General features: G+C 72.1%; 46 protein-coding genes and 1 tRNA gene (2 of these 47 only partly in view). 18 read left to right on the top strand and 29 right to left on the bottom strand.

The window, feature by feature from the left end:
* Positions 1-997, bottom strand: the 5' portion of a protein-coding gene (locus tag FS825_RS04125) for an amidohydrolase (RefSeq protein ID WP_144711079.1). Its footprint begins 203 nt before the window's first position; only the first 997 of its 1200 coding nucleotides appear in the window; its start codon is at positions 995-997; its stop codon lies off the left edge, out of view.
* A gap of 99 nt (positions 998-1096) precedes the next feature.
* Here FS825_RS04125 and FS825_RS04120 point away from each other — a divergent pair, with 99 nt between their 5' ends.
* A complete protein-coding gene (locus tag FS825_RS04120) occupies positions 1097-2323 on the top strand; it encodes a Fic family protein (protein ID WP_186377060.1) in 1227 nt (408 codons plus the stop codon).
* The gene (locus tag FS825_RS04115) at positions 2320-4491 is read left to right on the top strand and encodes a S9 family peptidase (RefSeq protein ID WP_144711075.1); all 2172 of its coding nucleotides are present in this window, start codon (positions 2320-2322) and stop codon (positions 4489-4491) included. The genes FS825_RS04120 and FS825_RS04115 overlap by 4 nt, the downstream gene beginning before the upstream one ends.
* Positions 4492-4591: 100 nt before the next feature.
* On the opposite strand, the gene FS825_RS04110 is transcribed toward FS825_RS04115, so the two are convergent.
* Complete coding sequence (locus FS825_RS04110; protein WP_144711074.1) at positions 4592-6124, bottom strand: CYTH domain-containing protein; 1533 nt, start codon at positions 6122-6124, stop codon at positions 4592-4594.
* Between the two features lie 61 nt (positions 6125-6185).
* Between FS825_RS04110 and FS825_RS04105 the strand changes: the two genes are divergently transcribed.
* Positions 6186-6458, top strand: a complete 273-nt coding sequence (locus FS825_RS04105) for a mycoredoxin (RefSeq protein WP_144711072.1) — start codon at positions 6186-6188, stop codon at positions 6456-6458.
* 162 nt (positions 6459-6620) lie between these two features.
* Here FS825_RS04105 and FS825_RS04100 read toward each other — a convergent pair whose 3' ends face one another.
* Together FS825_RS04100 and FS825_RS04095 are read right to left on the bottom strand one after the other, a co-directional pair.
* Entirely contained in the window at positions 6621-8756 is a 2136-nt protein-coding gene (locus FS825_RS04100; protein WP_186377059.1) for a DEAD/DEAH box helicase, read from the bottom strand.
* A gap of 878 nt (positions 8757-9634) precedes the next feature.
* Positions 9635-10879, bottom strand: a complete 1245-nt coding sequence (locus FS825_RS04095; RefSeq protein ID WP_144711070.1) for a phosphotransferase enzyme family protein — start codon at positions 10877-10879, stop codon at positions 9635-9637.
* A gap of 80 nt (positions 10880-10959) precedes the next feature.
* On the opposite strand from FS825_RS04095, the gene FS825_RS04090 reads away from it, so the two are divergent.
* A complete protein-coding gene (locus FS825_RS04090; protein WP_186377058.1) occupies positions 10960-12009 on the top strand; it encodes an FUSC family protein in 1050 nt (349 codons plus the stop codon).
* 148 nt (positions 12010-12157) lie between these two features.
* Here FS825_RS04090 and FS825_RS04085 read toward each other — a convergent pair whose 3' ends face one another.
* Positions 12158-12466: a hypothetical protein gene (locus FS825_RS04085; protein ID WP_144711066.1), complete on the bottom strand. Its 309-nt coding sequence runs from the start codon at positions 12464-12466 to the stop codon at positions 12158-12160.
* A 207-nt stretch (positions 12467-12673) separates the two neighbouring features.
* On the opposite strand from FS825_RS04085, the gene FS825_RS04080 reads away from it, so the two are divergent.
* Both FS825_RS04080 and FS825_RS04075 read left to right on the top strand, forming a co-directional pair.
* On the top strand, positions 12674-13351 hold the full coding sequence (locus tag FS825_RS04080) for a response regulator transcription factor (protein ID WP_144711064.1): 678 nt from the start codon (positions 12674-12676) through the stop codon (positions 13349-13351).
* On the top strand, positions 13348-14832 hold the full coding sequence (locus FS825_RS04075; protein ID WP_144711062.1) for a sensor histidine kinase: 1485 nt from the start codon (positions 13348-13350) through the stop codon (positions 14830-14832). Before FS825_RS04080 ends, FS825_RS04075 begins: the two co-directional genes overlap by 4 nt.
* A gap of 133 nt (positions 14833-14965) precedes the next feature.
* Here FS825_RS04075 and FS825_RS04070 read toward each other — a convergent pair whose 3' ends face one another.
* The 15 genes from FS825_RS04070 to rplU form a co-directional block, all read right to left on the bottom strand.
* Entirely contained in the window at positions 14966-18394 is a 3429-nt protein-coding gene (locus FS825_RS04070) for an error-prone DNA polymerase (protein WP_144711060.1), read from the bottom strand.
* Between the two features lie 22 nt (positions 18395-18416).
* Positions 18417-20147: a DNA polymerase Y family protein gene (locus FS825_RS04065; RefSeq protein ID WP_260981001.1), complete on the bottom strand. Its 1731-nt coding sequence runs from the start codon at positions 20145-20147 to the stop codon at positions 18417-18419.
* A complete protein-coding gene (locus FS825_RS04060; protein WP_260981000.1) occupies positions 20144-20992 on the bottom strand; it encodes a flagellar hook assembly protein FlgD in 849 nt (282 codons plus the stop codon). The genes FS825_RS04065 and FS825_RS04060 overlap by 4 nt, the downstream gene beginning before the upstream one ends.
* An 82-nt stretch (positions 20993-21074) precedes the next feature.
* On the bottom strand, positions 21075-22559 hold the full coding sequence (locus FS825_RS04055) for an anthranilate synthase component I family protein (protein ID WP_186377057.1): 1485 nt from the start codon (positions 22557-22559) through the stop codon (positions 21075-21077).
* Positions 22560-22573: 14 nt separating this feature from the next.
* Positions 22574-23497 (bottom strand): aldose 1-epimerase family protein, encoded by a 924-nt coding sequence (locus tag FS825_RS04050; protein WP_186377056.1) that lies wholly within the window; start codon positions 23495-23497, stop codon positions 22574-22576.
* 86 nt (positions 23498-23583) lie between these two features.
* Positions 23584-23659, bottom strand: a tRNA-Ala gene (locus tag FS825_RS04045).
* 117 nt (positions 23660-23776) lie between these two features.
* Positions 23777-24151: a ribosome silencing factor gene (gene rsfS / locus FS825_RS04040; protein WP_144711056.1), complete on the bottom strand. Its 375-nt coding sequence runs from the start codon at positions 24149-24151 to the stop codon at positions 23777-23779.
* Positions 24152-24272: 121 nt separating this feature from the next.
* Positions 24273-25751: a hypothetical protein gene (locus tag FS825_RS04035; RefSeq protein ID WP_144711054.1), complete on the bottom strand. Its 1479-nt coding sequence runs from the start codon at positions 25749-25751 to the stop codon at positions 24273-24275.
* Positions 25748-26347, bottom strand: coding sequence for a nicotinate-nucleotide adenylyltransferase (nadD, locus tag FS825_RS04030; protein WP_144711052.1), 600 nt, complete (start codon positions 26345-26347; stop codon positions 25748-25750). Before nadD ends, FS825_RS04035 begins: the two co-directional genes overlap by 4 nt.
* Positions 26348-26358: 11 nt before the next feature.
* Positions 26359-26559 (bottom strand): hypothetical protein, encoded by a 201-nt coding sequence (locus FS825_RS04025; protein ID WP_079238598.1) that lies wholly within the window; start codon positions 26557-26559, stop codon positions 26359-26361.
* A gap of 42 nt (positions 26560-26601) precedes the next feature.
* Positions 26602-27867: a glutamate-5-semialdehyde dehydrogenase gene (locus tag FS825_RS04020; RefSeq protein ID WP_144711050.1), complete on the bottom strand. Its 1266-nt coding sequence runs from the start codon at positions 27865-27867 to the stop codon at positions 26602-26604.
* A 248-nt stretch (positions 27868-28115) separates the two neighbouring features.
* Positions 28116-28934 carry a glutamate 5-kinase gene (proB, locus tag FS825_RS04015; RefSeq protein WP_260980999.1) on the bottom strand — a complete coding sequence of 273 codons (819 nt, stop codon included), beginning with the start codon at positions 28932-28934 and terminating at the stop codon, positions 28116-28118.
* A gap of 7 nt (positions 28935-28941) precedes the next feature.
* On the bottom strand, positions 28942-30480 hold the full coding sequence (obgE, locus tag FS825_RS04010; RefSeq protein ID WP_144711048.1) for a GTPase ObgE: 1539 nt from the start codon (positions 30478-30480) through the stop codon (positions 28942-28944).
* A gap of 111 nt (positions 30481-30591) precedes the next feature.
* The gene (rpmA, locus tag FS825_RS04005; protein WP_065960235.1) at positions 30592-30843 is read right to left on the bottom strand and encodes a 50S ribosomal protein L27; all 252 of its coding nucleotides are present in this window, start codon (positions 30841-30843) and stop codon (positions 30592-30594) included.
* A gap of 14 nt (positions 30844-30857) precedes the next feature.
* The gene (rplU, locus tag FS825_RS04000) at positions 30858-31166 is read right to left on the bottom strand and encodes a 50S ribosomal protein L21 (protein ID WP_144711046.1); all 309 of its coding nucleotides are present in this window, start codon (positions 31164-31166) and stop codon (positions 30858-30860) included.
* 179 nt (positions 31167-31345) lie between these two features.
* On the opposite strand from rplU, the gene FS825_RS03995 reads away from it, so the two are divergent.
* On the top strand, positions 31346-31618 hold the full coding sequence (locus tag FS825_RS03995) for a DUF4031 domain-containing protein (RefSeq protein WP_144711044.1): 273 nt from the start codon (positions 31346-31348) through the stop codon (positions 31616-31618).
* A gap of 165 nt (positions 31619-31783) precedes the next feature.
* On the opposite strand, the gene FS825_RS03990 is transcribed toward FS825_RS03995, so the two are convergent.
* Together FS825_RS03990 and FS825_RS03985 are read right to left on the bottom strand one after the other, a co-directional pair.
* Positions 31784-32743 carry a hypothetical protein gene (locus FS825_RS03990; protein WP_144711042.1) on the bottom strand — a complete coding sequence of 320 codons (960 nt, stop codon included), beginning with the start codon at positions 32741-32743 and terminating at the stop codon, positions 31784-31786.
* Between the two features lie 2 nt (positions 32744-32745).
* Positions 32746-35619, bottom strand: coding sequence for an Rne/Rng family ribonuclease (locus FS825_RS03985; protein ID WP_144711040.1), 2874 nt, complete (start codon positions 35617-35619; stop codon positions 32746-32748).
* A gap of 268 nt (positions 35620-35887) precedes the next feature.
* On the opposite strand from FS825_RS03985, the gene FS825_RS03980 reads away from it, so the two are divergent.
* Together FS825_RS03980 and FS825_RS03975 are read left to right on the top strand one after the other, a co-directional pair.
* Positions 35888-36490, top strand: coding sequence for a vitamin K epoxide reductase family protein (locus tag FS825_RS03980; RefSeq protein ID WP_260980998.1), 603 nt, complete (start codon positions 35888-35890; stop codon positions 36488-36490).
* 100 nt (positions 36491-36590) lie between these two features.
* A complete protein-coding gene (locus FS825_RS03975) occupies positions 36591-37442 on the top strand; it encodes a DsbA family protein (protein ID WP_144711038.1) in 852 nt (283 codons plus the stop codon).
* A 75-nt stretch (positions 37443-37517) separates the two neighbouring features.
* Here the strand turns inward: FS825_RS03975 and FS825_RS03970 are convergent, their stop codons facing one another.
* Genes FS825_RS03970 through ileS form a run of 5 tightly spaced genes read right to left on the bottom strand, consistent with a single transcriptional unit; the run spans position 37518 to position 43965 of the window.
* Positions 37518-38366, bottom strand: a complete 849-nt coding sequence (locus FS825_RS03970; RefSeq protein WP_144711036.1) for a DsbA family protein — start codon at positions 38364-38366, stop codon at positions 37518-37520.
* A gap of 18 nt (positions 38367-38384) precedes the next feature.
* A complete protein-coding gene (gene ndk / locus FS825_RS03965) occupies positions 38385-38804 on the bottom strand; it encodes a nucleoside-diphosphate kinase (RefSeq protein WP_070416558.1) in 420 nt (139 codons plus the stop codon).
* A gap of 36 nt (positions 38805-38840) precedes the next feature.
* Positions 38841-39257 carry a DUF4233 domain-containing protein gene (locus FS825_RS03960; RefSeq protein WP_144711034.1) on the bottom strand — a complete coding sequence of 139 codons (417 nt, stop codon included), beginning with the start codon at positions 39255-39257 and terminating at the stop codon, positions 38841-38843.
* The gene (locus tag FS825_RS03955) at positions 39254-40714 is read right to left on the bottom strand and encodes a bifunctional folylpolyglutamate synthase/dihydrofolate synthase (RefSeq protein ID WP_144711032.1); all 1461 of its coding nucleotides are present in this window, start codon (positions 40712-40714) and stop codon (positions 39254-39256) included. Before FS825_RS03955 ends, FS825_RS03960 begins: the two co-directional genes overlap by 4 nt.
* Entirely contained in the window at positions 40711-43965 is a 3255-nt protein-coding gene (ileS, locus tag FS825_RS03950; protein ID WP_144711030.1) for an isoleucine--tRNA ligase, read from the bottom strand. The genes FS825_RS03955 and ileS overlap by 4 nt, the downstream gene beginning before the upstream one ends.
* A gap of 235 nt (positions 43966-44200) precedes the next feature.
* On the opposite strand from ileS, the gene FS825_RS03945 reads away from it, so the two are divergent.
* On the top strand, positions 44201-45244 hold the full coding sequence (locus FS825_RS03945) for a cation diffusion facilitator family transporter (protein WP_144711028.1): 1044 nt from the start codon (positions 44201-44203) through the stop codon (positions 45242-45244).
* Between the two features lie 98 nt (positions 45245-45342).
* Here FS825_RS03945 and FS825_RS03940 read toward each other — a convergent pair whose 3' ends face one another.
* A complete protein-coding gene (locus tag FS825_RS03940; protein ID WP_144711026.1) occupies positions 45343-45942 on the bottom strand; it encodes a TetR/AcrR family transcriptional regulator in 600 nt (199 codons plus the stop codon).
* A gap of 32 nt (positions 45943-45974) precedes the next feature.
* Here FS825_RS03940 and FS825_RS03935 point away from each other — a divergent pair, with 32 nt between their 5' ends.
* The 4 genes from FS825_RS03935 (at position 45975) to FS825_RS03920 (ending at position 51272) form a co-directional block, all read left to right on the top strand.
* Positions 45975-47603, top strand: coding sequence for an ABC transporter substrate-binding protein (locus FS825_RS03935; RefSeq protein ID WP_144711024.1), 1629 nt, complete (start codon positions 45975-45977; stop codon positions 47601-47603).
* A 122-nt stretch (positions 47604-47725) separates the two neighbouring features.
* Complete coding sequence (locus tag FS825_RS03930; RefSeq protein ID WP_395885470.1) at positions 47726-48661, top strand: ABC transporter permease; 936 nt, start codon at positions 47726-47728, stop codon at positions 48659-48661.
* Entirely contained in the window at positions 48658-49575 is a 918-nt protein-coding gene (locus FS825_RS03925) for an ABC transporter permease (protein ID WP_260980996.1), read from the top strand. The genes FS825_RS03930 and FS825_RS03925 overlap by 4 nt, the downstream gene beginning before the upstream one ends.
* A complete protein-coding gene (locus FS825_RS03920; protein ID WP_144711022.1) occupies positions 49572-51272 on the top strand; it encodes an ATP-binding cassette domain-containing protein in 1701 nt (566 codons plus the stop codon). Before FS825_RS03925 ends, FS825_RS03920 begins: the two co-directional genes overlap by 4 nt.
* Before the next feature lie 477 nt (positions 51273-51749).
* Here the strand turns inward: FS825_RS03920 and proP are convergent, their stop codons facing one another.
* Positions 51750-53270 carry a glycine betaine/L-proline transporter ProP gene (gene proP, locus FS825_RS03915; RefSeq protein ID WP_144711020.1) on the bottom strand — a complete coding sequence of 507 codons (1521 nt, stop codon included), beginning with the start codon at positions 53268-53270 and terminating at the stop codon, positions 51750-51752.
* 347 nt (positions 53271-53617) lie between these two features.
* Here proP and valS point away from each other — a divergent pair, with 347 nt between their 5' ends.
* From valS to FS825_RS03895, 4 genes are all read left to right on the top strand, one after another.
* Entirely contained in the window at positions 53618-56209 is a 2592-nt protein-coding gene (gene valS, locus FS825_RS03910) for a valine--tRNA ligase (protein WP_144711018.1), read from the top strand.
* 62 nt (positions 56210-56271) lie between these two features.
* Positions 56272-56523: a hypothetical protein gene (locus tag FS825_RS03905; protein ID WP_144711016.1), complete on the top strand. Its 252-nt coding sequence runs from the start codon at positions 56272-56274 to the stop codon at positions 56521-56523.
* 87 nt (positions 56524-56610) lie between these two features.
* Complete coding sequence (locus FS825_RS03900) at positions 56611-57192, top strand: TetR/AcrR family transcriptional regulator (RefSeq protein ID WP_144711014.1); 582 nt, start codon at positions 56611-56613, stop codon at positions 57190-57192.
* A 38-nt stretch (positions 57193-57230) separates the two neighbouring features.
* Positions 57231-57671, top strand: partial view of a M3 family metallopeptidase gene (locus FS825_RS03895; RefSeq protein ID WP_144711012.1) — the beginning only. The gene runs 1587 nt beyond the window's last position; 441 of the gene's 2028 nt are visible here — the first part of the coding sequence; it begins with the start codon at positions 57231-57233; the stop codon falls past the right edge of the window.

Below are 57671 nucleotides of genomic sequence, written 5' to 3'. Positions count from 1 at the left end.
GCGCGGTCTGGTACGGGAGGCCTTCCTTCACGGCGGCCGTCGCCTGGTCGACGAGCATGTTGATCGGGACGACCGGGGCGTCCGTCGTGATGGCGACGCGGACACCGGCAGCCGCGATCGTCGCGAGGTTCGGGATGCCGCGGTCGCGGAGTTCGACCTTCGACCGGCTCGTGAAGAGCGGCCCGTAGATGACCGGGATGTCCTTCTCGGCGAGGACGTCCGCGATCTTGTGCGCCTCGGTCCCGTGGTTGATGACGAGCCGGTAGCCGAACTCCTCGGACAGGCGGATCGCGGTGGCGATGTCGTCGTGGCGGTGGGTGTGCTGGTCCCACGCGAGCTCGCCGTCGAGCACGCGCACGAGCGTCTCCTTGGTGAGGTCGCGCGCGAACGGCTCGTCCTTCGCGGCAGCGGCGTCCCGCGCGGCGCGGTAGTTCTGTGCCTCGACGAAGGCGTCCCGGATGATCTTCGCGACGCCGAGCCGGGTCGAGGGGGTCTGCCCCTTGCCGCCGTAGACGCGCTTGGGGTTCTCGCCGAGGGCGCTCTTGATGCTCACCGCGTCGGAGATGAGTTGCTCGTCGATCGTGCGGCCGCCCCAGGTCTTGATCGCGACGGTCTGTCCGCCGATCGGGTTGCCGGAGCCCGGCTTGACGACGATGCTCGTGATCCCGCCAGCGAGGGCGTCGCGGAACCCCTCGTCGTCGATGTCGATCGCGTCGATCGCGCGCACGCCGGCCATGTTCGGCCCGGTCATCTCGTTCGTGTCGTTGCCGGCCTCGCCGTTCGCTTCCTCGTGGATGCCGACGTGGCCGTGCGACTCGACGAAGCCGGGGACGAGCCAGGCACCCGCGGCGTCGACGACCGGCAGTCCCGGTGGCGGGGTGACGTCCGGACCGATCGCGGTGATCCGGCCGTCCTCGACGACGACGGCACCGCCGTCGAACTCGGGGGCGGAGACGGGGACCACGTGTGCGTTGGTGACGACGAAGGAGTTGCTCATGCTCCAACGCTAGCGAGGGACGACGACATCCCTTCCATGCATACAACATACGAATTGTTCGCGCGCGTCCTCGTCGAACCTCTACCGTCGGGGGACCCGATGCGAACCGGAGGACCGATGCACCGCGCCGAGCACCCCTGGCCGTCCCACACGTCGACGACGCTGCCGTGGCGCAGCGCCCGCCGCGGTGCCCGGCCCGATCGCGAGACCACCACGGTCACGGCGTCGATCCCGCCCCGGATCGCAGCGGCCCGCTGGGCGCCGGACGCCGACACCTCGGTGTTGCTCGAGCGGGCGGCCACCGCGCTCCGCGAGCTCGACGACCAGCACGGGGCGGACCTGACCGCGCTCGGCCGCGTCCTCGACCGGACCGAGGCCGTCGCGTCCTCCCGCATCGAGCACGAGTCGGCGAGCCTGGACGACCTTGCCCGTGCCGTCGTGGGCATCCGGGCGAACGGGAGCGCCTCGGCGATGGTCCGGGCCGGCGGTGCCATCGAGCGTCTGGTGTCGTCGGCCGCCTCCGGCCGGATCGAGGAGACAGCACTCCTCGACGCGCACCGTCGCCTGATGCGCGACGACGCCGTCGACGGCCGGTACGCCGGACGGTGGCGGGACGTCCAGAACTGGATCGGCGGCGGCGTCACCCCGCGACTGGCGCGCCACGTCCCACCCCCGCCCGACCTCGTGCCGGAGCTGATGGGCGACCTGTTCGCGTTCCTGCACCGCGACGACCTGCACCCGATCGCCCAGGCGGCGATCGCGCACGCCCAGTTCGAGTCGATCCACCCCTTCACCGACGGCAACGGGCGGATCGGACGCGCCCTCGTCGGCGCCGTGCTCCGCCGTCGTGGCCTCACCCGCGTCGTGGCGGTCCCCATCGCCACGGCACTCGTCGCCGAACGGGACCGCTACTTCTGGCACCTGGAGCGGTACCGGCGCGGACTCGTCGCCGAGTGGGTCCGCGACCTCGCGATCGCGATCGGCACGGTCTGCGACGAAGCCACCGTCACGGCCCTGCTCCTGGCCGAGGCCGCTGCCGACCGCGCGACCGGACCCTGCGCGACCGGGCCGCACGCCGTCGTCGACCGGGCGATCGCCGACGACCCGGTGCTCACCGAGGACCGGCTCGAGGACCTGCTCGACGGCGACCACCGGGCGATCGACGCCGTGACCGACGACCTGTGTCGGGCCGGCGTGCTGCGCCCGGTCACCGAGCGGCGGCGGCGGCGCGCGTGGCTCACCGTGGCCGTGGCCGACGAGATCACGGCGTTCGGCGACCGAGTCCAGGCAGGCGTCACACAACGGGCGAATAGGGTGGGGTGGTGAGCAGCGAGCACGTCCAGGCCACCCCTCCCACCGCCGCCAAGCGACCCGTGACACGGACCCACCACGGCATCGACTTCGTCGACGACTACGAGTGGCTCCGCGACAAGGAGTCCCCGGACACGCTCGCGTACCTCGAAGCCGAGAACGCGCACACCGAGGCGGCGACGGCACACCTGGCTCCGCTTCGCGACCGGATCTTCGCCGAGGTCAAGGGGCGCGTGCAGGAGACCGACCTCTCCGTCCCCGTCCGGATGGGCGACTGGTGGTACTTCACCCGCACGGCCGAGGGCAGTCAGTACGGCGTGCAGTGCCGCGCGCCGATCGCCGGACCGGACGACTGGACCCCGCCCGCCGTGGCCGAGGGCGCCGCGACGCTCCCCGGCGAACAGGTCGTCCTCGACGGCAACGCCCTGGCCGACGGGCACGACTTCTTCTCGCTCGGCACCTACGACATCAGCGACGACGGCACGCGGCTCGTCTACGGGATCGACGTCGAGGGCGACGAGCGCTACACCCTGCACGTCCGCGACCTGACGACCGGCACGGACCTCGCCGACGAGATCCCGAACACCGGCTCCGGTGCGACCTTCGACCCGTCCGGGCGGTACGTGTTCTACCCGACGGTCGACGACTCCTGGCGTCCCGACCGGATCTGGCGGCACACGGTGGGCAGCGACGCCTCGACCGACGTCGTCGTGTTCGAAGAGCCGGACGACCGGTACTGGGTCGGCGTCGGTGTCACGCGGTCGTCGCAGTACATCGTGATCGAGCTGGGGTCGAAGATCACGTCCGAAGCGCTCGTCCTCGACGCGGCCGACCCCACCGGCGAGTTCCAGGTGGTCTGGCCGCGGCGCGAAGGCGTCGAGTACGAGATCGAGCACGCGATCGTCGGCGGCAGCGACCGCTTCCTGGTGCTGCACAACGACGGCGCCGAGAACTTCGAGCTCGTCGACGTCCCCGCCGACGACCCGACGTCCGAACGCGACCGCCGTGTCGTCGTCGCGCACCACGCGGAACGCCGGATCGAAGCGGTCGACGCCTTCGCCGGTCACCTCGCACTCGAGTACCGCTCCGAAGCCCTCCCCCGCGTCGCGATCATCCCGATCGAGGGCGACGGCTACGGCGACGCGCACGAGGTCCCCTTCGACGAGGCGCTCTTCTCCGCCGGACTCGGTGGCAACCCCGAGTGGGACCAGCCCACGCTCCGGATCGGCTTCACGTCGTTCGTGACCCCGTCCGAGGTGAGCGACCTCGACCTCGCGACCGGAGCGGTCACCGTGCTGAAGCGGCAGCCGGTCCTCGGCGGGTACGACCCGTCCGAGTACGTCCAGGAGCGCGACTGGGCCACCGCGGCGGACGGCACCCGGGTGCCGATCTCGCTCGTGTGGCGTCGTGACGCCGTCGACGCCGATCGGCCCGCGCCGCTGCACCTGTACGGGTACGGGTCGTACGAGCACTCGATCGACCCCGGCTTCAGCGTCATGCGGCTCTCGATGCTCGACCGCGGTGTCGTGTTCGCCGTCGCCCACGTCCGCGGCGGCGGCGAGATGGGCCGTCACTGGTACGAGAACGGCAAGACCCTGACCAAGAAGAACACCTTCACGGACTTCGTCGCCGTCGCGTCGCACCTCATCGACAGCGGACGGACGAGCGCCGACCAGCTCGTCGCCGAAGGTGGGAGTGCCGGTGGCCTGCTCATGGGCGCCGTCGCGAACCTCGCGCCGGAGAAGTTCGCCGGCATCCTCGCCGCGGTGCCGTTCGTCGACGCGCTGACGAGCATCCTCGACCCCGACCTGCCGCTCACGGTCATCGAGTGGGACGAGTGGGGCGACCCGCTGCACGACCCCGAGGTCTACCGCTACATGAGCGAGTACACCCCGTACGAGAACGTCCGGTCGGACGTGCAGTACCCGAGGATCCTCGCGGTCACCTCGATCAACGACACCCGCGTGCTTTACGTCGAGCCCGCGAAGTGGACGGCGAAGCTGCGGGAGGTCGGTGCGCCCGTCCTGCTCAAGACCGAGATGGCGGCCGGGCACGGGGGTGTCAGCGGGCGCTACGACTCCTGGAAGGAACGGGCGTTCGAACTCGCCTGGCTGCTCGACGTGCTCGGGCTGGCCGAGGTCACGCCGGCGGCGGCGAACGCGAACCCGATCGCTGCCGGCTGACGTGCGCCCGGCGGGCGCGCCCGCCCGGCGCGCGGCAGTCGGCTCCGGCTGACGCCCGCCCGGCGCGCCCGTCCACGGACGAGCGCGCGCGGGCGCGGGATCACACGCGGTTGAGCGCGTGCACCGCCTCGTCGTAGGACTCCTCCGCGAGCCGCACCCGGTCACCGGCGAGCACCCCGTACCCGAACGTGCCCTCGCCCCCGCGCTCGGCGATCCCCGAGTGCACCCGCAGCACGTCGAGCGCGTGCAGCGACCGCACCCGTTCGGTGAGGACGTCGGCCGCGTCCCCGACCCGCTTCCACAGCGCGTGCGGGAACGCATCGTCACCGAGGACGTCCATCGCCATCCGCGCACGCGTCGCCGCCCGCCAGGCCTGCTCGGTCGCCTCGCGCGCCGCCGTCTCGCGGTCGAGCACGGCGGACGAGTCGTCGTCCTCCCCCACGGCGTCGCGCACGAGCTCGCGGACGCGGGGCTTCTCGACCGCTGAGACGTCCTGTGCGACGCGCTTCGGGGAGCGCAGCGCCCACGCGGTCGGTGCCGGGCGTTCGACGGCGTCGTCGAGCACGTCGAGCAGCTCGAGGAACGGCTCGCCGTGCAGGAACGCGACGACGTCCCGGACCGCCACGGCCCGTCGTTCCCGGGTGGCCGCCAGGATCCGTTCGCGGGTCATCGCGTCGACCAGCGCGTCCTGCGCGGGGGTCGAGGCGCGGGGCAGCCGGTCGACGAGGTACTCCGCCAGCGCCGCACGTGCCGTCACGGCGGCGAGCCCCTCGGCCGCCTCGGCGGCGCGGTCCGTCTCCTCGGTGGCGGGGAACGCCGGACGGTAGGACCCGATCACGGCAGCGATGCCGAGGGCGGTCTCAGCCGTCTCGCGGAGGTCGGCCGGTGCGCCGGACCGGAGCAGCGCCTCCTGGACGAGCAGCGTCCCGCGCAGCTTGCGGAGTCGCTTGGTGAGCGCGCGGGCTGCGGTGCCCTTGTCGGGCCGTTCGGCGGTCTGGAGGCGCGGTGCCGGTGCTCCTGCCAGCCCACGTGCCAGCTTGGACGAGACGGCGGCGGGGCCGGCCCCGACCGCCGCGAAGCGCCCGTCGAGGGCGGCGAAGAGTTCGTGTGCGATCTGGGTGTCGACGCCGTCGACGGTCTCGACCTCGACCTCGCGCCACGTGCGCGGGGTGTCCGGAGCGTCGTCGTCGAGCCGCTGGGCGGCGACCTGGTCGTCGGCGAGTTCGGCGATCTGGTCGCCGTCCTCGTCGAGGAGTCGGGTGACGGTGCGGGTCGTGGTGATCCGCACCACCGGGCGGAGTCCCCGGCCGCGGCGCTCGGTGAACAGTGCGGCGAGGACCTCGACCGGGACGGTGTCGGCGTCGTCGGTGAGGGGGAAGTGCTCCTCGTGCCGGACGGTGTCGGAGGCCGCGCGCTTGATGTGCCAGCCTGCGTCGGGGCCGCCGGTGCGGCGCCGGACGGTCACGCGCGAGGCGACGAGGTCGTACCGGTCGGTGTCCCAGTAGGTCGCGTCGAGCTCGAACGGCGCCTGGTGCTCGGTGCGGAGGATGCCGCCGACGCCGATCAGGTCCGGAAGGTCCCCGCCCTCGGGCAGGTCGTAGGTGCGTTCGATCTCGAGGTGGGTGTCGCTCACGCGCTCTTGTCTACCAGGGCTTCACCGTGTTCCCCGAACCGGCCGGGGTTAGCCTGGGCCCATGAGCGAGACGATCACCCGCGACGCGTTCGTGCCCGAGGCCGGCGCCGTCACGATGTTCACGACCAGCTGGTGCGGCTACTGCGCCCGGTTGAAGAACCAGATATCGAAGGCCGGCGTGCCCTACCGCGAGGTCGACATCGAACAGACGCCGGGCACCGCCGAACTCGTGGCCGAGGTGAACGGCGGCAACCAGACCGTGCCGACGCTGGTGTTCCCGGACGGCAGCACGGCGACGAACCCCTCGCTCGCCGAGGTCCAGTCGCGCATCTGACGCGCGCGCCGGGCGCGGGCGCGGGCTTCGCGCTCCGAACCACGAAAGCGACGTCGCACCAGGGTGATCCCCCGGTTCGACGTCGCTTTCGTGGTTCGACCCGGCGCGAGCGCCGCGCCGCGCGCCGGCGCCGCGCGAGCCGCGCGCCAGCGCCGCGCCGCACTACTTCGCGCCGCGCTCCAGCGCCTCGGTCAGCAGCGCCGCCATCGCGTCGAGCTGGATGTCCCCCGAGTCGACGAGCTCCTCGTCGGACCCGTCCAGCGCCCGAGCAGCGAGGGACGCCTTCGAGTCGATGAGCTCGGCGATCTTCGTGTCGATCGTCTGCGCCGCGATGATGCGCCACGCGGTGACCGGCTCCTCCTGCCCGATCCGGTGCACGCGGTCGATGGCCTGGGTCTGCTCGGCGCTCGTCCACGACAGCTCGGCGAGCACGACGTTCGACGACACCTGCAGGTTGAGGCCGACGCCCGCCGCCGTGAGCGAGCAGACGATGACCGCGACGTCGGGGTCGTTCACGAACGAGTCGATCTCGGCGGTGCGCTGCGCTGGTGTCTGGTCGCCACGGATCGTCGCGGTGCGGAGGCCCCGGCGTGCGAAGACCTCCTCCGCCTGGTCCATGACGTCGAGGTGCTTCGCGAAGAAGACGACCTTGCCGACGTTCGAGGCGAGCTGCGCCGCGTAGTCCGCCGCGAGCTGCGCCTTCGCCCGGCCGATGCGCCGCACCATCGAGAACACGTTCTCCCCGGTGGACGAGGCGTCCTGGTCCTCGAGCTCCCACCGCGCGACCTGTCGGACGAGCTTGTGGTCGATGCCGACGACCGGGTCCTGGCCGGTGCGGGCGTCGAGCGCCTGGTGGTAGCGCTTGACGAGCTTCGCGGTCAGCTCGCGCTCGGCGTCCCGGATGGAGCGGCCTTCCTCACCGTCGAGCTCGACGGGGATGTCGGCGATCCGGCGGGCGGGGATGTCCGCGGCGACGTCGACCTTGCGCCGTCGGACGATGCCCTGGTCGATGACGGCCTTGCGTGCCTCGACGAAGAAGCCCGGGTCCGCCGGCGTGAGGCCGATCTCCTCGAGCTCGTTCATGAGCTTCGCGCGGGGCTTCTTGTCGTCGATCCAGCCGAGGTACTCCCAGATGGTGCGGAAGTCCTCGACGGAGTTGATGAGCGGCGTGCCCGTCAAGGCCATGAGGAGCGGTGCCGCCGTGCGCTGCCGGATCTTCTCGGCGATCTGCAGCACGAACTTCGACCGCTGCGAGTCCTTGTTCTTGATGAAGTGCGCCTCGTCGACGACCATGCCCTTGAATCCGAAGGCGCCGAGCCAGCCGGCGTGGCGGTCGAGGATCTCGTAGTTCACGATGACGATGTCGGCGAACCCGTCGAGGTCGCCGCCGTCACCGTGGATGACCGTGGCGGTCCGGTTCGGGACCCACCGCGAGGCCTCACGCGCCCAGTTCGTCTTGACCACGTTCGGCACGACGACGAGCAGGGGGAACGCGTTCGCGGCCTCGGCGGCGAGCAACGACTGCGCCGTCTTGCCGAGGCCGGGCTCGTCCGCGAGCAGGAAGGTGCGGTGCCCCTCCGCGGCGGCCGCGATGAGCTCCGCCTGGTGCTTCATGAGCGTGGTGCCCGAGCGCGAGTGCAGCGTCTTCGGCTCCGGCAGCGGCATCGTCGCCGCTCCCCCACCCGCGCCGTACTCGAAGGACTTGAACAGCGGACCGAACAGCTCCCAGTTCGCCAGGCGCCGCGCGTGGGCGACGGGCTGCTCGGCGAGCGCGAAGTCCGGCGGGAGGAACGGGTTCGCGAGCTGGCGCTGCACGACCGCCTGCGGCACCACCGAACGCACCGGCGTCTCGACGACCGGGGACGGCTCGGCGGCGATGACGAGGTCCTCCGGCTGCAGCTCCATGCCGCCGGCGATCATCATGTCGCGCTTCACCGTGCGGGTGGTCTCGCTGACCGACGCCTCCTCGGTGAGGAGCTGGATCACACTCGTGTCCCGCGCCGCAGTCTTCGCGAGGATCGTCGCTACCCCGTCGAGCCGCTTCAGCTGCTCGGCGCGCTGCGCGTCGGTGAGGTCCGGGTCCGCCTTGACCCGAGCGCGTTCCTCGCGCATGAGCAGGGCGACCGCCTGGAACTTCGAACGGTTCGAGGCCTTGAGCGGCCCACGCTGCGCGGCTGCCTCGACCTCGCGCACGGCGCGGGCGAGGACGGGGATGACGCCGTCGTTGTCGAGCGGCCTGGTGCGACGCGACGCGGTCCGCGTCCCGCCAGCAGCACGCCGGGTGCCTGATCGAGCCAACGCTCCTCCTGTTCCGCCCGGTCGTGCCGGGCGAGCCGCCCGTCCGGGCGGAAGTCCTGTACCGGTGCCTGGCACGGCTCCGGTGTCGGGGGCCACCGTGGCCCGCCGCTTCGCCGGTCCCCGACTCGGGACGTCCGGTGGAGTCCCGCGGACCGTTCGCGCCCCGGCCACCGGGAGGGTGCCGGACGCGATGGTCCGCGCCGGGATCCGGCGCCGTCGCACGCACGCGAAGCCCCCTCGGGGCGTTCACGGATCCGGTTCCCACGTCGGTCAAGTGACCGACTGCTGCGTCCGGAATCGACGCGGCACGCGGGAACGCGGTGCATGCGCGTTCAGTTTACTCCCCGACCACCGACGGAGGCGACTCGGCGTCGCCCGCGCGCGTCGCGCCTCCAGGCTGCCGCCGTTCCGCGTGCCTGGAGGCGCGGTGCGGCCCCGCCCCGCGCCTCCCGCCGAGCGGGCACGATCTGTCACCCTCGCGCCCGCCGCCCGGCGCCTTCCGCCCCTTCGGCGCCACGCATGCGGCGTGTCGTGCCCCTTCGGCGCCCGGCGCCCGGGCGCCCGGCCGCCCGGGCGCCCGCGCCCGCTCGGGCCCCGATGCGCCCCCCTCCCGCCGAGCGGGCACGATCTGTCACGCTCGCGGCCGCCGGCCGGCACCTTCCGCCCGCTCGGCGCTACGCCTGCGGCGTGTCGTGCGCCCTGGTTGGGGCGCCCGCGCGGCGCCGGCCCGAGCACCGACGCGCCGCGCGCCTCCCGCCGAGCGGGCACGATCTGTCAGCCTCGCGACCGCCAGCCGGCGCCTTCCGCCCGCTCGGCGATACGCACGCGGCGTGCCGTGCGCACTCGGCGCCGCCCACGCGCGCGCGGCGTGCCGCGCCTCAGACCTGCGGCGCGGAACGCGGCCGGACCAAGCCGTCCGACGGCACGACCGGCGATGCCTCCACCAACGCGGCCTGCGTCGCCGCCAGCAGCTGCTCCGCGGTGTGGATCCCGTTCGCGGACCCCGTCGTCGCCTGCCCGCCCGCGTGCGCGAGGAGCTGCGCCCCGATCGCCGGGCCGATCCGGTCCGTCTGGTCGGGGTTCCGCGCGACCCAGTCCCGGGCGACGGCGTCGGCCAGGCGCTCCGCCGCGGCCCCGCGTTCCACATCCCCGCGCGACCGGTGCCACAGCCCCGTGACGACGAGGTGCGCGACCACCGCACCGATGTCCCGCACCGGGAAGCCCCAGCCCGCGGTGTCGATGTCGAGCAGGCCGGAGATCCGCCACGGCTCGTCCTCGTCGACGAAGACCTGCTCGAGGTGGAGGTCGCCGTGCACGACCTGCTTCGTGGCCGAGGCCCAACCGATCGACCGTCGTCCGATCGCGTCGTAGAGGGCGTCGATCTCCTCGGCGTCCTGCGGCAGCGCGGCGACCAGGGTGCGCCGGTGCCAGTCGGCGTGGTCCATCGCGTCCGCGCGGGCCTGCTGGGTCATCGGCACGGTCGCGATCCGGCCGGTCAGCGCGGCGAGCGACGAGACGAACCGCGGGTCGTCGGCGATGTCGAGGATCCGGCTGCCGGCGGGCACGCCCCGGATGCGTTCGAGCACGAGGAGCCCGTCACCCCGGCTCGACAGGACCCGCGGCACGGGGAGGCCAGCGGCGACGAACTGCTCGTGCGACTTCTCGATGGGTGCGACCCGGTGCGGCCGGACGACCTTGAGGAACACCGTCCCCTCGGGTGCGTCGACCCGGACGACCGCGCGTTTGCCCGGGCGGTACGCCGCGACGGTCAGCGTCGGGTTCGTCACCGGCATGCCGAGCGTCGTGAGCAGCTCGGCGACCGCGTCACGGTAGGTCACCTGCGGCAGCACCGGCAGTCCGGGGTCGTTCGGGTACGCCCACACGGAGACGGGGTCGCCGGTGGCGGGATCGGTGACGATCGCGCTGTTCTGGTCGTGGGTGCCGCCCGTGTCGACGTAGGTCAGGACGGTGGCGCGCTGGCCGGCCCGGTCCACGGTGTCGACCTCGTACCCGTACAGGTAGCCGTTGCCCGAGGGCTCGACGGAGTGCGCCCGCGCGGCCACCACGGAGGTCCCGGAGCCGGCGAAGGCCTGCGGGATGACGCGCTCATGGTTGGGCCACACGACACCAGTCAACCCGACGGCGGGGGTTTCGTCGCGTTCGTGCACGGCTCGGCGTGCGGCTCGTGGCTACCGTGGTCGTCGTGAACCCGGTCGCGCGTCTCCGCAGCTCCAGCCGCACGCCCTTCCTGCAGGTCGTGAAGACGGCGGTCGCGGTGGTCGCCGCCGTGCTGCTCTGCCGGGTCCTCATTGCCGGACCGTTCCCGACCTTCGCCGCGATCGCCGCCCTGCTCGTGGTGCAGCCGAGCATCAACCAGTCGTTCGTGAAGGGCCTCGAGCGGAGCGCCGGCGTCGTCCTCGGCGTCGTGCTCGCCACCGGGTTCCACCTGCTGCTCGGCGACTCGGTGTGGGTCGTCCTGCTCGTCATCGTGCTCGCGATCCTCATCGCCTGGGCGCTCCGGCTCACCCCGACCTCGGCGACGCAGGTCGGCATCAGCGGGATGCTCGTCCTCACCGCGGGTGTCGTCACGCCGAACTACTCGGCCGACCGGATCCTCGAGACCGTCCTCGGCGCGATCGTCGCCCTCATCGTCAACGCCCTCATCGTCCCGCCGGTGCTCCTCGGCCCCGCGCACCTCGCCGTCGCCCGGCTCGCCCGCGACACCGCGGCCGCGTTCGAGCGGGTCGCGATCGGCCTCACCGAGGGCTGGGACCACGACCGGTGGCACGAGGCCCTCCTGCAGGCCCGCGCCCTCCGCCAGCAGCACGCCCGCGCCGAGGCGTCGCTCACCGCGGCACGCGAGTCCCTCACCATGAACCCGCGCGGTGGCCGGCACCGGACGATCCTCGACGAGGACATCACCGTCACCGAGCACCTGCGCGTCCTCGTCACCCGCGTCACCGGCATGACCCGGGCGATCCGGGACAACACCGCGCCGGACCTCCGCGCCGACCCCGTCGTGGGCAGCATCGCGACGGAGGTGGCCCGGATCGCCGCGGACGTCCGAGCGCTGAGCGCGCGCGTCGCCGCGTCCGAGGCCCCCGTCCCGGAGCCGGTCGACCCGGCCGGCGAACCCGCGCTCACGGCGCCGCTCGAGATCGTCCGGCCGAACTCGCGGCACTGGGTGCTCATCGGGGCCCTGCTCGAGGACATCCGTCGCGTGCGCGAGGAACTGCTCGGCGAGGACGACTGAGACCGCCGTCGGCTCGCGTCGGCGAGCCGGGCGGGTGCACGGAACGGCAACGCGGTCGCGGACGGCGGGCGGCCCTGGTCGTGCGCACGGTCGGACGGGAGGCGCGGGTCGGGCCCGACCCGCGCCTCCCGTCCGACGGGTGGTCGCGTCAGCGCGTGGCGGACGCCGCTTCGGTCGCGGAGTGCACGATGTCGCCCCAGATCGTCGCCGTCGGGACGGACGAGTCGTCCGCGACGACCTCCGCCTCGGCGAAGCGACTGATCTCGGCGACGACGGCATCCGCTCCGGCGGCGCGGGCCGCGCGGCTCGCGACGTCCGGGACGGCGGCCAGGAGTTCGGCGACGACACGCTCGCGCGGGCCGTCCTCCATGGCGCCGAGCACGCCGATGCCCTTCCACGCGGCGTCGAGCTCCGCGCGCAGACGGACGAGGGCCGGGTGTTCCGGCGAGTTGTTCATGGTGCCCCCACTGCTGACGAAGCGTCGGGCACGCCTCGTCCGGTGCGTGAGCCTAGCAACGACTGAAGAAGTCCTCACGTCCCACGAACGAGGGACAGACCGTTCTACCTGTCGCCCCGCTGTGACTGTGACGAGATTCAGCGAGATCGGCCGAGGAACCGTCACCCTCGGCCCGATCGATGCCACGATGGGTCCGAGGAGGTCGCTATGCGCCTGTTGGTGGTCGAGGACGATGACGAGATGCGCGCGCTCATGGAGCGTGGGCTCGCCGCTGAGGGGTACCGCGTCACGGCGGTCGAGAACGGGGTCGAAGCGCTCATCGCGCTCGGCGAGCAGGCGTTCGACCTGGCCGTCGTCGACGTCATGATGCCCGGCATGTCCGGCTTCGAGCTCGCCCGACGCATCCGCGAGCGCGAAGACCCCGTGCGGATCCTCCTCGTCACCGCGCGGGACGCCGTCGACGACCGCGTGTTCGGGCTCGACGCCGGTGCCGACGACTACCTCACGAAGCCGTTCGCCTTCGCCGAGCTCACCGCCCGCCTCCGTGCGCTCGGTCGCCGTGAGTCCGCCGGCGCTCCCCGCACGATCGAGGTCGGCGACGTCGCCATCGACTCCGAAGCGCGCCGCATCCTCATCAAGGGCCAGCGGGTCGCCGTGAGCCCCACCGAGTTCGCGCTGCTCCGACTGCTCGCGCGGTCCGTCGGCACGGTGGTCGACCGGCCGAAGATCCTCGAAGAGGTCTGGGACGGCTCGCAGCACGTCGATCCCAACGTCGTCGAGCAGTACATCTCGTACCTCCGCAAGAAGCTGACCTCGCACGAGGCCACCGTCGCGATCTCCACCGTTCGCGGTCGGGGCTACCGACTCGACCTGCTCGGGGCGTGACCGGTCCCGGGCGGGGCCTGATCCGCCCGCTGCGGAACCTCTCGCTCCGGGCTCGGATCACCATCGGCTCCACGGCGATCGCGGCGGTCGTCATCGTCCTGCTCGTGGTCGTCATGCGGTTCCAGGTCGTGAGCGTCGTCGCGAGCGCCACAAGGACCTTGCTCGACGCCGACGCCGACCCGTACGTGGCGACGCTCGAAGTGGACAGCAACCCGGACCTGTCACCGCCCGGCAACCTGCAGCTCGTCGCGGTCGTGTCCCCCACCGGGGACATCGTGCTGTCGACGATGCCCGGCAAGGTCGAGCGTGCCCTCGGCAGCCTGACGTCGACGAGGGCGGGCACGTCCGTCATCCAGGTCTCGGGGTCGGAGTACCGCGTCGTCGTCGAGCACCCGGTCAACCAGGCCGGGCGCTGGACGGTGGTCGCGGCACGCAACGCGCAGGCCGAGGCGATCGTCGTCGACGACCTGACGTCCACGCTGTCGCTCACCGGACTCGCGATCCTCATCGCGTTCGGCGTCGCATCGTGGGCACTCGCGACCGCCGCCCTCCGCCCCGTGAACCGGATGCGCCGGGAAGCGGAACGCCTGTCCGTCGCCCCCGAGCGGGCCGAGCTGCCCGTGGGGCCCGCCGAGGACGAACTGGCGTCCCTGGCGACGACCCTGAACGCCTTCCTCGCCCGCACCCGCCAAGCGACCGAGCGCGAGCGCCAGATGGTCTCGGACGCGAGCCACGAGCTCCGCACGCCCCTCGCGATCCTGACGACCCAGCTCGACCTCGCGTCCCTCGACGGTGACGACGCCGCCGCCCTCGCCGCGCACATCGAGCGGGCGAAGCTCAGCGTCGCGCGGTTGTCCCGGTTGGCCAACGACCTGCTCGCGCTGTCCCGCATCGAGGAGTCCGAGCGCCGGGAGCAGGACGGAGCCGAGCAGACCCTGACCGGGTGGTCGGACCTCGGCGACGAGGTCATGTCCGCCGTCGACCGGGTCCGGCTCATCGCGTCGGCGAAGGACATCACCGTCGACTTCGACCTCGAACCCCCGGTGGCCGTCGGCGGCTCCGGCCCGGGCATCGGCGGCGGCACGGTCGAACCGCGGTACCGGCTCGACACCGGCGGCATGGCACAGCTCGTCACGAACATCGCGGGCAACGCGGTCTCTGCTCTCCCCCGCGGCGGCGGGATCTTCGTGTCGTGGCGGAGCGCCGCCGGCGAGGGCATCCTGCAGGTCACGGACGACGGCCCGGGAGTGCCGGAATCGTTCATCCCCGTCGCGTTCGACCGGTTCACCCGCCCCGACGAGGCCCGGAAGTCCCGACCGAACCCCGACCCGACCACCGGCGCGATCGCGTTGCCGGGCGGTTCCGGGCTGGGGCTCGCGATCGTGCGGGCGGTGGCGGAGCGGGCCGGGGGTACGGCGTCGCTCCGGAACGTGCGGTCGGGCGGGCTCGAGGTCACGGTGCGGGTCCCGGAGGTGTCGTAGCGGGGCGTGGGGGCATGCCCGCGAGGGCGGCGGGGCGGCGTTCGGCGGCGTGCGTGCGCACCGTCCGACACCGCACGCGTCGATCGACCGGTACCGTGTCGCACGACGACCCGCGCGGCCGACGACCGCCCCGTCACTGGAAGTCCCGCGACCGCGTCCGGACCGACAGGGACAGGTGCTCGATCCGATCGGCCACCAGGTTCACGACCCCGTCCGGCGAGCGCTCGAGGATCCCCCGCACGATGATCGCCGGCGCTTCCCGTGCGACCCTCCGGTAGCGCCCCCACACCCCGACGCTGCAGATCACGTTCACCAGCCCGGTCTCGTCCTCGACGTTCATGAACGTGATGCCCGAGGCCGTCGCCGGACGCTGCCGGTGCGTCACGATGCCGCCGACCTCGACCCGACGACCGGTCTCGGCCGTCGCGGTGTCCTGGACGCTGAGCACCCCGCGTGCGACCAGGCCGTCCCGGACGTGCCGCACGGGGTGGTCGTCGGTCGTCATCCCCGTGGACCACATGTCCGCGATGAGGACGTCCCCGCTGGTCATCTGCCCGAACAGCGGAGGCTGCACCACCACCTGGGTCTCCGGCAACTGGTCGGGGCGCTCGGCGGCCGCCTGGGCAGCGGACCACATCCCGCCGCGCCGGTCCACCCCGAGCGCAGCGAACGCGTCGGCGGCGGCGAGCGCCTCGAGCTGCGCCGTGGTCAGGCCGACCCGGCGGGCGAGGTCCGACATGTCGGTGTACGGCCCGTGCGCGTCGCGCTCGGCGACGATCTTCTCGGCGCTCTTCCGTCCGAGCGACGAGACCTCGGCGAGGCCGAGCCGGACGGCGAACGCGCCGTCCCGCCGGTGCCGGGCCGTGTCGTCGGGCAGGGCCTTGTCGAACGGCAGCACCGGGGGCTGTTCGGTCTCGAGGCAGGCGTCGGCGCCCAGCGGCGTGGAGGGCTCGCCCCCGTCCGACCCCAGCGGTTCCAACGAGGCGTCCACCCCGGACCGCAGGATGTCCGGCCGCAGGACGGTGACCCCGTGCCGTCGGGCGTCGGCCACCAGCGTCTGCGGTGAGTAGAACCCCATCGGCTGCGCCCGGAGGAGCGCCGCGAGGAACGCCCCCGGGTAGTGCAACCGCATCCACGCGCTCGCGTAGACGATGAGCGCGAAGCTGATCGAGTGGCTCTCCGCGAAACCGAAGTTCGCGAACGCCTGGATCTTCGCGTAGATGGCGTCGGCGTCCTCGCCGTGGATGTCGTTCGCCGCCATGCCCGCGTAGAGCTTCTCGCGGAGCCGGTCGATCTTCTCGTGCCCGCGCTTCGACCCCATCGCCCGCCGGAGCAGGTCGGCGTCGTCGCCCGAGCAGCCGCCCACCGCGATCGCCATCTGCATGAGCTGTTCCTGGAACAGCGGCACGCCGAGGGTCCGTTCGAGCACCGGCTCCAGCGACGGGTGGATGTACGTGATGGGTTCTTCACCGGTGCGCCGGCGGATGTACGGGTGCACCGCACCGCCCTGGATCGGTCCGGGGCGCACCAGGGCGACCTCGATCACGAGGTCGTAGAACCGCCGTGGCAACAGCCGGGGCAGGGTGCCCATCTGCGCACGTGACTCGACCTGGAACACCCCGATGGTGTCGGCGCGGCACAGCTGGTCGTAGACGCCCTGCTCTTCCTTCGGGATGGAGTGCATGTCCCAGCGTTCCCCGCAGTGCTCGTCGGCGAGGTCGAACGAGTACTGCAGCGCGGCGAGCATGCCGAGCCCGAGCATGTCGAACTTCACGAGCCCCATGTACGCGCAGTCGTCCTTGTCCCACTGCAGCACGGTGCGGCCGTCCATCCGGGCGTGCTCGATCGGCACGACCTCGCCCACCGGGCGGTCGGTGAGCACCATGCCGCCGGAGTGGATGCCGAGGTGCCGCGGGAACCCGAGCACCTGCTGCGCCATGTCGACCACGGTGTCCGGGATGTCGTGGTCCTGGCTCTCGGTCACCGACCCCCACCGCTCGACCTGCTTCGACCAGGCGTCCTGTTGTCCGGGGCTGTGCCCGAGCGCCTTCGCCATGTCCCGCACGGCGCCCTTCGGCCGGTAGGTGATGACGTTCGCGACCTGGGCGGCGTTGAACCGGCCGTACTTCTCGTAGACGTACTGGATGACCTCTTCGCGCCGGTCGGAGTCGAAGTCGACGTCGATGTCGGGCTCTTCGTCGCGCATCGCCGACAGGAACCGCTCGAACGGCAGCCCGTACCGGATCGAGTCGACCGCCGTGATCTCGAGCAGGTAGCAGACCGCCGAGTTCGCGGCCGACCCGCGCCCCTGGCAGAGGATGCCGCGGTCACGGGCGTACTGCACCATGTCCCGCACGATGAGGAAGTACCCCGGGAAGTCCTTGTCCTCGATCACCGAGAGCTCGCGTTCGATGCGTTCGCGCTTCTGCGGGTCCACGCCGTCGGCGCTGCCCGGGTAGAACCGGCGTGCACCGCGCCAGGTGAGCTCGCGGAGCCAGGACATCGTGGTGTGCCCGTCCGGCACGTCGATGTCCGGTAGCCCGGGCTTGACCGTCTTCAGCTGGAAGCCGATCTCGTCCGCGAGCTCGACGCTGTACGCGACGGCGCCCGGCCAGCGCGCGAACCGCCTGGCCATCTCGGCACCCGAGCGGAGGTGCGCCGTGGGGGCGGCCGGCAACCAGCCGTCGATCTCGTCGAGGCTGCGCCGGGCACGGACGGCGGCGAGGGCGGTCGCCACGGGGAAGCGGTCGGGGGTGGCGTAGTGCACGTTGCCAGTGGCGACGACCGACAGCGCGTGCTTCGCCGCGAGCGCGGCGAGGACGTCGTTGCGGGCCGTGTCCATCGGGTCGCCGTGGTCCGTGAGCTCGACGACGACGCCGGCGGTGCCGAACCGGTCGAGCAGGGCACGCAGGGCGTCTTCCGCAGCGGACTCCCCGTCGCGTTCGAGCGCCTGCCGGACGGCGCCCTTGCGGCACCCGGTCAGGACCCGCCAGTGCCCGTCGGACCGCGCCGCGAGGTCGTCGAGGTCGTACCGGGGTCGTCCCTTCTCGGCGCCGGCGGCCAGGTGCGCGCTCGTCACCGCGCCGGCGAGCCGGTGGTAGCCGTCCTGCCCGTCCGCGAGGAGCAGCAGGTGGGTGCCTTCGGGGTCGGGCACGCCGTTCTGCGGTTCGGTCAGTCCGAGGGACAGCTCGGTGCCGTACACGGTCGCCACGGTCGGGTACGACTCGGCGACCTCGGCCATCCGGGCGGCGCCGTAGAAGCCGTCGTGGTCGGTGAGGGCGAGGCCGTGCAGGTGCAGCCGCGCGGCCTCTTCGAAGAGGTGCTCCGGTCCGCTCGCGCCGTCGAGGAAGCTGAAGGTGGAGTGCACGTGCAGCTCGGCGTACGGCACGACCGGCTCGTTGCCCGTGTCCTCGTGACCGCCCGGCGCCTCGTACCGCGAGCGCTTCCGCGACCACGCGGGGCTGTCACCGCCGTCGCCGTCGTGCGTGCTGCCGGGACTCCGCTTGTCGGACAGGGCGCGTTCGAACTGCGACCACGGGATCGGCGGGTTGCTGTAGCCCATCAGTGCTCCCCACTCGCGCGCGTCACGTCGCCACCGCTTCGGCCCACCAGCGGTGGTCGGCGAGCACCAGGTACCACGCACGACCGTCGGCGTCGACGAGCTGCAGTCGGTGGAGCCGTCGGCCCCCGGCTTCCCACCAGCGCACGACGAGTGGCCATGGTCCGGCCCACGCGGTCACGGAGCCGAACCGGCCCCCGCGCTCGCCTTCGGCCCGGAACCGTTCCGGCACACCGGTCAGCGCACCGCGGTCGTCGACGTCGACGGTGCCGCCGTCCGCGGCGACGACGTCCACCGGGCGGGGCCGGTCGAGCACGGTCGCCGGAGGCGGCCCGGGCAGCTTGCCGGGCCACGGGCGGTCACGGACGGTCGCCAGGGCACGCTCGCCGCCGACGGGGGCGTCTCCCCACGGCACGAGCACCACCCGCTCGGCGAGGGTGCGACCACCGCCGACCCGCGGTGTGACCACCCCGTCGTGCCCGACCAGTCCTTGCACGCGGGCGAGGGCGTGGTGCACCCGTTCGTCGGGTCCGGTCCCCCAGAGTCCCCGCTCGTGGTTCGCCATGTCGTCCACCGCGACGGGTTCGAGCACCACCTGGACCACGGGCGCTTCCAGCCCGGACGGGTCGACCCCGCCGGTGAGCTGCCAGCGCACCCGGTCGACCACGTCGGCGGCGTCGAACCACCGCGGGTGCACCCACGTCCGCTCGAGCAGGATGTCCCGCTCGTCGACGATGCCCACCCGGATCGTCGTGGCGACCAGCCCCGCTGCCCGGAGCCGGGCGGCGAAGTCGTCGGCGGTGCGCCGGAACGCGAACGCGATCTGGTCCGCGCGGTCGAGCGGGGGTTCGAACGCCGCTTCCACCCGGAGTTCTGGCGGGACGGACCGCGCAGCGACCTCTCTCGGGTCACGACCGCCGGCGAGCCGGTGCAGGAACGCGCCCGCCGGACCGAACCGGTCGCGCACCTGCTCGTCGCTGAGGGCGGCGAACTCGCCGAGGGTCTGGATGCCGAGTCGGCCGAGCAGCATCGCGAGGTCCGCGTCGCCGAGCACCCCGAGCGGCAACGCGGACAGGAACGGCGCCGAGCCGTCGACGGGCACGATCCGCACGCGTTCCCCCGGGCGGACCGGCCGGGCCCGGGCGGCCTGTTCGGCCGCGAAGGGGGTGTCGGCGATCCCGGCACGGACCCCGGGTGCACCGTGGTCCGCGGCGATGCCCGCGAGGGTGGCAGCAGCAGCGCGCTCACCCCCGTAGTACCGAGCCGGACCGCGGGAACGCAGGGCGAGGGTGCCGGGCCGGAGGACCTCGACCCCGGGGACCGCCGCTTCGACCGCGCGGATGACCGGTTCGAAGGCACGGTGGTCGAGGGCGTCGTCGTAGGGCTGCACCACGAGCTCGGGGCAGCGGGCCTGCGCTTCGCGGACGCGGAGGCCGCGGACGACGCCCTGCTGCCGAGCGCTGGCGGAGCTGGCGTACACCTGCCCCTTCACCACCAGGGCGAACGGGCGTTCCGGGGGCTCACCCGCAGCACGGGCGGCAGCGATCACCGGCCAGTCCGGACACCACAGCACGATGGTCCGGGTCGGTGGCGGCTCGGGCAGGGCACCGCCACGGGCGAGCGCGTCGGCACGGATCGCCCGAGCGTCGGGCACGCCGGCACCACCGAGCGTCCCACCCGGGCCGCGCGACCCGGCGAGTGCCCCGGTGACGCGGGACCCGGACGTCCGGGTCCGGCCGCGCCCACGGGGACTCACGACGCCACCGCCACGGGACGCAGCACCGGCGACGGGACGCCGGCAGCGGCAGTCGCGGGAACGGCGGCCCGCACCGTGCCGTCCGCCGCGGGCAGCAGCAGCTCGGCGTCGACCGGACGCCCCGCGCCGGCTCGCCCCGCCGCCGAGACCGTGACCCGTCGTTCCGTGAGGAACCCGTGGCCGTCGCCGATGCCGCTCCACTCGGACGACGTCACCCGCAGCGTGACGTCAGCACCCGGCCACGACCCGAGGGCGACCAGCGCGCCGCCCCGCTGCCGCAGCCGTGCCGACAACCGGGAGACGTCGCCGGGCACCACGCGCCCGAGGGGTCGGGTGAGGACGATCTGCGCCACGTCCGCCAGCGCCGCGGTCACGGTGAGCCACTGGTCGCCCGGGTCCGGGACGAGCACGAGCCGTTCGAGGTCGATGCCCGCCGCTGCGGCCGCTTCGACCCCGAAGGACGGCACGCCCACGACCGCGCACCAGGCGCCCGCAGCCGAGGCGGCCTGCAGCATCGTCATCGCGAGGAGCACGGATTCCTGCACGGCGTAGGACCCGCCCACCCGGATCGCACCGCCGGGCAGGAGTGGCGCGAGCGCTTCCGCGGTCGGGAGCCCTTCGGTGTCGACGCGGGTGGACTCCATCTCGGCGACCCGCGACCGCAGCGAGGTGATCCGTTCGAGGGCAGCCTGGGCGTCCCCCAGGTGGTCGACCCGACGGACCGGGCGGGCAGCGCCGGACCGCCCGGTCGACCCCTGTGGGGCCCCGGGCGATCGGAGTGCTGCCGCCGTCTGCATGCCCTCATATTCGAACATGTGTTCGATGATGTCAATCGGGTCCGACATCCTGTGGACAGTTGCTTCGAACACGCGTTCGACACGCCGTGCGAGCACCAGATCGGCTGCCTGTGGAGGGAGCCGAGTGCCGTCACCAGCGGGCGACGGCCCCCACCCCGGCGAGCACCGAGCGCGTCTTCGTCTCGACCTCGTCCGCCTCGTCCGCCGCCACCGACGACCACGTCACCGCACCGCCGGCACCGAACGTCCGCGACCGGACCGAGCCCCGGGCGTCGACGACCGTCACCAGTGTGCGGATCGCCACCGACAGATCGACCGCGCCACTGGCCGAGAAGTACCCGATCACCCCCGAGTACACCCCGCGAGGCGCGTCCTCGAGCCGATCCGCGATGGCCATGGCACTGATCTTCGGTGCGCCGGTCATCGACCCGGGCGGGAACGCGGCACGCATGACGGCCGCCCGCGAGACCCCGTCCGGCAGCACCGCACCGATGGTCGACACCATCTGGTGCACACTCGCGTACGTCTCGACGTCGCACAGCCGGTCGACGTGCACCGACCCGGGCACCGCGGTCCGGAGCAGGTCGTTCCGGAGCAGGTCGACGATCATCACGTTCTCGGCGCGGTCCTTCGCGCTCGCGGCGAGTTCCGCGCGGACCGCTTCGTCCTCCACAGGGTCGTCGGAGCGTCGCCGCGTGCCCTTGATCGGCTCGGCGGACACCGCACCGGACGCATCGATCCGCAGGAACCGTTCCGGGGACCGGCTCGCGACGCGCAGCGGACCGAGCCGCAAGTAGGCGCCGAACGGGACGGGGTCCAGCGCTCGGAGACGCACGTACTCGGCCAGGTGCGGGTCCGTACCGGGGTCGACCCGCGCCTCCCGGACCGCTCGCACCGCGAAGGCGGTGGTGAGGCAGACCTGGAACGCGTTGCCCGCGCGGATCTCCGCGCGGCACGCGTCGACCGCTGACTCGTACGCGGCGCGCGTGACGCGACCGGTCGCCTCCGCACCGGCCTGGAGGAACGGGGGCGCGTCGACGACGTCGGCCGACGGTGCCGGGGCGGTCACCGTCTCGAGCCATGCCCGGTTCGCCGCGCTGGCCGCCGGTTCTGCGTCCGCCACCAGGGCGAGCGCCCAGGCGGCGCCGCCTTCTTCGACGACCACCGCGCGGTCGGTGAACCGTAGGTCGGCGTCCGCGTGCCCGTCGGCCGTGCGGTCGGCGCCCCCGGACTCGCGGCCGAGCTCGTACCCGAGGAACCCGACCCAGCCGAGCGCGAACCCGCAGCCCGGGAGCGGTTCCGGGACCGACGGCGTGCGCGCGAGCAGGTCGGCGAGGACGTCGAACGCCGGACGGTCCCCGGCGGTGTCGATCGGCGCGAACCAGCCGCGCGACGCCGGGGCCACGTCGAGGAACGCTCGTCGCCCCTCGTGCCGGAACCGCGCCGCGAACGGACCGTCGGTCAGCGCGAGCACCGACCACCGGGCACGCGCGTGCGCCGGGGCCGGCGACCCGGACGGCAGTGACGAGTCGAGCCAGACGACGTCGGACGCTGTTGCCGCGGTCAGTGTGCCCAGGTCCGGCGTGGCGCGCAGACGTCGGACTTCGACCCTCACGGCGGGTCGTGGCGTCAGACGGCCGCGATCGTCCACGAGGCCGCCGACGACGAACCCGGCTCGATCACGACGAGCCCAGCGTCCGCGCCGGCGTTGAAGGCGTCCGGCGCGCAGGTCATCGGCTCGACCGCGAGGCCGGCCCGGTGGTACTCGGGGACGACGTGGTCGGCGGTGTGCACCTGCGCCCACCCGCACTCCGGGCCGAACGAAGCCCGGACCCCGTGACCGTCGGCGGCCGTGAGCACGATCGTCGCGATGCCGTCGGCGTCCCGGTCGAACCCGGTGAAGGCGTGGTCGATGAACCGGTCGCCGATCAGGGTCGCGGTGCGCAGGTCGAACTCGTCGTGGACCGGCGCGAGTCCCGTGGGGATGAGCCGGTCGTCGGTGACCTCGAGCACCTCGGCGGCGGGGAGCGTCAGCGTCCAGTCGTCCACCCGGCCGGCACCGCCGACGAGGTACGGGTGCGGGCCGGTCCCCCACGGCGCCGCATCCGACCCCGTGTTGGTACCGGTGATCGTGGTGTGCAGGCCGTCGGCGTCGACGCGGTACTCGACCGTGACGTCGACGCGGAACGGGTACCCGGCCTGCGCCGGCACCGTCGTGGCGAGGACGGCGCGGTCCGGCTCGTGCGCGACCGTACGGAAGTCGGTCCACGCGACGAGGCCGTGCAGGGCGTGGTGCCGCTTCGGTTCCGTGAGCGCGAGTTCGTACTCGGCGCCTCCGAACGTGTACGTGCCGTCGACGACCCGGTTCGGCCACGGTGCGAGGACGGCGCCGCGGAACGCCGGTCGGACCTCGTCCGCGTCGAACGGGACCACGAGGTCACGTCCTTCGAACCGGAGCGTCCGCAGCGTAGCCCCGACGGACGCGAGCTCCGCTGTGTACCCGCCGGCGGTGATCGTCAGGGCGGAACCGGAGAGAGGGGCGTCGTTGCTCATGGGCTCAGCGTACCGGGATCGACGCGACGCTCCGGCGGTCACTGGAACGCAGAAACCCCCGCAGTTCCGGGGAACCGCGGGGGTGGTGGTGGATCTGAGGGGACTCGAACCCCTGACCCCCTGCATGCCATGCAGGTGCGCTACCAGCTGCGCCACAGACCCGAAGAGTGGTGTTGTCACCGACTTCAGTGTTCCTCCGTTCACCGGAGGCACCACAGAAGCGTACACCACGCGAACGCCCGGTGACGAAATCGGCACCGCCACCCGGGCGAGTCGCGACTACGCGGTGTGGTCCACCGGGAGCTCGAGCGGGATGGTCGGGCAGTCCGACCAGAGACGCTCGAGCGAGTAGTACTGACGGTCTTCTTCGTGGAAGACGTGCACGACGATGTCACCGAAGTCGATGAGGACCCAGCGGCCCTCGCTCCGACCTTCACGACGGAGCGGCTTCGCCCCGGCTTCGAGGAGGCGCTCTTCGAGCTCGTCCGCGATGGCGAGCACGTTGCGCTCGTTCCGACCGGTCGCGAGCAGGAACACGTCGGTGAGCTGCAGCGGCCCGGTCACGTCGAGAGCGACGAGGTCTTCGGCCTGCTTGGCGTCAGCCGCCTGGGCGGCGATCTGCACGAGTTCCAGTGCGCGTGAGGAGGCGGTCACGGATTCCTTCCGGTCGTCGACCCGACGCTGTGCCGGATCGCTTGATGGGTCCCGATCATAAGCCACGCCACCGACAGCGGCCAGGCCGCGGCGGAGGTGCTGGTGCTCGGGTTCCCGTGTGTCAGAACGTGTGGGTGGTGATGAGCGCCACGATGATGACCGCCGCGGCGGCGATGCCGACGGCGCCGACCGTCACCCCGAGGATGACGGGCGTGCGCGACTCCTTCGGCTTCGCGGCTGCGAGCACCACCTGCCGGGTCGAGGTGTGGCTCGACACCGCACGGCTCGCACGGACCGGGCTGGCGTCCGTCTCGGGCTGTTCGTCGTGCTGCTCGAGCAGCCGGTCGACCTCGGCGCCGTCGATCGGCCGGTGCGAACCGGTGGACGACAGCGACGCGGGAAGGTCGATCGAGCCCGTGAGGATGACCTCGCCCGTGGCGTTCAGCGCCCCGGTCGGGTCAGCCAGCGCCGAGTTGGGCAGGATGATCGCGTTCGTGTTCGTCACGGCGACGCGACGCGTGCCGGTCTCCTCGTCGTGGATCTCGGTGTCGTTCGAGTCGTGTGCCTGCTGCGACCAGTGTCCGACGGGCGGCTCGAACGCCGTGGTGATCGGCTTCGGCTCGGGCGGACGCTGGAACGCCGCCGGCAGCCGAGGCGCGTCGTCGGAACGGGGCGAGGACGTCGGCGCGGAGACCGGGCGCGCGGGCTCGGGGGCCTGGACGGGCACCTCGTTCGTGTCGTCCTCGTCCAGCGAGAGCGGGAAGACGGCGGGCGTCGAGGGCGCGATCGGAGCGGCAGCCGGGGTGCCGGCAGCAGTTGCAGTACCGGCGGGCGCGGCGGTGCCGGCAGTGGCGGCGGCTGCGTCAGCCGCGGCGTCGGACGATGCCGCAGCGTCGGGCAGTGCCGCAGCGTCGGGCAGTGCCGCAGCGTCGCTGGCCGGGACGTCGGCGGCGGAGGCCCCGGCAACCGGCTCGTCGGCGTCCGGCGGGGCCCACGTCGAGCGGTGCCGACGGGGTTCCTCGCTGTGCGCCACAGCAGCTTCGAGGGGCTCGATGGCGTCCGGCGAACCGTCCGCCTCGGTGGCCTGGGCAACCGCCGCCTGGTCGAGCACGACCGTCTCGACGCCGGGCTCGCGCGGCTCGGCGGAGGACTCGTGCGCCAGGGCCTCGGACTCGGGCGCGCCCTGGAGCGCGTCGACGGACCCGATGACGTCCTGCACGGTGCGGTCGGACGATTGCGGCGTGGGGTTCTGCAGCGGGACCGGCTGGATCGCCTGACCCTCGGCAGCACGCATCTGGCGGATCTGCCGACGGGTGAGTCCACCGGAGCCCGGGACGATCTCGGTCGCCGACGCGGGCGCTGCCGCGGCCGTGGGGAGCGCTGCGGCCGACGGTGTCACCGGCGACGGCGTGGCGGACTGCGCGGGAGCGCCGGGTGCCGGTGCGACGTGGCTGCCGGGCCGACGACGTGCTTCCGGCTGCTCGGCGGGGGCTGCGACGGTCGGCGGCGGCGTCACGGGCTGTGCGCCGCCCGCGGCCGCGCGCTCACGCTCGCGCGCCTGGCGCCGCGACAGGGGCGGCTGCGCGTCGGACGAACTCATGCAACGCTCCGATACAGATGGTGCTTGGAGATGTACTGGACGACACCGTCGGGGACCAAGTACCACACGGGGAAACCACGTCTCACCCGGTCGCGGCAATCGGTCGACGAGATGGCCAGCGCGGGAACTTCGAGCAAGCTTACGTCGCGTTCGGGCAATCCCGTGATGCTGAGGGCGTGTCCTGGACGTGTCACGGCGACGAAGTGCGCGAGGTCCCAGAGACCATCATGGTCTTTCCAGTCGACAATCTGCTGGACGGCGTCTGCGCCCGAGATGAAGACGAGCTGCGCATCCGGTCGTCGGGCGTGCAGGTCCTTGAGGGTGTCGACCGTGTACGTCGGGCCGGGCCGGTCGATGTCGACGCGGCTGACGGTGAACATCGGGTTCGACGCCGTAGCCACGACCGTCATGAGGTAACGGTGTTCGGCGTCGGTGACCCCGGACTTCATGTACGGCTGACCGGTGGGGACGAACACCACTTCGTCGAGGTCGAACGCCCGCGCGACCTCCGACGCAGCCACGAGGTGGCCGTTGTGGATCGGGTCGAACGTGCCACCCATCACCCCGATGCGTGGCCGCCCCGTGCTCTCGAGCATGGAGGAGCGGGTCAGATCTTGGTGTGGCCGAACTCGTCGACACCCGTCTCGTGGTGGCGGGTGGCCTCGAACTTCTGGGAGTGGCGGTAGGCCACGTCGCGGAAGCTCCAGGTCACGAACCCGAGGAACGCGAAGAAGAGGGCACCGACGAGCGGGAAGACGTACGCGGGCACCCCGGAGGCGTGCTCAGCGGCTTCTGCGAGGAAGGTCATGTGTCCGATGCTCCGTTCGGTCGGGGGAAGTCGCCGCTCAGTCTAGCCGCGGATCTGACCCTGCCCGCGCACGATCCACTTGGTGCTCGTGAGTTCAGGGAGCCCCATCGGGCCGCGGGCGTGGAGTTTCTGCGTGGAGATCCCCACCTCGGCACCGAACCCGAACTCCCCGCCGTCGGTGAACCGCGTCGAGGCGTTCGCCATCACGACCGCCGAGTCCACCTCGGCGAGGAAGCGCTCTGCCGTGTCCACGTCGTTCGTCACGATCGACTCGGTGTGGTGCGTCGACCAGCGGGCGATGTGGGCCATCGCGGCGTCGACGTCCGGCACGACCCGGATCGACAGGTCGAGGTCCATCGACTCGGTGGCCCAGTCGTCGTCCGTCGCACGGAGTACGCCGGGCACGATCACGCGCGTCGCGTCGTCGCCCCGCAGCGTCACGCCCGCTGCGCGGAGTCGGTCGGCGAGGACGGGCAACAGACGATCCGCGGCGCGCTCGTGCACGAGGAGCGTCTCGAGCGCGTTGCACACGCTCGGTCGCTGCACCTTGCTGTTGAGGACGATGTCGACCGAGCGCTCGAGCGGCGCGGACTCGTCGAGGAACACGTGCACGACACCGGCACCCGTCTCGATCACGGGGACCTGCGACTCGGTGACGACGGTCTGGATGAGCGAAGCGCTCCCCCGCGGGATCAGCACGTCGACCAGCCCGCGCGCACGCATGAGCTCGGTCGCGCCCGCTCGCCCGAACTCGTCGATGGTCTGCACCAGCTCGCGCGGCAGCCCCACCGACGCCACCGCGTCCTGGATGCGCGCGACCAGCACCGCGTTCGTGTGTTCCGCCGCGGAGCCACCGCGCAGGACCACCGCGTTGCCGCTCTTCAACGCCAGGCTCGCGATGTCCACCGTGACGTTGGGCCGTGCTTCGTAGATCGCGCCGACGACGCCGAACGGCACACGGACCTGCGTGAGCTGCAGTCCGTTCGGCAGCCGGGAGCCCCGGACGTGCTCCCCCACGGGGTCGGTCAGCCCGACGACGTGCTCGACCGCGGCAGCGAGGGCGTCGATGCGGGCGGCGTCCAGGCGCAGGCGGTCGAGGAGCCCGGCGGACAGACCGCCTTCCTCGCCCGCGACGAGGTCGTCGTGGTTCGCCGCGACGATCTCGTCCGTCGCGGTGCGCACGCCGGCGGCGATCGCGAGGAGTGCCGCGTCCTTCACCGCGGTCGTCGCCGTGGCGAGCACCGACGACGCGGCGCGGGCGGCGACCAGCTTGTCGGTCAGGGTCGGGGCGGGTGCGGTCAGCGACATGGCACGATTCTAGGCGCGGCGACCGGCGCGTGACGGGCGTCCGGCCCGACTGTGGAGAGGGCCTGGAGGCGCGTCTCTTGTGGAGGAGTCAGCCTGCGTCCGGCACGTGCGAATCGCAGCCCCCGAACGGGCACGACACGTCGCGTGCATTCCGCCGAGCGGGCACGACCTGCCGCCGGGAGGCGCCGAGAGTGACGTGAATCGCCCGCTCGGCGAGCCCGGCCCGGCCCGCCGAGCCCGCCCCGGCCTCAGGCCCGCGGCGCCGCCTCGAACCAGGTCCCCACCCGGTCCCCCGCGAGCGCCCGCTCGACCAACGCCGTCGCCGTCACGAGCACCGACGTCCCCGCCTCCGCCGCGAGCCGAGCAGCAGCGACCTTCGTCCCCGCTCCCCCCGTGCCCACGCCGGCGGAGCCGATCGACCCGAAGGTCACCCCGGCCAGCTCGTCCCCGAACGGCACGAGCTCGATCGGCGCCGCCCCTGGTTGCTCCGGCGGCCGCGTGTACAGCGACTCCACGTCGGAGAGGAGCACGAGCGCATCGGCTCCGAGCAGTCGCGCCACGAGCGCCGCGAGCCGGTCGTTGTCACCGAACCGGATCTCGTGCGTGGCCACGGTGTCGTTCTCGTTGACGATGGGCAGCACCCGGAGCGCGAGCAGCCGGTCGATGGCGCGCTGCGCGTTCACCCGGTGGGTGGGGTTCTGCAGGTCCCCCGCGGTGAGGAGGATCTGCGCGGCGACGACCGCGTGCCGGTCGAGTTCCTTCTGGTACCGGAACATCAGGACGTTCTGCCCGGTCGCGGCGGCTGCCTGCTGGGTGGCGAGGTCGTCCGGGCGACCCTCGAGTCCGAGGAACGGGAAGCCCGTGGCGATCGCGCCGGAGGAGACCAGCACCACCTCGGTCCCCCGGGCGTGTGCGGCCGCGAGGGCGTCGACGAGCGGCGCGATCTGCCCGGTGTTGTTACCACTGACCGACGACGACCCGACCTTGACCACGATCCGTCTGGCTCGCGGGATGTCCTCGCGCGAGGTGACGGGTCCGAGGTCCGTGCGGGCGGTCGTGTCGGTCATGCTGCGGTCAGTCCCTGTCGTCCCGGTCGGCGGCAGCGTCGGACACGTCGTCGTCCGCCCACAGTCCGGCGATGCGTTCCTCTTCGAGTTCGGCGCGCGCGGCGGCCTTGGCGTCCATGCGCTCGAAGTAGTCCTCGCGGCGCTCGTTGCGGGTCGGGCGCGAGCTGCCCCCGACGCGCGAGTCGGTGCCGCGGGCGCTCGTGATGAGCTCGGCGGTCGAGGTGAGCGTCGGCTCCCAGTCGAAGATCGTCCCGCCGTCGCCGCCGATGACGACGGTGGACCCGGCGACGGCTCCGGCCTTGAACAGGCCGTCCTCGACGCCGAGCTTCGCCAGGCGGTCGGCGAGGTAGCCGATCGCCTCTTCGTTGGTGAAGTCGGTCTGCTGGACCCAGCGCTCGGGCTTCGAGCCACGGATGCGGTAGAAGCGGTGCTCCTCGCCGCCCTCCGCGCGGATCGTGAACGGCTTCTCGTCGACCGCCTTCGGGCGGAGGACGATGCGTTCGACGACCGGCTCCGCCGCACGGGAGGCGCGTGCCTGCTCCACGACGTCGGCCAGCGCGAACGTCAGCTCGCGCAGGCCCTTGCGGGACGCGGTCGAGATCGGGAAGACGCGGTAGCCGCGCGCTTCGAGCTCGGGCGTGACGAACTCGGCGAGTTCGGCGCCCTCTGGGACGTCGATCTTGTTGAGCGCGATCATCTGCGGGCGCTCGAGCAGCGGCACCTGGCCCTCGGGCACCGGGTAGCGCTCGAGCTCGCCGAGGATGACGTCGAGGTCGCTGATCGGGTCACGGCCGGGGTCGAGCGTGGCGCAGTCGATGACGTGCAGCAGGGCTTCGCAGCGCTCGACGTGGCGGAGGAACTCGAGGCCGAGGCCCTTGCCCTCCGAGGCGCCCTCGATGAGACCGGGGACGTCGGCGACGGTGAAGCGGGTGGAGCCGGACTCGACGACGCCGAGGTTCGGCGTGAGGGTCGTGAACGGGTAGTCGGCGATCTTCGGCTTCGCTGCGGAGACCGCGGCGATGAGCGAGGACTTGCCGGCGCTCGGGAACCCGACGAGCGCGACGTCGGCGATCGTCTTCAGCTCGAGGCTGACGTCGCCCGCCCAGCCCTGGGTGCCGAGGAGCGCGAAGCCGGGGGCCTTGCGCTTCGTGGTGGCGAGCGCCGCGTTGCCGAGGCCACCCTGGCCGCCGGGGGCGATCACGACGCGCATGCCGGGTTCGGTGAGGTCGGCGAGGACCTCGCCGTCCTCGTCGTACACGACGGTGCCGATCGGCAGCGGCAGCTCGAGGGTCTCCCCGCTGGTGCCGCTGCGGTGGTCGCCCATCCCCGGCTGGCCGTTCTTCGAGGAACGGTGCGGGGACCGGTGGTACCCGAGGAGGGTCGTCACCTGCGGGTCGGCGACGAGCACGATGTCGCCACCGTCACCGCCGTTGCCGCCGTCCGGGCCGGCGAGGGGCTTGAACTTCTCACGGCGGACCGACACGCAGCCGTTGCCGCCGTTCCCCGCAGTGAGGTGCAGGGTCACGCGGTCGACGAAGGTCGCCATGGGTCCAACTCCTGAGTGTTGCGAAAAAGAACGGGAGGGGCGGGCACTCGGCCCGCCCCTCCCGACGCTCACCCGGGCAGTCGCCCGGGTGTGCAGGTTGAGGATCGACGCTTACGCAGCGACGATGTTGACGACCTTGCGGCCGCCCTTGGTGCCGAACTCGACCGCACCGGCCGAGAGGGCGAACAGCGTGTCGTCGCCACCGCGGCCGACGTTGGCGCCCGGGTGGAAGTGGGTGCCACGCTGGCGGAGGATGATCTCACCGGCGTTGACGACCTGGCCACCGAACCGCTTCACGCCGAGGCGCTGGGCGTTCGAGTCACGACCGTTGCGAGTGGAGCTCGCACCCTTCTTGTGTGCCATCTTCTACTCCCGCCTTACGCGATCGAGGTGATCTTGACGCGGGTGAGGTCAGCGCGGAAACCCTGACGCTTCTTGTACCCGGTCTTGTTCTTGAACTTCTGGATGACGACCTTCGGACCACGGAGGTCCTCGAGCACCTCGGCGGTGACGGTCACGTTGGCGAGCTCGGAAGCCGCCGACGTGATCTTGTCACCGTCCACGAGGAGCACCGGGGCGAGGTCGATGTTGCCCTTGTCGTCGGCCTTGGCACGGTCGATCGTGATGATCGTGCCGACCTCGACCTTCTCCTGACGGCCGCCGGCGCGCACTACTGCGTAAACCACGTGGAAATCCTTACGTAACTCTGCTTGAGGGAAGTCTCGGGTGCCCACTTCTGCACGAGCGGTTCCCGGTTGCCCGGTCCCGATCGGCGACGCAGGCAGAACGGCCCGCTGACACCAGGGATCGAGAATACTCGATGCCCCCAGGTTCGGTCAAACGGCGACACACGTACGATTGCCGTGTGACCGTGATGATCGACCCGCCGACGTGGCCCGCACACGACACTCTGTGGTCGCACCTCGTCAGTGACACATCATACGACGAGCTGCACGCCTTCGCCGACCGCGCCGGGATCCCGCGCCGTGCGTTCGACCACGACCACTATGACGTGCCCCTCGCGCGCTACGACGAACTGGTCGCCGCGGGCGCGACGGCGGTCACCGGGCGCGAGCTGGTCCTCCGCCTCATCGGCAGCGGGTTGCGGGTCGCGCAGCGGGACAAGCGCGTCTTCTGAGGACGCCCGGCGGCTCGCCCCCGCCCAGCATCGGCGGACTGGAGGCGCGGCGCAGCCCCGCCTCGAACCACGCCTCCCACGGCGCGTCGCCCACGACCGACGCGCACCGGACGACGGGCGCACCGGACGACGGAGCACGCACGGCCGCTGCGCGCCGCTGACGGCTCAGCGCGGCGCGGGCGGTCCCCACGGGTTCGATGGTGCCTGCTGGGAGCCAGGGGGCCCCACAGGCGGCTGCTGCGGCGCACCGTACTGCGGCGCGGCCGGGTACTGCTGCGCACCGTACTGCGATGGCGCACTGTACTGCGGCGCGGCCGGGTACTGCGCGGGCACCCCCGGCTGCGGCACCTGCACGGTCGCCGGCGGCACCGCGTCGGCCGGTCGGACGGTCCCGGGCGTGCCCGGAGCCCCCGCCGCTCGACGCCCACCCCGTGGACGCCCGAGCCACAGCCACGCCGCGGTCGACGTCGCGAGGAGCATCAGGGTGAACGGCACCCCGTTCTGCAGCGGCGTGGTGATCACGTCGATGACGATGCGCGCGCCGCCCGAGCGGACGGCACTGAAGGACCCGGTGAAGACCCCGACGAGTGCGAGCGCGACGGTCCCGGCGGCGCCGGCGAGCACGGCACGGAGGAGCACTGTCGGCAGCGGACTCCGCCGGTCGATGGGCGTGAGGAACGCGAGGGCGAGGAACGCCCCGGCGTAGAACGGGAACGGCGAGGCGAACACCCCGGTGACGAACCCGGCGACGAGGCTGTTGCCGGCGCCGTAGGACGAGAACGGGTGGACGACCAGCGATGCCCCGAGCAGGCCGATCAGCCCCGAGACGAACTCGACGAGCACGAGCGACACCACCGCGATGAGTGCGCCGGTCGTGTTCGGGACCGAAGCACCCGGGGCGAACGCCCGCCGGGGGTCCGCCGGCGGGCGAGGCGCTCGCGCGGGCGCGGGAGGTCCGACGTACGCCGGCCCCGGCTGCGGGCCCGGTCGCGCCCCGTACGGTGCGCCGGCGTACGGTGCGCCGGCGTACGACCCGGGCCCCTGCGCCGGCGGTGCGGGCTGCGGCCAGCCCGCACCGTAGTGCCCTCGGTCCTGCTGCGACCGGGGGTCGCCGGCGTTCGTCATGGTCAGTCCCCCAGGATCACGGTGCCGTCGTCGTCACCGGCGTCGCCGTCGGTGGTCGCCGGAGCACTGATGCTCGGCGAGGACACCCGGCGCGACCGGGAACGGCCCTGGCCGGGCTGCTTCGGCTCCGGGAGCGCCTGCAGCACGGAGTCGAGCAGGGACTCGGCGTCGCCGCTCACCTTGCGGGGCTCGCGCTTCGCGGCGGCGATCGGGATGTCGAGGATCGCGACCGAGGTCTCCGTCGGGGTCACCGGCGCGCTCGAGCTGACCCGGCGGCGCGCCGGGGCCTTCGCCGGAGCCTCCTCCGCGACGGGCTCAGAAGCGACCGGCGCCGAAGCGACCGGCGCGGAAGCGACGGGCGCCGAAGCGACCGGCGCCGAAGCGACCGGCGCCGACACCGGCGTGGACGCGGCCTCCGGGGCGGCCTCGACGACCTCCGCGGCCGACGAGCCCGAGGCCGAGGCCGAGGAGCCCGAGCCGGAGCCCGACGACTCCGGCGCACCGGCACCACGTCCACCGCGACGACGACGACGCTTCGACCCAGCGGGCTGCTCACCGTGCTCCTGCGGGTCGGATGCGCTCGACGACGAAGCCGGCGCCACGGACGCGTCCGCAGGAGCTTCCGACACCACCGGCGCAGCGGCCGCGGCGTCGTGCTCCTCGTGCGGGATGGTCGACGCGGCGATCCGGGACAGCGCGTTCTTCACGTCGTCGGTGATCTGGTGCGCCTGCGAGGACGACCCGTTCGACGATCCGCCGTTCGACGACCCGGAGCCGTTGCCGCCCCCGTTGCCGTTGCCGTTCGTGCCACCGTTCCCGCGGCCCTTGCGCCGACCCTTCGAGGGACCGGGGTCGGCGTTGTTGTCGTTGACCTTGGCGTTGACCTCGTCGAGAGACTCGCGGAGCCCCACGCCGATCTTCTTGCGGGTCATCTGCACGAGGCCGAGCGAGGTGACCTCGGCGACCTGGTGCTTCGTGCGGTCGCGGCTGAGGCACTCGATGAGGCGTCGCAGCACGAGGTCGCGGTTCGACTCGAGCACCATGTCGATGAAGTCCACGACGATGATGCCGCCGATGTCGCGGAGGCGGAGCTGGCGGACGATCTCCTCGGCGGCCTCGAGGTTGTTCTTCGTCACGGTCTCCTCGAGGTTGCCGCCGGACCCGACGAACTTCCCTGTGTTGACGTCGATGACGGTCATGGCCTCGGTGCGGTCGATCACGAGCGAACCGCCGGAGGGCAGCCACACCTTGCGGTCCAGCGCCTTCTCGATCTGCTCGTTGAGGCGGTACTCCTCGAACGAGTCCGGGCCGTCGTACAGCTCGACGCGGTCCTTGAGGTCCGGCGCCACGGCGGTGAGGTACTCGTCGATCGTCTGGCGTGCGGACTCACCGTCGATGATGAGCTTCGTGAAGTCCTCGTTGAAGACGTCGCGGACGATCTTCACGAGCAGGTCGGGCTCCGAGTGGAGCATGACCGGCGCCTGGCCGTGCTCGACCTTCTTCTGGATGGCCTCCCACTGGCTGGTGAGGCGCTGCACGTCGCGGGTCAGCTGGTCCTCGGTGGCACCCTCGGCGGCGGTGCGGACGATGACGCCCGCGTGCTCCGGCAGGACCTCCTTGAGGATCTTCTTGAGCCGCGCACGCTCGGTGTCCGGCAGCTTGCGGGAGATGCCGTTCATCGAACCGTTCGGCACGTAGACCAGGTACCGGCCGGGCAGCGAGACCTGGCTGGTGAGGCGGGCGCCCTTGTGACCGACCGGGTCCTTCGTGACCTGCACGAGGACCTTGTCGCCCGGCTTGAGCGCGGCTTCGATGCGACGGCCGTGGTTGCCGGTGTCGACCGAGGCCCAGTCGACCTCGCCCGCGTACAGCACGGCGTTGCGCCCCCGGCCGATGTCGACGAACGCTGCCTCCATCGAGGGCAGGACGTTCTGGACCTTGCCGAGGTACACGTTGCCGATCAGCGACACGTTGTGCGACTTCGTGACGTAGTGCTCGGCGAGGACGTTGTCCTCGAGCACGCCGATCTCGATCGTGGACGAGCTCGACCGGACGATCATCTGGCGGTCGACGCTCTCGCGGCGGGCGAGGAACTCGTCCTCGGTGACGACCTGGCGACGACGACCGGCGTCACGGCCGTCGCGACGGCGCTGCTTCTTCGCCTCGAGCCGGGTGGACCCCTTGATCCGCTGCGGCTCGGTGATGTACTCGACCTCGCGACGCCGGGGCTCCTGGTGGTCGCGCGGCTCACGCGGTTCGCGCGGCTCACGGGGCTCGCGCGCCTCACGGTCGGCGCTCGTGCCACGACGACGCGAGCGACGGCGTCCGCCGCCCTGCTCGTCGTCGTCCTCGTCGTCGTCCCGCGGTGCCCGGAACGGCTGCTCCGGCAGGACCGGGGCGTGGAAGATCAGGCTGAGCGTGCTCGTCGCCTTGGGGACGAAGGGCTCGTCGGCCGCGGGCGTCTCCGGCTCGGCCGACTCCGGCTCGGCCGGCTCCGCCTCGGCCGGTTCCGTGTCGGGCTCCGGACTGGAGGCGCTGGTCACCGCCGCCTCGTCGCTCGCTCCGGACGGCGTGGTGACGTCCACCACCGGCAGGTCGCCGGTGAGGGTGCTCACGTCGTGCGGTTCGTCGCTCGCCGCCGGGACCGCGTCGACCTCGGCGTCGACCACTGCCGCGGCGGACGCCTGCGGAGCCGGGTCGGACGTGGCGACGGTGTCGTCCGTCAGCGCGACCGTCTCGACGACCGCAGCCGGAGCGCTCTGGTCGAGCCGCGCCTCCTGGCCGGACGACCGGGCGCGGCGGCCGCCGAACAGGCGGGTGCGGCGCTTCGGTGCGACTTCTTCGTTGTTCGTGTTGTCGTGGTTCTGTTCCACCATGGGCCTGGTGCACTCCTTGACCCCGCTCGCGTCCGATCCGGACGGCGGGAATTCTGTAGTTGTAGCGGGTGGCGACCACGCCCCCGCGTTCGCTGTCTCGTGACCGGTGCGCTCGTGCGCGGCTCGGTCACGGTGCGCTCTCACCGCACCTGATCGTCCGGGCTGGGCCCGGAAAGCTTTCGTCGTCGTACGGATGGCCGCACGACCTGGAGCGATTATCGCATGCCGCACCCGGAAAGGGCCGGATGGGACATGCGATGATGACGCCGTGAGCACGCCAGCACCTGTCGCCCGCCGTCCGATCGCCATGGCGGTCTTCCTCCTCATCACCGGTCTGGTGGGCCTCGTCGGGTCCTTCGCACTCGTCCTCGACGAGTTCGCGAAGTACGCGGACCCGAAGAAGGTGCTCTCCTGCGACGTCAACCCGTTCATCAGCTGCTCGGACGTCATGGCGAGCTGGCAGGGGCACCTGTTCGGCTTCCCGAACCCGCTGCTCGGCGTGATGGGCTTCGTCGCGCCGATCGCCGTCGCGGTGCTCTTGCTCGCGGGCTTCCGGAACGGATCGCGCTGGTTCTGGATCGCGTTCAACGCGGGCGTCTTCGTGGCCTGGGTGTTCGTCACGTGGCTGTTCACGCAGACCGTGTGGTTCATCGGCGCCCTGTGCCCGTGGTGCATGCTCGTCTGGTCGATGACGATCCCGATGTTCTGGGTGTTCACGATCTGGAACGCGGCGCAGGGACGGTTCGGCGCGAGCACCCAGCGCCTCGGGCGGGTGCTGCTCCCCTTCTGCTGGGCGTTCCCGCTGGCGAACTACCTGTTCATCGTCGTGACGATCCTCATCAAGTTCCCGACGATCCTTTCGTCCTTCTGAGCCTCCGCTGGGGGTTGCCGATGACACGTCATCGAATTCCTGGGTGCTTCCCAGCCAGGACGCCAGGACGACCGACGGGCAGCACCTACGCTCGAACTCGATGAGCGAGAACGAGAGCAAGAAGGCCCGACGGGACGCGGCGCGCGAGCGTGCCCGCGAAGCCCGTGCCAAGGAGCAGGCGCGCCGCCGCCGCAACAAGACGCTGGGGATCAGCGGGATCATCGTCGGCGGCCTCGCGGTGATCGCGATCGTCGTCGTGGTGATCGCGAACTCGGTGCAGCCCGCCGGCCCCGGCCCGAAGAACATGGCGAGCGACGGCATCCTGCTGCACGGCGTGAACGGGCAGATCGTCCCCGTGACGACCAAGGCGGTCCCGGAAGGCGGGAAGCCGACGGCGACGAAGCAGGACGACTCGGTCGCGAACATCACCGTGTACACGGACTACATGTGCCCGTACTGCAACCAGTTCGAGACCAGCCAGATGTCCCAGATCCAGCAGTGGGTGAAGGACGGCTCGGCGACGCTCGAACTGCACCCGTTCAACCTGCTCGACCGGTCGTCCCTCGGTTCGAAGTACTCGACCCGCTCCGCCGCGGCGGCCGCGTGCGTCGCGAACTACGACCCCGACGCCTTCCTCGCGTACAACACCTCGCTCTACGAGAACCAGCCGTCCGAGAGCACCCGCGGCCTCACGAACGACAAGCTCGCCTCCCTGGCGAAGGCGGCCGGGGCGACCAACAGCAAGGTGGCCTCGTGCATCACCGGGCAGACCTTCGCGGGGTGGGTCGCCGACGCCACGAACCGGGTGCTCAACGACGCGATCCCGAACTCGTCACTCGACAAGGTCACCGGCACCCCGACGGTCATCGTGAACGGCAAGCAGTACAGCGGCTCACTCACCGACACCGACGCGTTCGCCGCGTTCGTCGAGCAGAGCGTCACCACGGGCTGACGCCCCCGGCCGAGCACAGCGACAGGCCCCCGCTCCCGATCGGGAGCGAGGGCCTGTTCGTCGCTGCGGGTGTGACTACTTCGCGGCGGCATCGATCGCGGTGATGACGTCGGTCAACGTCTCGATCTTCTTGCCGTTCACCAGGACGGTCGGCGTGCCGAAGCCCTGCGTGCCCTGCAGGCTCGTGTCGGCGAGCACCGCGTTGGTCGACTTGGTGACCCAGCCCTTGAACTGCTCGCTGGACAGGCAGTCGGAGACGTCCGACCCGGTCGCACCGCCGGCCCTGACGAGCTTCGCGATCTGCGCGTTCGTCAACCCGCTGGTCTGCTCTTCCGGCTGGTTGTCGAAGAACTGCGTCTGGACGTCGAGGAACTTGTCCGGATCGTAGTTCGCGACGCACATCGCGGCGTTCGCGGCACGGCTGGCGTAGCGCGAGTTCTGGTAGTTCCGGTCGAGGATCGACACCGGGTGGATCGCGAGGGTCGCCTCACCGGACTTCACCTTGTCGAGGATCTGGTCGGCGTAGGCGGCCTCGAACTGCTTGCACACCGGGCACGCCCAGTCGACGTACTCGGTCACCGCGACGGCGCCGTCGGAGTTCGCCGTCGGGATGGCCGAGGGGGTTCCCTTCGCGGACACCGCGGGCGTGGTCACCGGGGTGACCTTGCCGTCGCCGCCGGTGAACTGGATCGCACCGGTGGCCATGTTCTTCGGGCCGGCGGCCGACACGGCGGGCTGGTTGTTGACGTTCACCAGGACGATCGCGACGACGGCCGCGATCGCGATGATGCCGAGGCCGATGCCGCCCTGCAGGAACCAGCGGTTGCGACGCTTGCGGCGCTTCTCCGCGTCGGCACGCTGGCGAGCGACCTCACGCGCGTGCTGACGACGCTCGTTCTTCGACGGACGGTCGTTGTTCGTCACGGGTCGACTCCCCCGGGCTCAGGCGAACCAGAGCGCGAGCTCGCGCGCCGACGACTCGGGGCTGTCCGACCCGTGCACGAGGTTCTGCTGCACCTTGAGACCCCAGTCGCGGCCGAGGTCACCACGGATGGTGCCCGGAGCGGCGGAGGTCGGGTCGGTGGTGCCGGCGAGCGACCGGAAGCCGGCGATGACGCCGTTGCCGGCGACGCGCACGGCGACGACCGGGCCGGACTGCATGAACTCGACCAGCGGCTCGAAGAACGGCTTGCCCTGGTGCTCCTCGTAGTGGGCGTCGAGCAGGTCACGGGGCGCCGTCACCATCTTCAGGTCGACGATCTCGTAGCCCTTCGCCTCGATCCGGCGGAGGATCTCACCGGTGAGCTGGCGGGCGACGCCGTCGGGCTTGACGAGGACGAGGGTCTCTTCGAGGTCGGACACGCAGAACTCCTAGTGTTCGGGGTCGAATGGGGGTGGTCAGTCCTCGCCCAGTGCGGCCCGACGCGCGGCGTTCATGCGGTCGAGCTGACCGCCCTTGACGAAGCAGAAGACCCACAGCGCCAGGAACACCACGGCGACCGCGAACATGAACGGTTCGATGAACCCGGTGGCGAGGATGGCCGCCTGCAGCAGCCACCCGAACCATACACCGGCCCGGTTGCCGGTCAGGCGTGACGCCAGCGCGAGCACGATCATCGCCCCGATGCCGCCGCCGAACGCGAGTGCCGGCGGGAGCGTGCCCTTGCCGTAGACGACGAGTGTCGGGAAGAAGAACATGATCGCCTCGAGGACGAGGGCGATCGACAGCAGGCTCTCCTGCGCGCCGCGTTCGCGACGCGGCTTCCGGGTGCGCGGGGCGCGTCCCGGTCGGGAGGCGCGGGGAGCGTCCGTCACTTCGTCTCGCCTTCCGAGTGCACCAGGTCCATGACCTTGCCCACCATCACGATCGAACCCGCGACGAGCACGAGGGCGTCCTCGGCGTCCGCGTCCTCGGCGAGGTCGCGCGCCTCCTGCAGCGCCGCCGCGAGGGACGGCTCGACGACCACCCGGTCCTCGCCGACCTCGTCCACGACGATGCGGGCGAACGCGTCCGCGTCGAGGGCGCGGTCGCCCGGTGGCTGCGTGACGACGAACGTCGCGACGGTGTCCTTGAGCGCGCGGACGAACCCGCGGGCGTCCTTGTCCCCGAGGATCCCGACGACTCCGACCACGTGCTCGGACGGGAACGCCACCGGCAGGGCCGCGGCGAGGGCACGAGCGCCGTGCGGGTTGTGCGCGGCGTCGACGACCACGGTCGGGTCCTGGGCGATGGGCTGGAGGCGTCCGGGGCTGGTCGCGTTGGCGAGCCCCTCGGACAGGACGTCCTCGTCGAGGGGCTGCGAACCGCGGCCGAGGAAGGACTCCACGGCGGCGATCGCGACGGCGGCGTTGTCGGCCTGGTGCCGCCCGAAGAGCGGGAGGAACAGGTCGTCGTAGCGTCCGGCGATGCCCTGGACGGTGACGAGCTGGCCGCCCACGGCCGGCGTCACGTCGACGACCCGGAAGGCGTCGCCCTCGACCGCGAGGGTCGACTCGGTGAGCTCGGCGGCGCGCTGCAGTTCGGCGAGCGCCTCCGGTGTCTGGGCGCTCGACACGACCGCGGAGGACGGCTTGATGATGCCCGACTTCGTGCGGGCGATCTCGGCGACGGTGTTGCCGAGCTGCTTGGCGTGGTCGATGGCGATCGGCGTGAACACCTGGACCTGGCTCTGCACGACGTTGGTGGAGTCCCACTCGCCGCCCATGCCGACCTCGATCACGGCGACGTCGACGGGCGCCTCGGCGAACGACGCCAGCGCGAGGACGGTGAGCGCCTCGAAGAACGTCAGCGGGAGCTCGCCCTTGTCGGTGAGCTCCTTGTCGGTGAGCTCGAGGACGGGGGCGATGTCGTCCCAGTTCTCCACGAACTTCTCCGGTGCGATGGGCGCGCCGTCGATCACGATGCGTTCCCGGATGGACACCAGGTGCGGGCTCGTCATGAGCCCGGTGCGGAGTCCGTGCGCCCGGACGATGCTCTCGGTCATCCGTGCCGTCGAGGTCTTGCCGTTCGTCCCGGTGAGGTGGATGACCGGGTAGGAGAGGTGCGGGTCGCCGAGGAGCTCGACGGCGCGCCGGGTCGCGGACAGCCGGTGCTCGGGCGCCTGCTCGCCGATGCGGGCGTACAGGGCCGCCTCGACGCGCCCGACCTCGTCGTCGTCCCGACCGTACGGCAGCGCCTCGGCGGGGTCGGTGTCGCCGGCGGGGCCGACCGGGATCTCGATGCCGTCCGGTGTGGTCTCGTCGTGCTCGTCGTCGTTGCTGTAGTCGCTCATGCGCGTGCCACCTCCACGGACACCTTGGCACCGTCGCCGACGTCGGTGCCCTCGCCCTCGGCGAACGTCCGCTCCACGACCGCGACGCTCGTCGACAGGGTCTCCCCCGCGATGAGCTCCTGGTGGGTCCGGACGGCCGCGCTCGCGGCGGGGTCGGCGCCGAGCGTCAGGGCGATGCGGTCGCTGACGTCGAGGTCGGCGTCGCGGCGGGCCTGCTGCACGGCACGGACGACGTCCCGGGCGAGCCCCTCGGCCTCGAGCTCGGGCGTGGTCACGGTGTCGAGCACCGCGAAGCCGCCCCCGTCGAGGAAGGCCACCGCCACCGAGTCGTCGGCGACCGTGAGGTCGAGCGAGTACTCGCCCGCGACGAGGTCGACGCCACCGACCGTGACGCCGGACTCGGTCGCGGTCCAGTCGCCCTTCTTGGCGGCGGGGATGACCTGCTGCACCTGCTTGCCGATGCGGGGTCCGGCGGCGCGGGCGTTCACGGTGAGCTTGCGCTCGATGCCGTAGCGGCCGAGCGAGGACTCCTCCTGCTGCTCGAGGACCACCCGCTTGACGTTGAGCTCGTCGCGGAGGATGTCCGAGAAGGGCTCGACGGCTGCAGGGTCCGGGACGACGAGGGTCAGCGTCGCGAGCGGGAGCCGGACGCGCTTGCCGGTGGACTTGCGGAGCGCGAGGCCCTTCGACGCGACGTCGCGCACGCGGTCCATGGCAGCGACGAGGGCGTCGTCGGCCGGGAACTCGGCTGCGTCCGGGAAGTCCGTCAGGTGCACGCTGCGGCCGCCGGTGAGCCCCTTCCAGATCTCCTCGGTGACGAGCGGCGCGAGCGGGGCCGCGACGCGGGTGAGCGTCTCGAGCACGGTGTACAGCGTGTCGAACGCCGCCCTGGCCTCTGGCGAGGACTCCGCGCCGAGCCAGAACTTGTCGCGGGAGCGCCGGACGTACCAGTTCGTCAGCACGTCGGCGAAGTCCCGGACGGCCTGGGCCGCGAGCGGGGTGTCGAGCGCGTCGAGGTGCGTCGTGACGTCCTCGACGAGCACGCGGGTCTTCGCGAGCAGGTAGCGGTCGAGCACGTCGGTCGAATCCGTGCGGCGCGCAGCCTGGTACCCGTCGGGCCCGGAGGCGTTGGAGTACAGCGTGAAGAAGTAGTACGTCGACCAGAGCGGCAGGAGGAACTCGCGGACGCCCTGCCGGATCCCCTCCTCCGTGACGACGAGGTTGCCGCCGCGGATCACCGACGACGACATGAGGAACCAGCGCATGGCGTCGGAGCCGTCGCGGTCGTACACCTCCGAGACGTCGGGGTAGTTCCGGAGCGACTTCGACATCTTCTGACCGTCCGAGCCGAGCACGATGCCGTGGCTGATGACGTTCTTGAAGGCCGGCCGGTCGAACAGCGCGGTGGAGAGCACGTGCATGACGTAGAACCAGCCGCGGGTCTGCCCGATGTACTCGACGATGAAGTCGGCGGGGTTGTGCGACTCGAACCACTCGCGGTTCTCGAACGGGTAGTGCACCTGGGCGTACGGCATCGAACCCGAGTCGAACCACACGTCGAAGACGTCCGAGATGCGGCGCATCGTGGACTTCCCGGTGGGGTCGTCCGGGTTCGGGCGCGTCAGGTCGTCGATGAACGGGCGGTGCAGGTCCACCTGCCCCTCGGCGTTCAGCGGCAGCCGGCCGAAGTCGCGCTCGATCTCCTCGAGCGAGCCGTACACGTCGGTCCGGGGGTGCTCGGGGTCGTCGGACTGCCACACCGGGATCGGCGTGCCGAAGTACCGGTTGCGGGACACCGACCAGTCGATCGCGTTCCCGACCCACTTGCCGAACTGGCCGTCCTTGACGTTGTCCGGGACCCAGTTGATGTCCTGGTTGAGCTCGCCCATCCGGTCGCGGAAGTCGGTGACGCGGACGAACCACGACGAGACGGCCTTGTAGATGAGGGGCTTCCGGCACCGCCAGCAGTGCGGGTAGCTGTGCTCGTAGGAGGCCTGGCGCAGCAGACGACCGGCGTCGCGCACGGCCTTCGTCAGCGGCTTGTTCGCGTCCGACCAGAGCAGCCCCTCGACGAGCGGGAACTGCGACGTGAAGACGCCGCCCGCGTCGAGGGAGAGGACGACGGGGATGCCCGCGGCGGCGCAGACCTCCTGGTCGTCGGCGCCGTAGGCCGGGGCCTGGTGCACGATGCCGGTGCCCTCGCCGGTCTCGACGTAGTCGGCGACGAGGATCCGCCAGGCGTTCTCGTAGCCCTCGGTCCCGTCGAGGAAGTCGAACAGGCGCTCGTACTCCACGCCGTCGAGCTCGCTGCCCTGCAGCTCGCGCGTCACCGCCGCGACAGCGGCGTCCGGCGACTCGTAGCCGAGGTCCTTCGCGTAGGCGGCCACGGTGTCCGACGCGAGCAGGTACTGCGCGGAACCGGCGCTGCCACCGTCAGCCGCGCCTCCAGGGCCCGCCGGCAGCACCACGTACGAAACGCTCGGTCCCACTGCCAACGCGGCGTTCGTTGGGAGGGTCCACGGGGTCGTCGTCCAGGCGAGCGCCCGCACGCCGGCCAGCCCGAGCGACGCAGCGCGCGCACCCTGCAGCGGGAACGACACCGTCACGGACTGGTCCTGACGCATCTGGTAGACGTCGTCGTCCATCCGGAGCTCGTGGTTCGACAGCGGCGTCTGGTCGTTCCAGCAGTACGGCAGGACCCGGAAGCCCTCGTACGCGAGACCCTTGTCCCAGAGCTGCTTCCACGCCCACAGGACGCTCTCCATGAACGTGACGTCGAGGGTCTTGTAGTCGTGCTCGAAGTCGACCCAGCGCGCCTGACGGGTCACGTACTGCTGCCACTCGTCGGTGTACTGCAGGACGCTCTTCTTCGCCGCGGCGTTGAAGACGTCGATGCCCATCGCGTCGATCTCGTGCTTCTCGGTGATGCCGAGCTGGCGCATCGCCTCGAGCTCGGCGGGCAGGCCGTGGGTGTCCCAGCCGAAGCGGCGGTGCACCTGCTTGCCGCGCATGGTCTGGTACCGCGGGAAGACGTCCTTCGCGTACCCGGTCAGCAGGTGCCCGTAGTGCGGCAGGCCGTTGGCGAACGGCGGGCCGTCGTAGAAGGTCCACTCCGGGCAGCCCTCGCGCTGGTCGATGGACGCCTGGAACGTGGCGTCGCCCTTCCAGAAGGCGAGGATGCCCTCTTCGACAGCAGGGAAGGACGGCGACGGCGAGACACCGTCGTGATCGGCGTTGAGGGGGTAGCGCACCGCGGGAGCTCCTGAGGTCGTCGGATCCGGACCACGAGGACGGAGCGTGCGCTCCGCGGTACCACCTCGCTTGCCGCGCACTGCTGCGCGACCGCTCGTGTCGGGGGGATGCGGCCCGGTCCGCCCGGTTCTACTGACGCCCCGCTGCCGGGTCGCGTTCTTCCGGAGGCTCCCCGGTGATGGCCGGTTCGACGCCTGTGAGCACGAGTTTAGCGGACGGGAGCATGCTGGAGCGATGCCCTCGTCAGATGCTGCCCCCGCGCAGCAGGAGCGTCCCGAGTCCCTGCTCACCGTCGTCATCGCCTTCGCCGCGAACCTGCTCGTCGCGATCGCCAAGACGATCGCCTCGATGCTCACCGGGTCCGCGTCGATGGTCGCCGAGGCGGCGCACTCCTGGGCGGACACCGGCAACGAGGTGTTCCTGCTCATCGCCGAACGCCGCGGCGCCCGGACCCGGGACGAGCGACACCCGCTCGGGTACGGCCGTGAGACCTACATCTGGTCGATGTTCGCCGCGTTCGGGCTGTTCACCGCCGGCGCCGTCGTGTCGATCTGGCACGGCATCACCGAGCTCGGGGACACCGGGCCCGCCGAGGACGTCCTGCTCAACTACGTCGTGCTCGCCATCGCGTTCTGCCTCGAGGGCACGAGCTTCCTGCAGGCGTACCGGCAGGCGCACGGCGCCGCGACCAAGCGCCGCGTGCCGGTGCTCCGCCACGTGCTGCAGTCCTCCAACCCCACACTCCGGGCCGTCTTCGCCGAGGACGCCGCCGCGCTGGTCGGACTGGTGATCGCGTTCCTCGGCGTGTTCCTCCACCAGGTCACCGGACTCGCCGTGTTCGACGCCCTCGGGTCGATCGCGGTGGGCGTGCTGCTCGGCGTCGTCGCCGTCGTGCTCATCGACCGCAACCGCCGGTTCCTGCTCGGCGAGAGCACGTCGCCGGAGCTCGAGAACGCGGTGCTCGTCGAGCTGCTCCGTCGGGACCAGGTCGAGCGGGTCACGTACCTGCACCTCGAGTTCGTCGGGCCGTCCCGGGTGTACCTCGTGGCGGCGGTCGACCTCACCGGGAACGAGAACGAGGAGCACGTGGCCGTCCGGCTCCGGGAGGTCGAGGAGTCCCTGGAGTCGAGCCAGTACATCGAGGAGGCCGTCCTCACCCTGAGCCAGCCGGGCGACCGGTCCCTCGTGCCGACGGCGGACGAGGTGCCCGAGGTGGTGCGGGACGGGACCGTCGAGGACGTGGCGGCCGGCGGCGCGGGGACGCTCCGGGCCGGCTGAGGCGCGCGGCGTGGCGTGCGGCGTGGCGTGCGGCTGGGCCCGGCCCGGCGCGGCGGGCCGCCGGGGTGGCCGGTGGCGGGGCGCGCGGCGCCGTGTCGTCAGTGCGCGTCGAGCCCGGACGCCACCGGCGTGAGCGCCGCCCCGACGTACTCCACGAGCGCCCGACGCCCGACCCCGTCGGCGACCCACACGCCGAACGCCGCTGCAGCCGCCCCGAGCATCGCCCCGGCCACCGTCTGCGGCCAGAGCGCCGCCGGGTGGTCCCCCGTCCGCCCGGCCACGAACGCCGCGACGGCCGTGTGCTGCGCGGTGACCCGGGTCGCCACGCTCGCGACGAGCTCGGGACCGATGCCCATCACCTCGGCCTGCGCGATCGCCCACGGCACCCGCTCCGGATCGTGGGCGCGGGCGGCACCGAGCAGGGCCTCCTCCACCGCGCGCACCGCACTCGCCTCGGTCGAGGCCGCCAGGTACCCGGGCAACCCCGCGACCGCGGCGTCGAGCTCGAGCCAGAGCACGTCGGACTTCGCGGTGAAGTAGTTGAAGAACGTCGCCCGGCTCACCCCGGCCCGCACGGCGATCTGGTCGACCGTCGTCCGCCCGTACCCCTGCTCGAGGAACAGCTCGGCCGCGGCGTCGGCGAGCACCTCGGCACTCGAGCGTCGGGGGCGGCCACCGCGGCGCATCGGTTCGTCCATGCGCCCCAGTAAACCGCTAGACTCGTCCAGCCATGATCTTGGACTCAGTACAGAAAACCACGGCCGCCGTCGCCGGTGCCGCCGCCCTCCTCCTCGTGCTCGCCGGCTGCACGGGCGGCGGCGCAGCCACGTCCAGCAGCACCCCGGTCACCGGCGGCACCCTCGTGTACGCCTCGGGCGACGCCGAACCGACCTGCCTCGACCCGCACGTCGGCGGCAACTACCCGCAGGCCCTGCTGTCGAGCCAGTACATCGAGGAGCTCACCGCACTCGACGACGGCAAGCCGGTGCCCGCGCTCGCGAAGTCCTGGACGACGAGCGACGACGGCAAGACCCTCACCTTCACGCTCCGCGACGACGTCACCTTCACCGACGGCACCGCGTTCGACGCCGCCGCGGTCGTGGCGAACATCGAGCACGTGCAGGACCCGGCGACCGCGTCCAGCACCGGCTACCTCGCGCTGCAGTCGATCACGAAGGCCACCGCCACGGACGACCACACCGTCACGCTGACGCTGAGCCGACCGGACAGCGCCCTGCTCGAGTCGTTCTCGCAGCCGTGGGTCGGCATGGAGTCCCCGAAGGCCCTGCAGCACTCGCAGGCCGTCAACTGCGAGTCCCCGGTCGGCACCGGCCCGTTCGAGGTCACCGGGTGGAAGCACGGCGACCGGGTGACGCTGACCAAGAACGCCGACTACACGCCGCTCACCGGCACCACGAAGCCGCGCCTGTCCGGCATCACGTGGCGGTTCCTGCCCGACTCGACCTCCCGCTACGCGGCACTGCAGTCCGGCCAGGTCGACGTCATCGACAACGCCCAGCCCGACCAGCTCAAGGCCGCGTCGGCGAAGGGCTCGATCCGCGACCTGGACGCGCCCCGCCCCGGCGCGTCGAACCGCCTCGAGCTCAACTCCGGCCACGGCGTGTTCCGCGACGAAGCCGTCCGCAAGGCGTTCATCGCAGGTGCCGAGATCAACCCCGGCATCCAGTCGCTCTTCCTCGGCACGGCGAAGCGCTCGTACTCGGTGCTCTCCAGCGTCGAGCCCTACGGGTACTCGGACAAGAGCCTGTTCGGCTACTCCCCCACCAAGGCGAAGCAGCTCCTCGACGAGGCCGGGTGGAAGGTCGGCAGCGACGGCGTGCGCGAGAAGGACGGCCAGCAGCTCACGGTCACCTTCCCGGTGTCGACGAACCAGTCCGTGCCCGCCGAGCGGAGCCTCTTCCAGCAGATCCAGGCCTCCGAGAAGGCCGTCGGCTTCAAGGTCGTCATCAAGGAGCTCGACCTGTCGAGCTGGTACGCCGCCCTCGCCGCGAACCAGTACGACGTCGTCAGCGCGCCGTACACGAAGGTCGGCGCGGACGTCCTCCGCATCCTCTACGACAGCGCGAGCATCACGCCCGCCCCGTCCGGGTACTTCGCGAACCTCGCGCAGCTCGACGACCCGGCACTCGACCGGCTGCTCGAGCAGGCCGCACGCACGTCCGACACGTCCGAGCGCGGCGACCTCTACGAGCAGGCGCAGAAGACCATCCTCGCCAGCGGCACCGTCCTCCCGCTCTACGACCAGCAGAACCACTTCCTGATCCGGTCGGCCGTGCACGGCGTGCAGACCACCGCGGTGTCCACACCGTGGTTCGGCACGGCTTGGATCGACCGCTGACGGACGGGAAGACGGACTGGAGGCGCGGCGTGCGCCCGGCGGACCCGCCGCGGTCACCGGGTGGCTCGGCCGCAGGACGGTGGTCACGCTGGGCGCTCCGGCGCGCGCTGGGCGGTCTCGGCGTGCTGTGGGCCGTCGCCACGATCGTGTTCGTCGCGATCCGGCTCATCCCCGGTGACCCCGCGCTCGCGATCCTCGGCGGCCCGGGGTCGCAGGCCTCGGCCGAGGCGGTGGCTGCCGTCCGGCAGGAGTACGGCCTCGACCGGCCCGTCCTCGTGCAGTACGCGGTGTTCCTCGGTCGGCTCGCGAGCGGGCACCTCGGAGACTCCTACGCGTTCCGGACCCCGGTCGCGACGCTCCTCGGTCAGCAGCTCCCCGTCACGCTGACGCTCGCGGTGCTCGGGCTCGTCGTGGCCTGGGTGCTCGCGATCGCCGCGGCGTGGTGGTCGACGCAGCGGGGCCGGTTCGCGGCCGGACTGACGAGCGCCCTGAGCGTGACCGCGAGCGTCACGCCGCACTTCTGGCTCGGGAGCGTCCTCATCGTCGTGTTCGCCAGTGCCCTCGGGTGGGTGCCCGCGGTGAGCGACGGCACCGTGCGGGGCTGGGTGCTCCCGGTCCTCACGGTCGCGGTGCCGGTCGCGGGGTACCTCGCCGAGACCGTGCGCGACGGCGTGGTCGACGCCCAGCGCTCGGCGTTCGCGCTGGCCGCCCGGAGCCGCGGCGAGACCCGCGCGGGGCTGTTCGGCCGGCACCTGCTCCGGCACGCCGCGCTCCCCGGGATCGCCCTGTCCGCCTGGGCGTTCGGTTCGCTCGTGTCCGGCGCGGTCGTGGTCGAGTCGGTCTTCGCGCTCCCGGGCATCGGGCGCGCGCTCGTGACCGCGGTGACGCAGCGGGACATGCCGCTCGTCGCCGGGATCGCGCTCGTGTCGGCCGCGGCGTACGTGGTCGTGCTGGCGGTCGCCGACCTGGTCGAGCGGGTGGTGGACCCGCGTGCCGACGGTGGCGACCGTCGGGGTCGCGCCCCGCGCGCCACCGGCAACGATGCGGGCGCACGGTGAGCGGGATCGCCGAGCCGCGCCTCCCGGCCGATGCGCAGCGCGACCCGTCCACCGGGCGGTCGCCGCGTTCCGGGCGGTCGCCGCGTTCCGGGCGGTCCGAGCGGTTCCGTGGGGGGACGCTCGGGCCGGCCGGCACGATCGCGGCCGCGGTCGTCGCACTCGCTGTCGTCGCCGCGGTCTGGCCGGCACTGTTCGGCGGCGGGGACCCGCTCGCGGTGCACCCGGCCCAGGCGCTGCAGGCACCGTCGTGGACCCACCCGTTCGGCACGGACGAGTCCGGCCGGGACGTCCTCTCCCGCGTCGTCGCCGGAACGCGGGCGTCCCTCGTCGTCGGCGTCGTCGCGACCCTCGTCGGTGGCGGGATCGGCATCGTGCTCGGAGTGGTCGCGGGACTCGGCGGGCGGTTCCTCGACGCCGTCGTCGGGCGCGTCACCGAGGTCGCGTTCGCCCTCCCGCTGCTGCTCGTCGCACTCGTCGTCATCGCGGTGACCGGGCCAGGGCCCGTGCCGGCGATGCTCGCGGTCGGGTTCGCCACCGCGCCCGGGTACGCCCGGATCGTGCGCGGGCTCGTCCGGACCGCCCGGCGGTCGCAGGTCGTCGAGACCGCCGTCGTGATGGGGAGGTCCCCCGCCCGGATCGTCGTCCGGCACGTGCTGCCCGCGGCGCTCTGGCCCGTCGTCGCCGTCGGGACGCTCGGGGTCGGGCAGGCGATCGTGTGGGCCTCGGCGCTCAGCTACCTCGGTGTCGGGACGCCACCTCCGGCGCCGGAGTGGGGCGCGATGCTCGCCGACGGCCGCACCTACCTCCAGACCGCCCCGTGGATGAGCACCTTCCCCGGCCTCGCGATCGTCGTGCTCGCGACCGCCGTGACCGTGCTCGGCCGGGCGGTCCGACGAACAGGAGTCGTCCGATGACCGTGCTCGACATCGAGGGCCTGACCGTCGCGATCGGTGGCATCGTCGTGGTGCAGGACGTCGCGCTGCGGGTCGAGGCCGGCGAGTGCGTCGCCCTCGTCGGGGCGTCCGGCTCCGGGAAGACCGTGACCGCCCGGGCGGCGCTCGGTCTGTCCGCCCCCGGGTCCTCGGTCCGCGTAGACCGGCTGTCGGTGGCCGGTCTGGACGTCCGGGCGTTCTCGGACCGACGGTGGCGTTCCGTCCGCGGGTCGCGCGTCGGGTACGTCGGCCAGGAGGCGCTGGGCGCCCTGGACCCACTCCGACCGGTCGGACGCGAGGTCGCGGACGCCCTCCGCCTCCACACCGACATGACGGCGGCCGCGCGGGTGGATGCGGTGCGCTCCGCGTTGGGGGCCGTCGGACTGGACCCGTCGATCGCGACGGACGGTCGGCTCGCAGGGACCTTGTCCGGAGGCATGCGGCAGCGGGCGCTCATCGCCGCGGCGACGGTGGGGTCGCCAGCGCTGGTCGTCGCGGACGAACCCACCACCGCGCTGGACGCGGGCGTGGCGGTCACGGTGATGGAGCAGCTGCGTGCGGCCCAGTCGCGGGGCGCCGGGTTGCTCGTCATCACGCACGACCTCGGGCTGGTCGCGGGGTGGGCGGACCGGGTGGTCGTGATGGAGGCTGGTCGGGTCGTCGAGGAGGGGCCGGTGTCCTCGGTGTTCGCGGCGCCGCAGCACGAGGCGACGAGGGCGTTGGTGCGGGCGGCGGGCGGCGCGGGCGCGCGCGCGGACGCGGATGCAGGGGCGGGTGCGGATGCGGGGGCGGGTGCGGGTGCGGATGCGGGGGCGGGTGCGGGTGCGGGGGCGGGTGCGGGTGCGGTCGGCCGCGACGCGGGCGGGCGCGGCAGCGCGGGTGCGGGCGGCGCGGGCGCTGTGCTGGCGGCGGAGGGGCTCGCTCGGGCGTTCGACGGTGTGCCCGCCGTCGAGGACGTGTCGTTCGACCTCGCGCCCGGCCGCGTCCTCGGGGTGATCGGGGCGTCCGGCTCGGGCAAGACCACGATCGCGCGGATGCTCCTCGGCCTCGAGACCCCCGACGCCGGCACCGTAACGCTCGACGCCTCGCCGTGGGTGCCGCTCGACGAACGCGACCGCCGACCGCGGCGCCACCGGGTGTCCGCCGTCGTGCAGGACCCGGGCGCCACGTTCGACGAGCGGTGGAGCGTCGAGCGGGTGCTCGCGGACGCATTCACCAGTGGTGCCCGGCGGTCCGCCGACGGCGAGCTCGGAGCCCAGGTCGACGCCGCCCTCGTGCAGGTCGGGCTCGGCCCGGCGCTACGACGACGATCACCCCTGACCTTGTCCGGAGGGCAGCGACAGCGGCTGGCGATCGCCCGGGCGCTGGCGACCTCCCCCGAGGTGATCATCCTCGACGAACCCGTCACCGCCCTCGACGCGACCGTGCAGGACGCGGTGCTCGCCCTGCTCGAACGGCTGCGGGACGAGACCGGGGTGGCAATGGTGTTCGTGTCGCACGACCTCCGGGCCGTGCGGAGGATGGCGGACGACGTGCTGGTCGTCCACGAGGGCCGCGTGGTGGAGCACGGCCCCGCCGCGGCCGTGTTCGAGCGACCGACGCACGCCGTGACCGCTCGGCTCCTGCATGCGGCGGAGCGCTTGGCCGCGGGCCCCGGAGCCGAGCGCGGCGCCGCGTAGCCGGCGGACCGGCGCGCGGGAAGCCCGCGCCGGGGCCGGGCGCGACGGCCAGGCCCGCGCCGGGCCGAGCGGGGCCGGGCGCGACGGCCGGCCGGAGCCGGGCCGGGCGGTGCCCGCGACCCGGGGGCGGGCGCGAGGTCCGGGGCGGGCGCTCGCCGCGCCTCCCGGCCGCCCGTTCTTTCCCAGAACGGGTGCGGTACCTAACCGAAACGGGCGTACCTGGCCGGAGGGAACGGCACGGTACGCCTGGTTCGGAAAGGTACGCCCGATTCCGCCGGGTGCGCGCGCGGCGGCCGGGGGCGGGGGCGGGGCGGGCGCGAGGTCCGCGGGCGGGCATTCGCCGCGCCTCCCGGCCGTCCGTTCTTTCCCAGAACGGGCGCGGTACCTGACTGAAACGGGCGTACCGGGCCGAAAGGAACGGCCTGGTACGCCCGGTTCGGGAAGGTACGCGGCGCGGGCGGCGCCGCGCCCGCGGCGCTACGAGCCCGCGGGCTCCTTCCGGGCGTCGCCCGAGATGATCGGGATCTCGCTCGTCGAGAACTCCTTCGCCCAGTCGGACTGCGCGAGCTCCGAGGTCGGGTCGTTGTAGTCGGCGATGACCCCGGCGACCTCGTCCTCCGAGCCGACCGTCGGGCCGGAGCCCATGAGCGGCGACGCGGCGGTCTCCTTCGTGAAGTACACCGCGACGAGGCCGATGACGGCCGCGGCCATCAGGTAGAACGCCGGGATGTCCTCGGCCCAGCCGAAGCCGGCGTCCTTCGCGCCGTTGATGAGCGCGGCCGTCGCGAGCGGGGTCGTGCCGCCGAAGAGCGACACCGACACGTTGAACGCGATCGCGAGGGCGCCGTACCGGATGATCGTCGGGAAGAGCGCCGGGAGCGTGGAGGGCATGGTCGACGTGAACGTCACGAGGACGACACCGAGGATGAGCAGTCCGGCGAACACCCCGACACCGGTGCCGGTCTGGACGAGCTTGAGCGCCGGCCAGGACAGCAGGATGAACCCGATGCAGCCGGCGGCGAGGACGGGTCGACGGCCGAAGCGGTCGGAGAGTCGACCGCCGAACGTGATGACGACCATCATGAGGAGCATCACGACGACGATGAGGATGAGCCCGAACGTGGCGTTCTGCCCGAGGTTCTGCTCGAGGTAGGTCGGCATGTACGACAGCAGCATGTAGTCGGTCACGTTGAAGACCAGGACGAGGCCGATGCAGATGATGAGCGCGCGCCAGTTCTCTGCGAAGAGCTTGAGGAACGGCGTCTTCTGCCCCTCGCGCTCGGCGGCCTGCTCCTGCTGCTTCTGGAAGGCCGGGGTCTCCTCCAGCTTGAGCCGGAGGTAGAGGCCGATGAGTCCGAGCGGCCCGGCGATGATGAACGGGACGCGCCAGCCCCAGCTGAGCAGGGCGTCCTCGGAGAGGCCGAACTGCAGGCCGGTGACGATCGACGCGCCGAGCACGTAGCCGGCGAGGGTGCCGAACTCGAGCCACGAGCCCATGAATCCGCGGCGCTTGTCGGGCGAGTACTCGGCGATGAAGGTCGCGGCGCCGCCGTACTCACCACCGGTCGAGAAGCCCTGCACGAAGCGGGCGACGAGCAGCAGGACGGGTGCCCAGAAGCCGATCGTGTCGTAGGACGGGATGAGGCCGATCATGAGCGTGCCCGCAGCCATGAGGATCATCGTCAGCGCGAGGACCTTCTGCCGGCCGATCTTGTCGCCGATCGGGCCGAACACGGCCCCGCCGATGGGCCGCACGATGAACGCGGCGGCGAAGAAGCCGAACGTCGCGACGATGTTCGCGGCCGGGTCGCCCTGCGGCAGGAACACCTGCGAGATCGTGACCGTGAGGTACGCGAAGATGCCGAAGTCGAACCACTCCATGGCGTTGCCGAGCGCGGCCGCGGCGACGGCACGCTTGAGGAGCGACTCCTCGACGACGGTGACGTCGTCCTCGGTCAGCTTGCGGCGCGCGCGCTTCGCAGCGCCCTTGGTGCGCAACGGCCGATCCGTGTGCGAGTGTCGTGCTTCGTTCGGTGCCAAGTGAGTTCCTCCGGTAGTGCTGAGTCTTGCCTTCGGGCGTCCAGTGGACGGCGACGGTGCAGCTCCTGCGGACCCGCGCCCACCGGACAAACCCCGACAGCCTAGCAGACTCCCGGCGTGTCCGACAGCTCGCTGTGCTAGAGGGCGATCGCCAACGCGACCGCCGACCGACCTCCGACCACGAGCGCGCGCCCGGAGTGTCCGCCGCGGCCGGTACCATCGACAGGACCACGCCTCACGTGCGCGGACATTCAGGCACCTCATCACGGACTCGGTGCCGCACACATCGATCGAAAGGCGCAGCCATGACGAAGCCCATGCCCGAGAAGCCCACGGTGGACGGTCTCGAAGAGGTCTGGGGCCCCGTCTGGGAGCAGGACGGCACCTACCGCTTCGACCGCGACGCCGCGACGAAGGACGCCGTCTACTCGATCGACACCCCGCCGCCGACCGCCTCCGGTTCGCTGCACATCGGGCACGTGTTCTCGTACACGCACACCGACCTCAAGGCCCGCTACGAGCGCATGCGCGGCAAGCACGTCTTCTACCCGATGGGCTGGGACGACAACGGTCTCCCCACCGAGCGTCGCGTGCAGAACTACTACGGCGTCCGCTGCGACCCGCAGCTCCCCTACGACGGCACGTTCGTCCCGCCGTTCGAGGGCGGCGACGGCAAGTCGAGCAAGGCCGCCGACCAGATCCCGGTGTCCCGTCGCAACTTCATCGAGCTGTGCGAGCGCCTGACCGTCCAGGACGAGCAGCAGTTCGAGCAGCTCTTCCGCACGCTCGGCCTGTCGGTGGACTGGACCCAGTCGTACCGGACGATCGACGACACCTCCCGTGCGAGCGCCCAGCGCGCGTTCCTCCGCAACCTCGAGCGCGGCGAGGCGTACCAGGCCGACGCCCCGACGCTCTGGGACGTCACGTTCCGCACGGCGGTGGCGCAGGCCGAGCTCGAGGACAAGGACATGCCCGGCGCGTACCACGGCATCGCCTTCCACCCGGTCGACGGCGGCGACGACATCGTCATCCAGACCACCCGCCCCGAGCTCCTCCCCGCGTGCGTCGCCCTCGTGGCACACCCGGACGACGAGCGCTTCCAGCACCTCTTCGGCACGACGGTCCGCTCCCCCCTCTTCGACGTCGAGGTCCCGGTGCTCGCGCACCACCTCGCGCAGCAGGACAAGGGCGCCGGCATCGCGATGGTCTGCACCTTCGGTGACACGACCGACGTGGTGTGGTGGCGCGAGCTCCAGCTGCCGAACCGCGCCATCATCGGCTTCGACGGTCGCGTCCGCTCCGACGAGCCGGCGTGGATCGAGAGCGAGCAGGGCAAGGCGCTCTACGCCGAGATGGCCGGCAAGACCGTGTTCTCGGCGAAGAAGGTCGTCGTGGACGCCCTCACCGAGTCCGGCGAGCTGATCGGCGAGGTCAAGACGATCACCCACCCGGTGAAGTTCTTCGAGAAGGGCGACAAGCCCCTCGAGATCGTCTCCACCCGCCAGTGGTACATCGTCAACGGCGCCCGCGACGAGTCGCTCAAGGCGACGCTCCGCGCCCGCGGCGAGGAGATCGCGTTCCACCCGGACTTCATGCGCGTCCGCTACGACAACTGGGTCGGCGGCCTCTCCGGCGACTGGCTCATCTCGCGCCAGCGCTTCTTCGGCGTGCCCCTGCCGGTCTGGTACCCGCTCGACGCCGACGGCAACCCGGTGTTCGACCAGCCGATCGTCCCGACCGAGGCGCAGCTGCCCGTCGACCCGGCGTCCGAGCCGGCCCCGGGCTACACCGAGGACCAGCGCGGCGTGGCCGGCGGCTTCCAGGGCGAGCTCGACGTGATGGACACCTGGGCCACCTCGTCGCTCACCCCGCAGCTCGCCGGCAAGTGGGAGTCCGACCCGGAGCTCTACGACCTGGTCTACCCGTACGACGTCCGCCCGCAGGCGCAGGACATCATCCGCACGTGGCTCTTCACGACGGTGCTCCGCAGCCAGCTCGAAGCGGACACCGTGCCGTGGAAGCACGCGTCGATCTCCGGCTTCATCGTGGACCCGGACCGCAAGAAGATGTCGAAGTCGAAGGGCAACGTCGTCACCCCGCTGTCGATCCTCGAGCAGCACGGCGCCGACGCGGTCCGGTACTGGGCGGCCTCGTCCAAGCTCGGCACCGACGCGGCGTTCGACCCGCAGAACCCGAAGCAGATCAAGGTCGGCCGTCGTCTGGCGATCAAGGTCCTCAACGCGGCGAAGTTCGTCTACGGCTTCCCCGTGCCCGAGGGTGCGAGCGCCGTGACCGAGCCGCTCGACGTCGACATGCTCGCCGAGCTCGGCAGCGTCATCGACCAGGCCACCGCGGCCTTCGACGGTTTCGACCACGCCCGCGCACTCGAGGTCACGGAGCGGTTCTTCTGGACCTTCTGCGACGACTACCTCGAGCTCGTCAAGGAGCGCGCGTACGGCACCGCGACCGAGTCGACGCACGAGACGCAGGCGAGCGCGGTCCTCGCGCTCCGCGCTGCGATCGACGCGCTGCTGCGCCTGCTGGCACCGTTCCTCCCGTTCGCGACGGAGGAAGTGTGGGCCTGGACCCACGAGACCAGCGTGCACCGTGCCTCCTGGCCGACCGTGGCCGAGCTGCCCACCCAGGCCGAGCCGTCGGGGCTCCTCGGTGCCGTCGGTCAGGCGCTCATCGGCATCCGTGGTGCGAAGACCGCCGCGAAGGCCTCGCAGAAGACGCCCGTGACGCGTGCCGTGGTCGCGGCACCGGCCGAGACGCGGGCGCTCATCGAGCGCGCGGCGGTCGACCTCGCGGCCGTCGGCCGGATCGAGAACCTGTCCTTCGCGGACGGGGACGAGCTGGCGGTCACCGAGATCGAGCTGGCGGAGCAGCAGGCGTAACGTCGGTCGTCCGGCCGTGTCGCGCAGGCGACGCGGCCGGGGACACCGGACTGGAGGCACGGATGCAGTTGGGCACACGCTGGAACGTGGGTGGGGAGTCGCCGTCGCGACTGCCGGAAGCGGTGGTCGTCGCGGTGCGCGGGGTCGAGGACGAGCTCGCGGCGGAGTCCGTCGACACGGCGGGGTGGGGGTGGACCCTCACCTACCTCGAGGGCAAGCCGATCGTGACGCTGGACGACGGCACCTCGATCCACCTCGACGACGCCGGGCACGCGCAGGTCACGAACCCGGACGACGCCGCCGAAGAGGACTGAGCCGTCCGAGGGCGGACGCCTAGACTGGAGAACGAGGGTTCCCGGCGCAGGTCGAGGACGGTGGACACGGAGGGAACGCGGTACGTCATGAACACCAGCACGATCGAGCCCGACGTCCGGGCGCACATCCTCGACGTCGCCGACCAGCTCTTCTACACGCGCGGCATCCAGTCCGTGGGCATGGACGAGATCCGGACCGGCGCCGGCGTCTCGCTGAAGAAGCTGTACGCGGCCTTCCCCGGCAAGGAGCAGCTCATCCTCGCCGTCCTCGCCGGCCGTCACGACTTCTGGGAGCGCGGGGTGCACGGCGCGGTCGACGCTGCCACCACCCCGCGGGACAAGCTCCTCGCGATGTACGACTTCCTCGAGGAGTGGTTCGGCGACGACACGTTCCGGGGCTGCGGGTTCATCAACGCGTTCGGCGAGCTCGGGGCGACCTCCCCCGCGATCGCCGAGATCGCGCGGGACCACAAGGAGTCCTTCCAGCGGTTCGTCTCCTCGCTCGCGACCGAGGCCGTCGCCGACCCGGAGCGTGCCGAGGAACTCGCCGCGCAGCTCGCGCTGTTGGCCGAGGGGGCGCAGACGACCGCCGCGATCGCGGAGTCGACGGCGCCGGCGCTGCACGCACGGCGCGCCGCCGAGACGCTCATCGACGCAGCGACGCGCTGACCGGGGCGGGTACTCCCCACGGTCCGTAGGGTGGGGTGATGGCAACCCCGTTCGATGAACCGAGCACCCTCCCCTACTCCCTCCCGCCGTTCCGCGACGTCCGGCTCGAGCACTACCAGCCGGCGTTCGACGCGGGCATGGCCGAGCAGCGCGCCGAGGTCGAGGCGATCGCCGCCTCGACCGAGACCCCGACGTTCGAGAACACCCTAGTGGCGCTCGAACGCACCGGGCAGCGGCTCGCCCGCGTCTCGCACGTCTTCTTCACGCTGTCGTCGGCGGACTCGACGCCGGAGCTGCACGACCTCGAGGCCGAGGTCTCCCCGCTCCTCGCCGCGCACCGTGACGCGATCACCCTCGACGGTCGGCTCTACGCGCGGATCGCAGCGGTGCGGTCGGGGCTGGGCGAGCGCACGGACCTCACCGACGAGGACCGCCGTCTGGTGGAGCGGACGTACACGGAGATGACGCTCGCGGGTGCC

The sequence above is a fragment of the Curtobacterium pusillum genome, assembly GCF_007680845.1.
GTDB lineage: Bacteria > Actinomycetota > Actinomycetes > Actinomycetales > Microbacteriaceae > Curtobacterium > Curtobacterium pusillum_B.
This window is presented reverse-complemented; position numbering and strand designations above follow the sequence as displayed.

What these genes read in the sequence shown, in the direction of transcription:
- FS825_RS04120 (WP_186377060.1), top strand. Translation starts at nt 1,097, where the DNA reads ATGCGAACCGGAGGACCGATGCACCGCGCCGAGCACCCCTGGCCGTCC.
- FS825_RS04105 (WP_144711072.1), top strand. Translation starts at nt 6,186, where the DNA reads ATGAGCGAGACGATCACCCGCGACGCGTTCGTGCCCGAGGCCGGCGCC.
- FS825_RS04085 (WP_144711066.1), bottom strand. Translation starts at nt 12,466, where the DNA reads ATGAACAACTCGCCGGAACACCCGGCCCTCGTCCGTCTGCGCGCGGAG.
- FS825_RS04080 (WP_144711064.1), top strand. Translation starts at nt 12,674, where the DNA reads ATGCGCCTGTTGGTGGTCGAGGACGATGACGAGATGCGCGCGCTCATG.
- FS825_RS04070 (WP_144711060.1), bottom strand. Translation starts at nt 18,394, where the DNA reads ATGGGCTACAGCAACCCGCCGATCCCGTGGTCGCAGTTCGAACGCGCC.
- FS825_RS04060 (WP_260981000.1), bottom strand. Translation starts at nt 20,992, where the DNA reads ATGTCGGACCCGATTGACATCATCGAACACATGTTCGAATATGAGGGC.
- FS825_RS04050 (WP_186377056.1), bottom strand. Translation starts at nt 23,497, where the DNA reads ATGAGCAACGACGCCCCTCTCTCCGGTTCCGCCCTGACGATCACCGCC.
- FS825_RS04035 (WP_144711054.1), bottom strand. Translation starts at nt 25,751, where the DNA reads ATGAGTTCGTCCGACGCGCAGCCGCCCCTGTCGCGGCGCCAGGCGCGC.
- nadD (WP_144711052.1), bottom strand. Translation starts at nt 26,347, where the DNA reads ATGCTCGAGAGCACGGGGCGGCCACGCATCGGGGTGATGGGTGGCACG.
- FS825_RS04025 (WP_079238598.1), bottom strand. Translation starts at nt 26,559, where the DNA reads ATGACCTTCCTCGCAGAAGCCGCTGAGCACGCCTCCGGGGTGCCCGCG.
- FS825_RS04020 (WP_144711050.1), bottom strand. Translation starts at nt 27,867, where the DNA reads ATGTCGCTGACCGCACCCGCCCCGACCCTGACCGACAAGCTGGTCGCC.
- proB (WP_260980999.1), bottom strand. Translation starts at nt 28,934, where the DNA reads ATGACCGACACGACCGCCCGCACGGACCTCGGACCCGTCACCTCGCGC.
- obgE (WP_144711048.1), bottom strand. Translation starts at nt 30,480, where the DNA reads ATGGCGACCTTCGTCGACCGCGTGACCCTGCACCTCACTGCGGGGAAC.
- rpmA (WP_065960235.1), bottom strand. Translation starts at nt 30,843, where the DNA reads ATGGCACACAAGAAGGGTGCGAGCTCCACTCGCAACGGTCGTGACTCG.
- FS825_RS03990 (WP_144711042.1), bottom strand. Translation starts at nt 32,743, where the DNA reads ATGACGAACGCCGGCGACCCCCGGTCGCAGCAGGACCGAGGGCACTAC.
- FS825_RS03985 (WP_144711040.1), bottom strand. Translation starts at nt 35,619, where the DNA reads ATGGTGGAACAGAACCACGACAACACGAACAACGAAGAAGTCGCACCG.
- FS825_RS03975 (WP_144711038.1), top strand. Translation starts at nt 36,591, where the DNA reads ATGAGCGAGAACGAGAGCAAGAAGGCCCGACGGGACGCGGCGCGCGAG.
- FS825_RS03955 (WP_144711032.1), bottom strand. Translation starts at nt 40,714, where the DNA reads ATGAGCGACTACAGCAACGACGACGAGCACGACGAGACCACACCGGAC.
- FS825_RS03945 (WP_144711028.1), top strand. Translation starts at nt 44,201, where the DNA reads ATGCCCTCGTCAGATGCTGCCCCCGCGCAGCAGGAGCGTCCCGAGTCC.
- FS825_RS03940 (WP_144711026.1), bottom strand. Translation starts at nt 45,942, where the DNA reads ATGGACGAACCGATGCGCCGCGGTGGCCGCCCCCGACGCTCGAGTGCC.
- FS825_RS03935 (WP_144711024.1), top strand. Translation starts at nt 45,975, where the DNA reads ATGATCTTGGACTCAGTACAGAAAACCACGGCCGCCGTCGCCGGTGCC.
- FS825_RS03920 (WP_144711022.1), top strand. Translation starts at nt 49,572, where the DNA reads ATGACCGTGCTCGACATCGAGGGCCTGACCGTCGCGATCGGTGGCATC.
- valS (WP_144711018.1), top strand. Translation starts at nt 53,618, where the DNA reads ATGACGAAGCCCATGCCCGAGAAGCCCACGGTGGACGGTCTCGAAGAG.
- FS825_RS03905 (WP_144711016.1), top strand. Translation starts at nt 56,272, where the DNA reads ATGCAGTTGGGCACACGCTGGAACGTGGGTGGGGAGTCGCCGTCGCGA.
- FS825_RS03900 (WP_144711014.1), top strand. Translation starts at nt 56,611, where the DNA reads ATGAACACCAGCACGATCGAGCCCGACGTCCGGGCGCACATCCTCGAC.